The following is a 57,671-nucleotide window of genomic DNA, read 5'->3' as shown; positions in this document are numbered from 1 at the left end:
TTGGTAGGTGGTGGCAGCAATCCACAACCGGGTGAAATTTCTTTAGCCCACAATGGCGTGTTATTTTTAGATGAATTGCCGGAATTTAAACGTACAGTTTTAGAAGTAATGCGCCAGCCAATGGAAGATAGAAGAGTTACCATTTCGCGTTCGCGCTTTTCGGTAACATATCCTGCCAGTTTTATGCTCATTGCCTCTATGAATCCTTGCCCGTGCGGCTATTACAACCATCCGGAAAAAGAGTGTGTGTGCGCTCCCGGCATTGTACAAAAATACTTAAATAAAATTTCGGGGCCGCTCTTAGATAGAATTGACTTACATGTAGAGGTAACTCCTGTTTCGTTCAGCGAACTTTCCGGAGGCAGAAAAACAGATGATAGCACTTCTATTCGCGAAAGAGTATTGCTAGCACGCCAAATTCAGAGTAAAAGGTTTGAAGGCAAAAACATTTACTGCAATGCACAAATGGAGGCGCAAACTGTTCAAGAAATTTGCAGCATAAGCGATGTAAGCCGCGCACTGCTTAGCAAAGCCATGCAGCGCTTGCAGCTGAGCGCCCGTGCTTACGACCGTATCTTAAAGGTAGCACGCACCATTGCCGACCTTGCAGCCTCCGATGCAATTTTGCCGGAGCATATTGCAGAGGCAATTCAATTTAGAAGTTTAGACAGAGAAAATTGGGCTGGCTAGCGGTTACTACGCTTCGCCCTCTTGTAAATCTTTGGCTTCACCAATGGCGTTTTGCTCATCGGGCAGCACGTCTTTCAACTTAGGAAGTTCGGCAGTAGAGTTTATACCAAAATAATCCAAAAACAACGATGTAACTCTGTACAACACCGGTTTGCCGGGCGCATCTTCTACTCTTCCGGCAATTTCAACTAATTCTTTTTCCAATAACTTTTGCACCGAATAATCGCAATTTACACCGCGTATTTGTTCGCATTCACTCTTAGTAACTGGACCGCGATAGGCAATAATGGCAAGTGTTTCTAAAGCTGCGGTCGATAGCTTTTTCTTTTCTTTTTGCCCAATTAAGATACTTACGGTTTTGTGATATTCCGGCTTGGTAAAAAACTGATAGCCTCCACCAATTACACGCAGTTCAAACGAGTAATAATCCGGCTGGTATTTTTCGGTAATATCTTGCAGTATTTGATCTATAATTTGTTCATCTACCACCTCGTTGGTAAGCTTTTGAATACATACCGAAATATCTTCTCTGCTCACGGCTGTTTCGGAGCTGAAAATGAGCGACTCGATATGCTGGTGCAAGTTTTCCATTTTAGTGAAGTGTGTTGTGCAGTAATGTTTTACTGCATGGCAATTACTTTGCTTCTAACGCAGCTGCACCTCCCACAATTTCCAAAATTTCTTTGGTAATGGCAGCTTGGCGTTCGCGGTTGTATAGAATGCTTAAATTACGAATCATTTCCTGTGCATTATTGGTAGCAGAATCCATTGCCACCATGCGCGAACCATTCTCCGAAGCATTGGTATCTAACAATGCTTTAAAAAACTGCGTATTCAATATTTTGGGAGCTAATTCTTCTAACAGTTGTTGCTGATCAGGTTCAAAAATATAATCGTTCTTTTTGCTGCTTCCTTTTACATTTTCTGCCTTTAAAGTAGCTACCGGTAAAAATCTTTCTACTTCAAATTTTTGAGTAGCTGCATTTACAAACTGAGCATACACCAACTCAATTACATCGTATTCTTCGTTTAAAAACGCTTTGGTTAATCCGGCACTTACCTCTTGCGATGCCGAAAAATTTAAACCGCTAAATAATGAGATATGGTTGGTGTTAAATTTCAACTTATCGTATCTTTTAAAATAGTCGTAACCCTTTTTGCCTATTGGCAGTAGGGTTACATTACCTGCTTCTACTTGTGTTGCATAAGTAGTAGCAAGCAAATTGCGTGTAGTTTTAATTAAATTGGAATTGAATCCACCACACAAACCTTTGTCGGAAGTTACCAAAACCACCAACACATTTTTAGGCTCGCGTACTTTATTTAACGCCAATGCTACATCCTTACCTTCTAAGCTTTCCATCAAATTGCTTAGAATGCTATTAAGTTTTTGAGAGTATGGACGCATTTGTGTAATGCGGTCTTGCGCGCGTTTCAACTTACTTGCAGCTACTAATTTCATTGCCTTAGTAATTTGCTGTGTGGTTTTTACGCTACCAATTCTATTACGAACTTCTTTAAGATTTGCCATAAAACAAGGTTACCTTTTTTAAAAAAGCGGGGCGAAATTAAAAGAAACTATGGCTTTCTGAAAATAATTCGGGTAGAAGTTTTGCATTTCCATTTTGCATTGTGATATGCTTTTCTATTTTTGCCCACGGAGAGATGGCAGAGCGGTTGAATGCAACTGTCTTGAAAACAGTCGAAGGTGATGAGCCTTCCGGGGGTTCGAATCCCTCTCTCTCCGCCAATAAAATCCTGCCTTCGGGCGGGATTTTTTGTTTTTACCCATCTTATTTCATTAAACTAAAATTTGCATTCCCAAGCCGCGCAGTTGCCCGATGGGTATTCAATTCTCAGAAATATTTTTACAAATTAAACTTGCTATACTAAGTTCCGGCAATGTTTTACAGATAATATCTGAAATTATTTTCCTCTAAATGCCTTTCCTTTTCGCGATAGTTGGGCATTACAGCTTCTACCAAACTCCAAAACTTATTAGAATGGTTATGATGAACCAAATGTGCCAATTCGTGCACAATTACATAATCTATTACATCTTGCGGGGCAAACATTAAGCGCACCGAAATATTTATATTGCCTTGACTGCTACAGCTTCCCCAGTTGCTGGTATTGTACTTTAACTTTACTGCCGTTATTTTTTTAGCAAAATACTTTTGGTTCAATTCGTGCAGTCGTTCGCTTACAATTGGCTGAAAATACTTAGCCAAACACTTACTCACCAAGTAGCTGGCAGTACTTTGTTCCGCCTCTTTGGTGAGGCCGGTTGCCAACGACAGCAAAATGTGATTATCGTGAATACGGGCAGTGCTTTTATGCAGTTTATTGTAAATAATATGTACAATAAAAACATGTTCGCCCACTTTGAGCGCTTCGCCATCCATGTATTGGCGCTGTGGCAAATAATCGAGCAGTTCGGGCTTTTCGCCTAATTTCCCTTTTGCCCAAGTAAGGAAGTTTTGTATATGTTTCTTCTGCTCTTCTGCCGATGCGTGCTTGCATATTCTAATTAAAATGCCGTTTTTATTTACCGTTACTCGATTGTTGTATCGCGCCTCAAAGCAAATGCGTACGGGTACTTTAGAGCCACTTACTTCTAACTCAAATTGCTTGTGTTGAATGTGTACACATTCAGCCGGCTTGGGAACCGGCTTATTTTCCACCACAGAGTCGAAAAGAGAAATTAAACTCATCTACGGTTCAAAAATCGTTTTAGCGCAACACTTTAACGAAAAAAATTTCAACAAAAGTGCATTAGTATTTCAACACTTTCACCTCCGTTCTTCGGTTGGCTTGATGCTGCTCTTCGGTACAGCCGGAATTATTGCCCGGCTCGCATTTGCAGTTGTTTACAGGCTTGCGCTCTCCAAAGCCTGCGGCTACGAGACGTTTTAACTTAATGCCCTTTCCTACAATATAATCAATGGCCGCCTTGGCACGGCTAAGCGATAGCACATCATTGAATTTTGCCGAGCCGCGGCAATCTGTGTGTGCCGCCAATTCTATTTGCAGCGATGGATGTTCTTCCATTATACGCACCAAATTATCTAATTGCTGTGCAGCATCGGGGCGGATAGTGGTTTTATTTAAATCGTAAAACACATTGCTTACAATCCACTTTTGTCCTACTTTAAATTTGCACGGGCCTTCTATTTCATCGCCCGGGAATAGCCCAATGGTAGAAATGGTATCCTTTCGCAAATTATGATCTATCACGTACTTATTATTGAGGTGTAACTCTAAACGAACTGCTCCGCTCAAATCCGGCTTTACCACAGTAGCAACACCTGTTTTTACATCGGTAATAGTTACGGGTGAGGAAAAACAATTGGCTAATAGCGGTACGCTTACAGTGAAATCTTTTTTAGAAAGCTGATATTCCTTTTTAAACACACCATCTGTTGTTCCTGTGGTATTGATGTTATCGCTAAGTACTTGGTAATCGCTTGAAAACACCGTGTATTCGCCTGCACTTATGGGCGTATTAAATATGCCGGAACTGTCGGTTACAAAAGTTACCACCTTGCCTTGCGCATCTTTAAGCGATACGGAAACATCGCGCATAGGCAATCCGGTTTCTTTCTCTTTTATGGCAATTTGCAACGATACCACATCGGGCAATAACTCAACAGTAATTACGCCTGCATGGTTGCGGCTCACATCTTTTGTATATGCTTTATAGCCGGGGGCACTCACTTCAATTTTACACTTTTCGGTACTCTTCAACACCATTCTTATTTCGCCCAAATCGTTTGCTTGCAATTTGCTGCCTGTACTTTTGCAACTGCCCTTTGCACTTGCATCTTGCAGCATTTTGTTTGTTCCCGCCTCGCGTACTTTCAACAGTATTTTGTAGTCGAGTTTCGATGGGTCGAAATTGAATTTATACATATCGTCTTCTCCTTTTCCGCCATTGCGGTTAGAAGCGAAAAACCCCTTTTTATTGGCACTGTCTATCACAAATGCAAAATCATCGAAAGTGGAGTTTACCGGAGCATTTAAACCTTCGGGCTGCAACCAACGATTGTCTTCCGGCATAGTTTTGTAAACATCGTAACCACCCAAGCCGCCAAGTCCATTTGAAGAAAAATACAAATAACCATCGGTTGCAATAAACGGATAGGCTTCGTTTTGAGAAGTGTTTATTTGGCTGCCCAAGTTCTGTGGCGCAGTCCACTTTCCATTCTCCTTTTTGGCAACATAAATATCGCTGCCGCCAATACCTCCCGCTCTATCGCTCGTAAAATACAGCGTATTGCCATCGTGCGAAACAGCAGGATGTGCATTAGAAAAAGTATCGCTATTGAAAGGGAGTTCCACTATGCTTTTCTTGCCCTTTAAAGGATAAGGGCTGCTAAAGAGTTGCAACTGAATAACCTTGCCGCCACTGGTATTTACCAACTTTGAAGCCGCAAAAATTATTTCGCCTGCCGCAGGAGCAAATGCTACAGAATTGATGCCTTTATATCCTTTCACCTTCAAACCTTTCAATGCTTTTAATGAAGCCGAATCGCGAGCAATACCAACTTTATTAAAGCTGCGGCTTTTCCAATCGGCAGTAGGTAAATTACATTTGCATCCGGTGGCAACCAAAGCTGCTGTACTATTCAAAAAACCTCCTGCAAATTCACTCTTTTTTGTGTTGGTTCTAACTGCTTCTATCTGGTATGCACCTCTATCGCGAGCCATCTCTTTTATATTATCTAATCCATTGAGCAAGTTATCTGCTGCTCCATCTAAAGGCTGCTGTACTTTATATTGAAGTAAATACTGTCGCGCATCTTCGTAGTTACCACTTTTTTGCAGCGCTTGAGCCAATGCTAATTTTACTGCGGGCTTTGGGGAACCATTTTGCACCGCCCTTTTATACCACTGTGCTGCTAAAGGTACATTGTTTAATGCGGTATAACACGCTGCTATTTGTTCTTGAATACGAACACTATCTACCGGATTTTTTTTAAGCACCTTCAGATAACTTTTAAGTGCCTTGCCATATTTTAATGCTGCAACTTTTTTATCGCCTTTGTTTAAAGGCTCCGTTTGAGCCGAAGCGGCAATTGCAAAACACCAACAGAATACAAGCAGAGAAACACGATACATAAGCATACTTTATTTTGAATGGAAAACACACTTTCCCAAGCGCAATTTTATCGGCTTCAATTTATATGCAATACTCTACCCTGCAAAAAAAATTGTGAATTGTAGGCAATAAAATACAAGCAAACAGCTTTGCGCTCTATTAAACTTCAATACTAAAAAACAGTACTAACTCGTTATACTCACAAATACAAACTATCCGAAGTTTCTATTTACGGAGCTAAAATTCTATTTTGCACAACAAAACAACAAAGCATGAAGACTAACAAAATTTACATGATAGCGCTTATAGCCATAAGCACTATTGTAACACACAGTTGCACCAAACCTACCAGCAATACTATTGCCGACCCCGATGCCAAACTGCACAACCAAGATATTAACGACACCAAATCCGAATCCGACAACCTGAATATCGAAATAAACAACTTATTAAAAGACTTGCGGGGATTTGGAAAAACAGATGTACCTAACGCCATTAGCATTTGTGGCGGCACGGTTGACACCTCGCAACAATATGCTTCTACGCCTACCGTAATTGTTACCTTCGATGGCACTACCGCCTGTGGCAATCCACCGCGTAAAAGAAGTGGCGAAGTAAAAATAGAACTTATAGAAGGCAGCAAATGGAGCGATGCCGGAGCCAAACTGCGTGTTACACACAGCAACTATAAAGTAACATTCATAAACTTAAACAACCACTATCTAACCTTCAACGGAGTTAAATACCTTACCAATGTAGATGGCTTTGATTATTTAGACTACCTCTTTAAAGGAGAGCTTACTGCCCGCATTCGCGAACGCAGCAACAATATGCAGGTTACTTTTGAAAACGGACAAACAGAATCTTGGAATACTGCCCGCCTAAGTACTGTAAAGTTTTCTAACTATACCACTATTGACATTACCGTTAATGGAGATTCAACCAATGGAAACAAGGTAATAGATTCGTGGGGTACTACTCGATTTAATACAAGTTTTACCACCGAAATGATTTCGCCTTGGAAATCCGGAACCACTTGCGGATGGCTGCGTCCAACAGAAGGAAAATACACAAGCACTACCGATAACTTTACAATTTCTGCCACTTGTGGTGTAGATAAAAACGGCAACAAAGTAAACAGCGGCTGCGGTGCTTATGGCTACAAAATAGAGTGGAACTACAAAAATGGAACTGCTACCGGAGACGCAGTAATTCAATACTTCTAAGCGCAATACTTATTATCAACCTATTAAAAAGGTGGGCAACAATGCTCACCTTTTTTTGTGTAAACAACTCACCTCTATACCAGCATCAGGCACCATCTTTCCCACTATTTTTTAATGGCTGTTATGGAATTTAAAAGACCACACATCTTACAATCATTCCATCACATACTAAAAATAGTTCGTCATGAAAAAGTTCACAACCATAGCAACTTTTTGTGTGTTGCTACTTACCACAGCGGGCGCATTAGCGCTCTTTCAAAACAATTTTGGCAAAGGAGTTATTTCCGGAAATGTTGCCGATGAAAACGGCCAACACATTGCAGGCGCCACTATTGCCATTACAGACAAAAACAATAACCACACCGGAAAAAGAACTACCACCGATGCCAATGGAAATTACTCCCTTAAAAACTTAACGGCAGGTAAATACCACATACAATGCAGCATTGCAGGATACAAATCCGCTACCCAACTTCCTGTAGAACTAAAAACAGACTCCGCTACCGCACAACTCAATTTTACCATACCGCCAATTTCTACTCCCGTTGCAGCAGCACCAAGCGTGCCTAAAAGCGAATCGCTTAAACGTAGTGTACAACGTATTGCCGATGCTGCAGCACAAACATTTGGCGGCTATAAATCCATAAGTACAAAAACCGCAGAAACCACCTATGCGCCTAATACTTATATCAACATAATGGAGCCGGAAGAAGACCAAACACAAGGCACAGAACACAATACCAACGAGTTCAACCTCATTACCGAAAATGAATTTTTGCGCGTATCAGAAAAACCACTTTCTACATTAAGTATTGATGTAGATGTGGCTTCGTACAGTCTAGTTCGCCAAAGTTTAAACAACGGGCAGTTCCCGCCAAAAGATGCCGTGCGCATAGAAGAAATGTTGAACTATTTCACCTACAATTATCCTGCAGCAAAAGGCAATGTTCCATTTTCTGTTTATACCGAAATGAACAACTGCCCTTGGAATACCCAACGAAAATTATTGCACATAGGCATTAGTGGAAAGGAAATAGAAAAACAACACTTACCGCCATCGAATCTTGTATTTCTTATTGATGTAAGCGGCTCTATGTGGGGAGCCAATCGTTTAGGCTTGGTAAAGCAATCGCTACGCATGTTGGTAAACGAACTAAATGAACGCGACCATATTGCTTTAGTAGTGTATGCCGGAGCAAGCGGCTTGGCTCTCCCTTCTACCTCTTGCCAATACAAAGACAAAATTATTGATGCCATAGAACAACTAGAAGCAGGCGGTAGCACAGCAGGTGCAGCCGGCATTCAACTTGCCTATAAAGTAGCTCAAGAAAACTTTTTAAAGAATGGAAACAACCGTGTTATTCTTTGCACCGATGGCGATTTCAACGTAGGCATTTCCAGCCAGGCAGAACTTATACGCCTTATTGAAGAAAAACGCCAAAGCAATATTTTCTTATCTGTACTAGGCTATGGCATGGGCAACTATAAAGACAGCAAAATGGAACAACTTGCCGATAAGGGCAATGGAAACTACGCTTACATAGACAATATTCTAGAAGCCAATAAAGTATTGGTAACACAAATGGGAGCTACCCTACACACCATTGCAAAAGATGTAAAAATACAGGTGGAGTTTAATCCTGCCTTTGTGAAAGGATATAGGTTAATTGGCTACGAAAACCGCTTGCTTGCCGACCGAGATTTTAATGACGATACCAAAGATGCAGGAGAAATTGGTGCGGGAGCAGGTGTAACGGCACTCTACGAAATTATTACCGATGAAAAAGAATTGGCATCGCTGCCAACCACCGACAAACTGAAGTACCAACAAACAAAAGAACCACAAGCCAACAACCACAGCGAATGGCTCAATGTAAAAATTCGATATAAAGAACCAACAGGCAGCACAAGCAAACTGATAGAAACACCTGTAACCAGCGGCAGCACTGCATTAGCAAATACATCCGATAACTTTAAATTTTCTGCAGCAGTAGCCTCCTTTGGCATGTTGCTACGCCAATCTAAACACAGTGGCAATTTCAATTTTAGTCATGTGTTGGCATTGGCAAAAGAAGCGAAAGGAAAAGATGAAGACGGCTACCGCGCAGAGTTTATACGCCTTGTGCAAACCGCACAAAGTATTGGACTTACCACTAAAAAATAAACACAAAAACGCAGCAGTATTCTTTAGTAATACTGCTGCGTTATACCATTAAGAAGCCTTCTTAAAATAGCGCAGATTGTAAGTAATTGTAAGCATTACATAACGCTGCAATACTTGTGTGCGCACATCTTCCATATACGTTTCGTTTACAGTGCGCGAAATACTATTGTTCTGCCCTAAAATATCAAATACGCTTGCCTTTACTTCCAGCGAGCGATCTTTCAAGAACTTATACGCCAATGATGCATTCCACAAAAAGAAATTTTGATTAAAGCCTTGAGCCACACCCGCATACAATGTATTGTTCAAAGTGGTATTAAACACAAACCCTTTCCAAAAATTCCAATTAAACCGCACATCGGCATTATGGAAATAATAGTTATTGTTCTGCTGCTTATTTAGGCTGTTCTTCACTATATTGTAATTGCCCATATAATGAATTGTAAAATCTATATTCTCGTTGATATTACTTGCCAATACTAAACCACCCGCCACATTTACGGTGTTAGATAAATTTTGGACACCATTGATGAGACTTGGAGTGCGGCTGTAAGTAACTCCTGCATGAAAATTCATATTGCACTTTATCGGTTTTATTGGCAAACCATATCCAAAAAAACTACGCAGGTTAATACTGTTTGAAAGATTTATTGGCTTTGTAAGTTGCGCACCTGCATTCACCAACACATTATTTTGCAGCATTGTATCTTTTAGTGCAATGGTGGTAGAGTTGCCAATATAATTTTGAGTGTAAGTAAAGGAAACAAATCCAAAAAACATGCGCATGGTAGCAGCATCAATATTATTGAATCGCACATTGATACTGTGTTTGTAATCTTGTTTCAACAATGGATTACCTATACTAATAAACAACGGATTGCTGTTATCTATTACACTCTGCATTTGCGTAATACTTGGCGGTGTGGTAGAGCTTGTGTAATTTATACGGATGCTTCCCTGTTTACTAAAGCTATATTTGAATGAAGCATTAGGCAATACATTATTAAAGGATTTGCGCACATTACTTTCTGTTGGAAACGTTTGTGCTCCGGTTAAAAGTGCATATTGAACATCGGCACCTGCACTAAAGTTAATAGCATCACTTTTACTTCTCAGCCGATAGGCAAAGCCTGCCCTCTGTGTCATGTATGCATTTTCAAAATAGTTCGAAAGTTGGTAGTTGCGCTGTGTATAATCACCGGTAAGCGTATCGCTATCGTATGTATTCTTATCGCGCTTGCTCCATGTATAAGATGGAGCATAACTAAACTGCATTAAGCTCAATTCTGTAATTGGCTCCGTATAAGAAACTATTGCCGAGCCGGAGTAATTTTGCACTCCGTTATCCGATTGTTGATTCAACTCCATCGTATCTTGCAATAATGAAAATCCATTTTCGGAATGAAGCGAAGATTGTCCATTACTATTATTTACACCTCCGGTTATATCTATTGAAAAGGTTCGCCCTTTCTTTAAGAATTTATGCTGAAACAATGTATTAAGCGAAGCATTATAGCCCAAATTGCTCGAAGTATATTTACTCGAAAGCGAACTTATTTCACCACCATTTAAAAGTGTATTTACGCCTACTGTGGTACTCTTTTGGTTATACTGCTGCACACTCAACTTAGGTGTAATAAAAAGTGAATTGTTTGAATCTATGGCATATTCAAACTTAAAATTAAAACGGTGGTTTATGTTTCGTGTAGTGGCACTGGCAGTTTCTTTATATCGAGTAGAAGTTTCGCCACTTGAAAAATACTGCCTATCGGTTTCGCTGCTGTTACTGTTATCCGTTAAGTTAAAGAAGTAGCTCCCCGTAACTTTTACTTTATTGCTCCATTGGTCGCTGTAATTGATACCTACGGCATGGGCAGTAGAAATACCGCTTTGCTGCCCCACCATAAAATTACTGATGGTTGAATTTCCACCCATTGGAGGGCGCGACCCACCGCCCATCATGCGCATTCTACCCATACCTCCACCACCACTGTTTCCTGAAAGCCCCATTAAATCATCTATTGAAAAATTTTGCTGATTAATATTGTTGCTCATAGCAAGTACCGACACTCTGCGGTTGCCATTAAACCAATTCACATTAGCACCTGCATTGTAGCGGTGTGCGTTCAGGTAGCCATAACCGCCATAAACTTTACCAAACACACCATTATTCATATTGGGTTTGGTTACGATGTTTATAGTGCGTTGGTCGTTTCCATCATTAAAGCCCGTAAAACGGCTCTGATCGCTCATTTGATCATACACCTGTATTTTATCTACGGCTTCTGCCGGTAAATTTTTCAATGCTGTGCTGGGATCCGAACCAAAAAAAGGTTTACCATCTACCAATACCTTCTTTACCTCTTCGCCTTTAGCTTTTACCGTGCCATTTTCTATTGTAATGCCCGGCATTTTTTGAATTAGTTCCTCCGTAGAGGCATCACGGTTGGTCTTAAATCCTGAAGAATTAAATTCAGTTGTATCTTCTTTTTGAGTTGCACGAACTGCAGTTTGCTCTATAACCACACCTTTCAATTCTTTTACATCTTCTGCTAAAGAAACAACGGGCAGTACTATATCTTCTTTTTTTATCTCCAATGGTATTACATTGGCTTTATAGCTTAAAAAAGTAAACTTAAGTAAGTACTTGCCTGAAGCTGATGTAATTTCAAACTTACCATGCTCATTGGTAGCCGTACCTTTAATAAAAGTAGAATCCTTTGCCGAAAGAAGTAGAATTCCAACTCCTGCAAGTTCAGACTTATCTGCTTTGTCAATAACCGAACCACTAATTTTCACCTGTGCGCTCAGCTCCGGCACACTTAATATGCTCAATAACAAATAAAGATACCTCACTCAAAAAATTTGGGTGAAAATATGTTTATACAATTTAGCCAATATCGAAAATATGTGAATATGATAACAACAAAAAAGCCACCTCAACTGAGATGGCTTTACGTAACTAATTTATGAGTGTATTACTGTAATCTAAACACTACCGGAACCACATAGCGGCAAGGTACAGACTTACCCTGTTGTTTTCCAGCTTTCCATTTAGGCATACCCTCTATTACACGCTTTGCTTCGCGATCTAATCCGGGGCTAACACCTTTCTTTACTTCCACTTGGCGAATACTGCCATCGTCCCACACTACAAATGCTACAATAACCTTACCTTGAATATCGTTATCGCGCTCCATATTGGGATATTGGATGTTATCGCGCAGATATTTGTAGAGTGCTTGCTCACCTCCGGGAAACTCCGGCTGCTGCTCTACGATAGTAAAAATTTCCGGCTCTTTTACCACCGGAGCGTCTATCACCACAGGTTCATTTATGGTTGGTTCAGCATTGGCATCACCTTCCTGTGTTTTAGTAGCAATCTCTGCTTCTTTGATATCCTCAATTTTCACAGGCTCTTCTTCTTGCTGGCGCACCTCCTCTTGTTTTTTCACAATCATCTCCACAAAACGCACTGTTGGGCGCTGTGGCGGTGGCGGTGGCGGTGGTGGCGGTGGCGGTGGAGCTTTTTCATCTAACGGTGGTGGCTCAGAGAGCGTTACCACAGTTTCTACCGTTTCTTCTTCATTTGCCTTTGAGCCTAAAAAAGACCAATCTACTTGGCTGGCTACAATAAGAGCAACGAAAAATATCAAAGCCAAAAGCAATCCCACTCCGGAATTCTTTGGTTGTATTTTTCTGAGTTCATACGCACCGTATGCTTTATTTCTATCGTCAAATACGATGTCGTCAAAACTCCAATTCAAATAATCTTTCTGTGTTGCTTGCATAGCTTTTGTTACGCGTTTATTTTATGATGCACCACTGTTTAATTTCCACAAATTTATTCCTGAGCAAATGATTTTACCGACCCGCCATTCTCTACCGCTTCCACTTCAATTGGATCTGGTTCTTGAATAGCATAAATTTTAGTTCCGGTAATATCCATTTCATCTAAGATTCCAACCATATTGTTGTAGCGAGCACCTTTCATCATTTTAATAAGTACAATAAAATCGCGTGGTTGCCCTGCTCTTTTATTGCCTGCCGGATAAACACAAGCACCGCTCTTGGCTAATTCCTTTTGCTTTTTCAAAATCTCATTTCTAATACCACCATCTCCGGCAAAGGTTGTTTTTTGCAAGCCAGCTACCGAAAGACCTTCATAATACCAAACCTGATCTAAAGTATCCAGTAATATATTCATTACTTGGCAATCTGCTACATCGGTTTGTTCTTCGGGCTCATTTACCTTTTTAGGCATGTTTAGTTCCATAGCCTGAGGTTTGTTGAGCGTGGTAGTAAGCATAAAGAACGAAATCAACAAAAACGCTAAGTCCACCATTGGTGTTAAGTCCACCCTTGTGGACATCTTCTTACTCCGCTTTTTCCCGTCTTTTCCGCCACTATCTGCGGTATCCATTTGAGCCATAACGCAACTTCTCCTTTTTTATTGAATAATTTTTATTCCTCCGCTTTTGCTTCTTCGCCTCCTTTTGAAAGGTTGGTGATTAAGTTAAAACGATATACTTCTTTTTCTTTAAAAATTTCTATCACCCGCTGTACTGCCTTTATATTGGTGAACTTATCACCCTTTATGGCAATGCGCATCTTAGGATTGGCATAGCGTGCAGCCATAATCCAATCGCCTAATTGGTTGTGAATAGAGTCTGTTGGAATACCGGGCAGTTTCTTTTTGTAGTCATTGTACTGTACTCCACTTAAACTAAGTACACGCGGCAAGTCCTCAATTGGCGTACCAAACATGTCCATGAGCGAAAATTGCTTTTTCTGCTCTTCTGTAAGGTTCTTCAAGTTAGGATATTTTTCGCCATACTTTTCAATCATATTGTTGATTGCTTCGTAGCGAACGGAGCCGCTGTTGGTACTCCAATAAGCTTTCCCATCTTTATCTACCGTAACAAAAATGGCATCTTCTACTTTAATGTTTGAACGAGAAGAAGGCATATCTATTACCACAGCTTGATCCGGACGGAATTTTGCCGTTAAGATAAAGAAAGTAAGGAGTAGAAACGATACATCGCACATGGCGGTCATATCTACAATAGTACTCTTGCGAGGAACTTTAACCTTTGGCATCGTTGAATGCTTTTTAGGTTTAAAAAATTATTTACCGTGTTTGCCTGAAGCAAAAGATTGTGCTATCGAGAAACCGATTTCATCAATACCGTAAGTAAGCTTATCGATCATACTGGTAAAGATGTTGTAGAAAATGATAGCAAATGCAGAAGTTCCGATACCGATAGCGGTATTGATCAACGCCTCAGAAATACCTGATGCCAACGCGCCCGGATCCGGAGTTCCTGATGTAGCAAGAGCAGCGAACGCTTTAATCATACCAATTACCGTTCCTAACAACGCAACGAGTGTAGCTACCGATGCAATAGTTGCTAAGATTGGAAGATTTTTCTCTAAAGAAGGCAACTCTAATGCAGTAGCTTCTTCTACTTCTTTACTGATTGCAAGAATTTTTTTCTCTTCTTCCAAGTCAGTATTTTTCTCCATTTCCTCGTACTTGTTTAAGCCGGCCAATACTACATTGGCAACAGAGCCTTTTTGTTTATTGCACTCTGCTTTTGCAGCGCTTATATTGTTTGTAGCTAAATTATGTTTTACTTTCTGCAAAAACGCCTCCAATGAGCCGGTTCCGTTTGCTTTATTGATAGTAATAAAACGCTCTACGCCAAAAGCAAGTACAGTTATTGCCATTGTCATTAAGAAAGGAACTATGAAACCACCTTTGTAGATAATCCCGAAATAATCTCCGGGTTTAGGTTCGTGGCGCGTTTCGTCCAAGAAGTGTTTTACATCTCCAAACACAAAGTGGAAGATAAGTTCTGAAACAATTAATGCGGTAACAATTACCACAATACCCATTGGAAAATTTCCCGATTTCTTTGGTTGCGCTGCGTTAGCCTGAGCCATGACAGTATTTGTTTTGGTTATTAAATAAATTAAACTTTTTAAATAAGGAGTGCCAAAACTATTTGTTTTTGCGACACATCCAAATTTTTAAGAAAATCCGTTTGTTGTTCTTTAGGCACCTCAATTCATTAAAACTCCTTACAGGCCTTTGTTTTAGCTATATTTTCCAAAAATTTCCACACAAAATGAACCACACCCAAGAGTTCATACTTTAACACTCTCCGGCTCGCCTCTACCCGAATCTTCCATTGCATTGCTTATGCGATTTTGCATGTACCTTAGTCGGCTATATTGATTTTTGTTTATTTGCGGCAATAGAAAAAACACCTTACACATGAAATTTGCATTAGTAACAGGAGGCTCTAGAGGTATAGGACGCGCAGTAAGCATTCAATTGGCAGCTCAGGGCAACCACGTAGTAATTAACTACCGAAGCAATGATGCCGAGGCACAAAAAACAGCCGCACTAGTAGAAGCAGCCGGTGGCACTGCCGAACTGCTTAAATTTGATGTGGCCGATAAACATGCCATACAAACTGTTTTAGGCGGATGGATAGAAAATAACAAGGATAAACCGCTCGAAATTTTAGTAAACAATGCCGGCATTAGGAAGGACAACCTTATGCTTATGATGCCTGATAGCGATTGGGAAGAAGTGTTACACACCAACCTCGACTCCTTCTTTTATATCACCAAACTGGTACTGCCGTCTATGATGTTTAAAAAATTCGGAAGAATAGTGAATGTGGTTTCACTTTCGGGTGTAAAAGGTATGGCAGGGCAGGTAAATTATTCGGCATCGAAGGCGGCTGTAATTGGCGCTACCAAAGCATTGGCGCAAGAAGTGGCTCGTAGAGGCGTTACCGTAAATTGTGTGGCTCCGGGTTTCATAAAAACAGAAATGACCGAAGATATTAACGAAGCTCAATACCAACAAATCATTCCTATGAAACGTTTTGGCGAGGCCGAAGAAGTAGCAGAAGTAGTAGGATTCTTAGCATCAAAAGCATCGAGCTACATTACAGGCGAAGTAATAAACATCAACGGTGGATTACATACTTAGTTTAGCATGTAACCAACTCCTGAAACAATTGTACATATTTGTGCCTAATGGCTTGTGCCGAGTAATGCGCCTCTATGGTTTTTCTTCCATTGGCGCCTAGTTGCTGTCGCAGTTCGGGCTTTTCAATCAACAACGATATTTTTTCTATCCATTCTGCTTCGGTGGTTGCCAAATAGCCATTCTCTCCATCTGTAATAATATCGCAATTAGCGCCCACGGCTTGCATTACCGCAGGAATACCTAGCGACATGTATTGCAATCCCTTCATACCGCATTTGCCGCGTGTCCATTCATTGTCGGGCAGAGGCATTACGCCAATATCAAACGAGGAAATAAACGGCACTTCTGTTTCGGGAGAAAAATCTACACTGCGTATTTCAAGAGCTTCGTTTATATAACCGGGCAAACCGTATAAGGCAAATGCAATACGGCTTCCAAACTTTTGCTTCAATTTGCTATAAACCGGAAGGATTATTTCAAAATGCTTTAAAGTGGTAATGCTGCCACACCAGCCAATTACTATTGGCGCTTGCTTATTTTCGCACTTGGATGCAACAGTATATTTTTCCATGTCTAATGTAGATGGAATTACCTGAACGCGGCTATTATATTGCTGTGCGTGTGCTGCTAAATGGCTACTGCCTGCAAGTATTAAATCTGCCATTGCCATAATTTCGTTTACCTTTTGCGGGCGCTTTAACCAACCTAAATTTTTATTGCCTGCCGACACATCAAAATTCCAAATTGCGTCATCGAAATCGAACACTACTTTGGCTCCGCTTCGCTTAAGCATTCGCTCAAAAAGTGTAGTGCCGGTCATGAATGCTTCACGATAAATAAAAATCACATCAAAATTTTTTGCCCTTTGCACATCTTGCCACCTGCGATACGCACCTTTTAAAAACAATATCAACTTCTTGAAGTAATTTTTGTTTTTATAGAAATCTATATCTTCTTGTTCATCTATTAAAATGGGCGCGTACTCGCATTCAAAGCCTGCATCTTTTAAGTACGGAATGTATTGTTCGCACCTAAAACGCTGTCCTCCGGAACGGTTGTGCCGATGTTGAACTATGTATAAAATTCTTTTGGAGCGGGGCTTAGGGTTCATAAAAAATTTTGGTGTTGCGGCTGCCAATTGATATTGGCAAGCAATGTATTTTGCCCGTGAAACCTGCACAGCGGCATACATTCTTCGAAGTTTCCGATGCGGGCATATATGGCATTGCGCGTTTCGGTATCGTTCCATATTTCGGTAAAAGAACGCTCATGAATATTGCCAAGAGAGAACTTTTTATTGCCACGCATGTGGCAACAAATCCACACATCGCCAGTGGCGCCAATTACACATGCAAAATAAACTCCGGTGCAGTGGGTGTATTTCCGCTCTGTGAGATTGCCATTTCGATTCTGATATTTAGCCGCGGAGATAAATACTTTAAAAGAATCTGTTTCCATTGCTTTTGCATTTTTATAGTCGGCTTCGCTCCACTGCAACACATGTGCTTCGCTGCGTTTATCGCTGTTTAAAAAAGTCATTGGGCGAAACTGAATATAATCTACACCCAGTGGCTTAAGTATTTCTGTGGTTTTGGCAAACATGCCAGAGCCAATAGATTCCGAAAGTATGCCTATGCCGATAGTGCAGTTTGAATTGCTTTGCTTTTTGGCTTCGGTAAGCGCAGCAATATTTCTACATACTTTAGTAAATCCATCTACTTTTTTAGATTGCAAATAAGACTCTCTATCGAAAGCATCTACCGAAAAGCGCACCCATGTGCAGGTTTCTAAAATTGCTTCGGCAGAAAATGTGCGAAGACCATTTGTAATAAGTGCCACATCTAATCCCAACGATTTTGCCAACCGCAGCATTTTTTCTAACTGCAAATACATGGTTGGTTCTCCACCTCCCGTGAATGTAATAGACTTTACGCCCATGGCGCTCAATTCTCTAATTACCTTTTCTGCCGTTTCGGGTGCAAGAAATTCTTCGCAGGTTTTTCGGTAGCTTGCATTGGTGCAATAAGGGCAATCTAAATTACACACATTGGTAAGATCTAACTCCACCGAAATGGGAGCAGGAACCTTTCCGTTTTTTAGCGCTTCAAGCGCCTCTAAATGCCATAGAATTTTATCGCCACTAAATGGGCCGGCAGTATTATCGTATGGCAATTGGAGCGACATGCTTACACTATTTCCCTTCGTAAATGCAACCCGAAGTTTCTGTTTCCTTTAAATGAATTTTCGACAACTGTGGCAATAGTGGTTTTATCTTATTCCACAGCCATATAGTGATGTTTTCGGCTGTGGGATTTTCAAGCCCGTTTATATTATTCAGCACTTGGTGATCTAACTCATCTACCAGTGGCTTTACGGCTGTTTTTATATCGTGAAAATCTATAAGCCACCCACTTTGCGGATTTACCTCACCTTGTAAGTAAATGGTAAATTTATAGGAATGTCCGTGCATATTTCTGCACTTATGTGTTTCAGAAACATTGGGCAGAAAATGTGCCGCTTCGAACCTGAAAACTTTATATATCTCCATGTAGCAACTGTATTTATTGAACAACAATAATAGAGGAGAAATATGAAACCTTACAGAAAAGAAATTGGTTGAAAATATCTCTTTTCTAAGACCAAAACATGCTGTGTTAGGTTCTTTACTTTTGCCGCTTTGCGGCAAACACATAGTTACATACTCCTTCTATACTGTCCACCCACCTCAAACAAGGCATGTGTAATTTGCCCTAAGCTACAATACTTTACCGTTTCCATTAGTTCGGCAAATAAATTTCCGTTGGCAATGGCTACTTGCTGTAAACGCTGCAGTGCATCTGCACTTTTAGCGGCATTGCGGGCTTTAAAAGCATTGAGGGCGGCTATTTGATATTCTTTTTCTTCGGTAGTAGAGCGAATTACTTCTTGTGGAATAATGGTTGGTGAGCCCTTTTTACTAAGAAAAGTATTTACACCAATAATCGGAAACTCTCCTGTGTGCTTTTGATGCTCGTAATACAAACTTTCTTCTTGTATTTTATTGCGCTGATACATGCGCTCCATAGCACCTAATACGCCACCGCGCTCCGTAATACGCTTGAATTCTAAGAGCACAGCTTCTTCTACCAAATCTGTTAGTTCTTCTATTAAAAACGAACCTTGGTTGGGGTTTTCGTTCTTTGCTGTACCTAATTCACGATTTATTATCAACTGAATAGCCATTGCCCTGCGTACACTCTCTTCGGTAGGAGTAGTAATAGCTTCGTCATACGCATTGGTGTGTAGCGAATTACAGTTATCGTAAATAGCATACAACGCTTGCAGGGTGGTGCGTATATCATTAAAATCTATTTCTTGTGCGTGCAAACTTCTACCCGATGTTTGAATGTGATATTTCAACTTTTGCGAACGGTCGTTGGCTTTGTATTTGTGCTTCATTGCCTTTGCCCAAATTCTACGTGCCACACGGCCAATTACGGCATATTCGGGATCCATGCCATTGCTAAAGAAAAACGAAAGATTAGGTGCAAAGTCATCTACCTTCATACCGCGGCTGATGTAGTATTCTACATAAGTAAATCCATTGGCAAGGGTAAATGCAAGTTGCGTAATTGGGTTGGCTCCGGCTTCGGCAATATGGTAGCCGCTAATAGAAACGGAGTAAAAATTACGCACATCGTTTTGAATAAAATACTCCTGCACATCGCCCATTAGTTTTAAAGAAAATTCAGTACTGAAAATGCAAGTGTTTTGCGCCTGGTCTTCTTTTAAAATATCGGCCTGTACTGTTCCGCGCACAGCAGCTAATGCTTTTGCCTTTAGGCTTTGATATACATCTGGCGGAAGCACATCGCTGCCGCTTAAGCCAAGCAGTTGTAAACCCAAGCCTGTATTGCCTTCGGGCAGTGTGCCATTGTATGCTGGCAGGTTTACATGCTCTTTCATTGCAATACCGTTTTCTGCCATGTACTTTTCGCACTCTTGGTCTATGGCGGCATTCATAAAAAAGGCAAGTATAATTGGTGCAGGACCGTTTATAGTCATGCTCACAGAGGTTTTTGGATTGCACAAATCGAAACCGCTGTAAAGTTTTTTGGCATCATCTACGGTAGCAATGCTTACCCCGCTGTTGCCTATTTTTCCGTAAATGTCGGGGCGATGATCGGGGTCTTCGCCATAAAGCGTAACGCTATCGAATGCTGTTGATAGGCGAATGGCCGGCTGGCCAAGCGACACATAGTGAAAACGCTTATTGGTTCTTTCGGGGCCGCCTTCGCCTGCAAACATACGTGTGGGATCTTCGCCTTCGCGTTTTAGGGGAAATACTCCTGCGGTATATGGAAATTCACCCGGCACATTTTCTTGCAATTGCCATTTAAGAATATCGCCCCAATCGCTGTAGCGAGGCAAGTACACTTTGCGAATTGCTGTTCCGCTTAAAGACTTGTAAGTAAATGGCAGTTGAAGCACCTTGTCGCGCACTTTAAATGCAAAGGTTTCGTTGCTGTATTGCTTTTTCTTTTCTTCCCACTGTGCTAAAATCTTTTTGCACTCGGGATGCAGTTGCAATTCAAGCGCTGCATATTTCTCTTTAAGCTGTTCGGTAAGCATACTTTTCTTCCTTTTTTCCTTAAAACAACAGTAGCCTTTGCCGGAATACTATTGCAAGCTGTTTTCTACTTTATGTGCAGACAGCGCAATTAAGATTCGCTTGCCCATTTTAGGCGATCTTGCTGCGAGAATTGCCAAGGAGCACCATTGTTTTCCATATTGGCAAACATGCCTGTCCACTCAGCCGGAGCATTACTTTCTTCCATAATTAAGTTTCTGCGCAGCTGTAGAATTATATCTAAAGGACTAATGGTTACAGGACACTCTTCTACACATGCATTGCATGTGGTGCAGGCGCGTAATTCTTCTACAGATATATAACCGTTTTCTATGAGCGATTTGCCATCTTCTTTCCATACTCCACTGTTGGCATCTATTACATTGGCCACTTCTTCTAAGCGGTCGCGTGTATTCATCATTATTTTACGCGGGCTTAGTAATTTTCCTGTTTGGTTGGCAGGACATGCTGCCGTACAGCGTCCGCACTCGGTACAACTCATGGCATCGAGCAAATTCTTCCAACTCAAATCAAACACATCTTTTGCCCCAAACTTAACCGGCTCGGCAGGCTCTTCGGCAGGCGCAGCAAAAGCAGCATCGGGGTTCATCATAAGTTTTATCTCCTTGGTAATCTCAGGCATATTGTTCATATAGCCTTTGGGAGTAAGCTTAGAGAAATATGTATTAGGAAAGGCCAACAAAATGTGTAAGTGCTTAGAGCGTGGTAAATAAAGTAATAAATAATATACCAATAAGATGTGTCCCCACCAGCCAACTCTTTCTATTACGGTTAATACCGCTTCGGGTAGTGATGCAAATGCCGGCACAAACAAACTGCTGATAGCGAAACCATAGCTATGTCCGGTTTTGAGAAAGTACTTAGCACCATCACCAATATTCATCATAAAAATAAAAGTGATGAGCGTTAATTCAAAATACAAGATATTATTTGCATCAATGGTAGGCCAGCCGTTCATTTCAGGCTTTTTAAAGCGTGGTAATTTCAAAATATTCCTTCTCCACAAAAATGCGATGGTTACACCGAATGTAAGTACCGATAGTATTTCAATAAATCCGATTACAAACACATAGAAATCTTTAAAAACAGTCTCTTCTACTGCGTGATAAATTAAGCGGTGCTGCCCGGAAACGCCATCTATTAAAATTTCGATTAACTCTATTTGAGTAATTACAAACGAAACATAAATTACCAAGTGCAATAGAGCAGGAATAACGTTCTTAAACATTTTCTTTTGCCCAAGAGCTATGAGTAGTACATTTTTTATACGCTGTTGAGGGTTATCGTTTATTACTTCTTTTTTCCCCAACATGATGTTTCTGTAAATTCGCTTATAGGCTTTGAAAGCGTTAGTAAAAACAAAAGCGCTTACAGCAATAAATAGCACAGCCTGAATTATAGTAAATACCATTTTTAAAACTTTGTAATGAAGGCGAAAATATATGAACTAACTTTGTTTGCAACCGTTTTGTTCATAATACCTTCATAAAAAACAATTGGAAGTATGAAAAAGATATGTACGCTCTTGTTTAGTCTTGCTTTTTGTATGGCGCTGGCACAAGAAAAATCGAAGATAGACCTGCGTTCGCTCTCACTTTTAAAAAGTGGAAAAATAAAAGCGGCCACCCTCGGTTTATTGGTAGAAGGCAATGCCGAAAAGATAGAAGCGGCCTGCCAGCGGTACGATGGTTACTTAAAATACAGCATTGGGAATATCCATTCTGTTGAAATTCCTACCGCAAGAATTATTGATTTTTCGAAAGAACAAGCTGTGTATCGCATAGCTAATTTTTCTGCACAAGGTTTTAAAATGATGGATACAGCCCGCATCAACAATAATATAGACAGTGCACATGCCGGCTACAGCCCTCTGCTGCAAGCTTATTCTGGCAAAGGTGTTGTGGTGGGCGTTATAGATGGCGGTATTTATTGGCAACATCCCGATTTTAAAAACCCCGATGGCACCACCCGAATCCGCTTTATTTGGGATCAAATTATTACCACGCCATCGGTAACTCCGGCACCCTATAATTATGGGCAAGAATGGAATTGGATTGATATCAACAACGGAACTTGCACCCACGCTCCGGCTGCGTCAGATTATGCGCACGGAACTTGCGTTGCCGGCATAGCCGCAGGCAACGGACGTGGCTTAACTTACGATACGCTGCGGTATAGAGGCGTAGCTTACGAAAGCGATATTATTGCTGTTCGCATTCCCGTATCGGGCAATAACTTTTTGGCACGAGTTGCCGATGCTGTTGATTATATCTTTAAAAAGGCCGATGCACTTGGAAAGCCCTGTGTTATCAATACATCTGTGGGCACTTACTATGGTTCGCGCGATGGCAAAGACTTAACCTCTCAAATTATTGACGATTTAATTTCCGAGAAAAAAGGACGTGCTGTGGTAGCCGCAGCCGGTAATGCAGGAAACATTAAATATCATATACGCCACACTATTAACAACGATTCTGCCACTACTTATTTTAGATACAACAAAAGCGTACCGGGCTTGTATTTCGATTTTTGGGCAGATACAGCCCAATTTAACCAAGCCGAATTTTTAATAGGTGCTGTAAGTACAAAAACCGGAAATTTAGTAGATACTGTTGCTACCGGACGCTTTAATGTAATGCGCGATTTTAACCCAACGCAGGGTGGCATATTACTCTCTAGAAATTTATATACCGACAACGGAACTCAACTACTCGGCAAAGTTGAAATGTATGCAGAAATGCAACAAGATGCCTACCACGTTGAAGCCCTAATTACTCCAGTAGATACCTCACTTTGGTGGAAGTTGCAAACTTTTGGTACCGGCACCTGCGAAATATGGGCAAGTGCAGCTTTAGTGGGCAGCTCCGACCCTATTGCCGTACTACCCAACCTCATTACTAAAACCGATTACCGCTATCCCGATTCGCTTAAAACAATTGTTTCGAGTTGGCAATGCAGCAATAAAGTAATTACAGTTGCCAACTATACCAACCGTGCAATTTATTTAGATGCCGATTCTATTGGCCGCGATGGCACCGATGGTGGAAAGAGCAAAGTTGGCGAGCGGTTCTATGATTCAAGTTTTGGACCCACCAGAGACGAACGACTTAAACCAGACATAAGCGCCACAGGCAGCACCACTATTACAACCGGAGATTTAAACCTTATACCTCAATACTTGGCAACGCCTGCCAATAGACTAAAAGTAGGCTTAGGAAAAAAACACATGCGCAATGGCGGCACATCTATGGCTTCACCTTTGGTGGCAGGATTTGTGGCACTCTACTTAGAAAAACACCCTACCGCACGCTGGGACGAAATTAAACAAGCTATTACACTCACCGCCAAACGCGATAGCTTTACCACCGCAAGCGACAATCCCGCTTATGGATATGGTAAATTGAATGGATTTAGAGCTTTAGCACATGAGTTTATCTATGGCTGTACCGATACCGGCTCTCTAAACTATAACCCAAGTGCCAATTTAGACACCGGAGGCTGTGTAAAAAAAATATACGGTTGCACCGATACCGCAGCCACCAACTACTTACCCGGAGCTAATGTAAACAACGGCACCTGCAATTACGACACCAATACCACTTCTATTCAAACGCTAAAAACGTGGAAACCAAATGTGCGCGTTTATCCCAATCCATTCACCAGCGAAACATTCTTTGCCGTAGATGGATTACCCCAAAATTTCACGCAAGCAGCAATTGTAGTAAGCAATATAATTGGCAGCACCGTAGCACGTATTGAACTTGCAAAAGGAGTTTATCAATACAAACTATCTAGCCCCAGTATAGCTCCCGGAGTGTTACTCTATAAGTTAGAAATAGATAACAAAATACGCTTTACCGGAAAAGTAGTAAAACAATAAGTTTGCATCTAAAATTTCCGCTTGCTTACATTTGCTCATATTGTAAATCCCGTTGCCGCTCCAACAACCAGCGAACTGCATTATGCACAACCGCTTACGTTTGAAAGTATGTGCCGTGCCAGGCAATTTGCCGAAGCAAAAGCACAAGTTGAGTTACTGAGCATACAATACGAAGAAGACGAAAAGGCGGTTCCACCGTCCTTTACCAAACTTCCTAATTTACAACGCTCTATTCGCGATGTGGCCCACTTGCCAAACGCCAAAAAATTTCCACTTATTGCCGATATTCTATTGGCAGCATACCACCATAGCAAAGCCACTTACTTAATTTATACTAATACCGATATTACCATTACACCACACTTCTACGAAGCAGCAGCAGTATTGGTGCAGCAAGGCTATGATGCCATTACCATCAATAGAAGAAGAATTGCCAATAAATGGCAAAGCTCCAACGAACTTCCCCTTGCTTTAGCCCAAATGGGCAAATTGCATCCGGGATACGATTGTTTTATCTTTCATAGAGATTTAATTCCAAAGTTTATCTTCAGCAATGTGTGTATTGGCACAGGCTACACCAGCGTAGCCTTTATTCACAACCTTATTGCCTTTGCCTCCAAACCGCTTATTACCGATAAACTTCACCTAACGGTGCATCTAGGTTTAGAAGTGATGCCACCATTAGAACCTACTGTATATCGCTTTACCAAAAACGACTATGAGCAGAATATTTACCCAAAACTAAAACCTAATTTACAGCTGCACAAATTCCCTTACACTTCCTTACCTTTTCATAAAAGAGTGCTGAAATGGAGTTTAAACCCCAACTTTTCTTCTTCTATATTGCTAGAATTAGAAGGGAAAAATTTGAAAAGAAAACTGAAAGCATTGTTAGATGAAATAAGGTTTTCACTATTAGAAAAGTGAGAAACTACTCATACTTTTTAATAAGCACCGCAGCATTGTGCCCTCCAAAACCGAAAGTATTACTCAATGCGGCACGCACCACTCTTTTTTGAGCAGTATTAAAGGTAAGATTTAATTGTGCGTCTATTTCGGGATCGTCTGTAAAATGATTGATCGTAGGCGGAATTATATCGTGCTTTACAGTAAGTACCGAAGCAATCGCTTCAATAGCGCCTGCTCCTCCCAGTAAATGCCCTGTCATAGACTTGGTAGCACTTATGTTTAAGCGATACGCCTCTTCTCCAAAAACTTTTTTAATAGCAATCAACTCTGCGTTGTCGCCCAAAGGAGTAGAGGTACCATGCGTATTTACATAATCTATATCGCCCGGCTGCATACCTGCATCTGCTAATGCCTGCTGCATTACTCTTGCTGCCCCTTCGCCTTCCGGATGCGGAGCTGTAAGATGATATGCATCGGCACTTAAACCACTGCCTGCAACTTCTCCATAAATTTTAGCGCCTCGCGCCAAGGCGTGCTCTAATGCTTCTAATACCAATCCACCGCCACCTTCACCCATTACAAAGCCATCGCGATCTTTATCATAAGGGCGCGAAGCCGTTTCCGGGCTATCGTTTCTTTCACTCATTGCCTTCATACTGTTGAATCCGCCTACGCCTCCTCGCGTAATGGCGGCTTCGGAACCTCCGGCAATAATAATATCGGCCTTGCCAAATCTTACTAAGTCAAAAGCATTTGCCAACGAAATGGTAGATGATGCACAAGCTGCCACAGGTGCATAATTAGGCCCCTTAAAGCCATATTTCATAGAAATTTGCCCCGCAGCAATATCGGCAATCATTTTGGGAATAAAGAAGGGGTTAAAACGAGGAATGCCTTCGCTTAATGCAAACTGCAGCATTTCTTCTTCAAAAACTTCTAAACCTCCAATTCCCGAAGCCCAAATTACACCTATGCGTTCTTTGTTCAGTTTTTCATCTGCAATGCCTGCATCTGCCACAGCTTCTGCGGCTGCTACCATTGCAAACTGAGCATAACGATCAAAACGCTTAACATCTTTCTTCTCAAAGAAATTAAGCGGATCGAAACTCTTTACCTCGCACGCAAAACGGGTTTTAAACTTAGCAGTATCAAAACGGGTGATAGGAGCACCACCGCTTTTACCATTGATTAAACTACTCCAATACTCAGGAGCAGTATTACCAATAGGTGTAATGGCACCTATGCCTGTTATGACTACTCGCCTCAGGTGCATTTGCTATAAAATAATGGAATTAAGCTGCTATTGTTTTCTTAAGGTATTCAATAGCCTGACCAACAGTAGTTATATTCTCTGCTTGCTCATCGGGAATACCAATATTAAATTCCTTTTCAAACTCCATAATGAGCTCAACAGTATCTAATGAATCGGCACCTAAATCGTTGGTGAAACTTGCCTCAGGTGTTACTTGACTTTCTTCTACACCTAATTTATCAACGATTATCTTTTTTACGCGCTCTTCAATATTTGCCATTGCTTGAACTTTGTTGTTTTAATAAAAATCAAGGTGCAAACCTACATGAATTTTTGAGAAATGAAAATATACGACCTGTTCTACTCAATTCTTTTTTTATCGGCAAGCAGAAGTTGCGCTCTACATGCATTTCACCTATGAGTTATTTGCTATACGCAACCAGCTAAGATGGGTAAAAACAAAAAACCCCGCCAAAGGCGAGGTTCTTTATTAAGTTTTACAACTTAAAAACTAATTACTTAGTTGCAGCAGCTGGAGCAGCAGCAGCGTCAGCAGCTGGAGCAGCGGCAGCAGCGGCAGCAGCAGCAGCTGAATCTGTAGCAACCGGAGCAGCTTCAGTAGCTGGAGCGGCTTCTGCAGCTGGAGCAGCAGTTTCAGTTGTTGTAGTTTCAGTTGTAGTTGCTTCTTCAGCAGCTGGTTGGTTGTTGCAAGATACTAATGCGATAGTAGCAACTGCAACGAAAGCGAAAAATACTTTTTTCATTTTGCTTTTAATTTTTGAAGTTTTTAATTAAAAAAGACGTGCAAAGATAAATGATGAATAATTGATTTTTCCAAATTTTGCTCAAATTTATTTTACTTCTCTCTAAACACTATATGCACAGGCACTCCGGTGAAGTCGAATTTTTCGCGCAATTGGTTCTCTAAATAGCTGCGATAGTGCTCGCGAATATACTTTGGGTGGTTACTGAAAAAAGCGAACATTGGTGCGGCAGTTGGCAGCTGTGTAATATATTTTATTGACACCAATTTACCGCTGGTGGGTGGTGGTGGATAGCGTTGGATAGCGGGCATCATGATTTCATTTAGCTGCGAGGTAGAAATACGCCTTTGCATGTTCTCATACACCTTTTCTACCGTTTCTATCAATTTAAAAATTCGCTGCTTCTCCAATGCTGAGGTAAATACTATGGGTAAATCGTTAAAGGGAGCCAATTTTGCTTTTATGGCATCTTCGTAGTGTTTCATGGTATTGCTCTCTTTTTGTTCTACCGCATCCCATTTATTAAGTGCTATAATTATACCGCGCCTTTTTTTAACTGCTATACGAAAAATAGCCAAATCTTGCTGTGTAATGCCTTCTAAAGCATCTATAACCAAAATGGCAATATCCGACTCGTCTAATGCCTTTATGGCTCTAATAACACTATAAAACTCTAAATTTTCCTGAACCTTTGCTTTGCGCCTTATACCTGCGGTATCTATTAGCAATAGCTCTTTTCCAAACTTACTGTACCGTGCGTGAACACTATCGCGCGTAGTTCCGGCAATTGGTGTTACCACATTGCGCTCTTCGCCTAAAAGTGCATTTATAATTGAGCTTTTACCCACATTAGGTTGCCCAATAATGCAAACGCGCGGTATCTTTTCTTCCTCCCTTTCTTCTACCTCTGCAGGAATTTTTTCTACAATAGCATCCAACAATTCTCCGGTGCCGCTACCACTTATTGAAGATAGCATAAACACATTGTCTATTCCTAAACTATAAAACTCTGTGGCATCGTATTGGCGTTCGGCATTATCTACCTTATTTACCACTAAAAATACCGGCTTAGGCGAGCGTCTGAGCAAATCGGCAAATTCATCGTCTAAATCGGTAATGCCGCAAGTTACATCTACCACAAATAAAAGCAGCGAGGCTTCTTCTATGGCAATAAGTACTTGCTCGCGTATGTGCTTTTCAAACACATCTTCGCTTCGTGGCACAAAGCCTCCGGTGTCTATTACATTAAAAAGTTTGCCACCCCAATCTGCTTCACCATAAATGCGATCGCGGGTTACTCCGCTCACATCATCGGTAATAGATTTTTTTTCGCCTATAAGGCGGTTAAACAAGGTGCTTTTGCCTACGTTCGGGCGACCTATTATTGCTATGGTGAAACTCACTGTATTGAATTTTATTTGAGGAAATTCCTAAAAATATCGTTGCCCAATGCAAACACCATGAGTGTAAGCAATAATATCATACCTACCATTTGTGCATATTCCAAGAATTTTTCGCTGGGCTTTTTCCCTGTAATAATTTCAATAATGGTAAACAACGCATGTCCGCCATCTAATGCCGGAATTGGCAATACGTTTAATACTGCCAGCATTATAGAAAGGAAAGCCGTAAGATTCCAAAATGCAGTCCAATCCCACGATTTTGGAAACAATTGTGTAATGGTAATAAAGCTGCCCACTTGCTTATATCCTTTTACATCGGAATCAAAAATTAAACGAAATTGCTTTAGATAATTAGAAAGTGTGGTGCCTGTTTTTTTAATGCCTGCTGGAATGGCTTGAAAAAGCGTGTAATTTTTAGTACTGAGCTTAAAGTAATTATCTAATGATTTCGCAGCAAAGCCAATGGTTCCGGCTTCGCTTACAGTTACTTGGGTAGCAACTGTATCTGCACCTCTTAGCAAGGTGAGTGGAACTGTTTGCCCTTTGAGTTGGCGCAAACCTATGCGCAATTCATCAAAGAACCGAACCGGAGAACCGTTGATAGCAATAATGGCATCACCTTCTTTTGCTCCGGCTTTTTGAATTGGTGAGCCGGGTTGCACGGCACCTACTTCTGCCGGAAATGCCATGCTGATAAAACCTTCGCCTTTCTTTTCTACCAAAGCTTTTGTGAGGCTGCGTGGTATAGGAATATCTAATACCTCTCCGTTTCTATCTACTCGTAAGCTAAGTGCATTTTCTAGCAAAATGGTTCCTACAACCGAAGTAAATGTTTCAAACTTTTTATCGTGATCGTACCCAATAATTTTATCGCCATTGCGCAAACCCATTTGCTGAGCCAGCGAGTCGGCAACAATACCATATTTGGCATCTTCTACTGCCAAGTATTGCTCGCCATTGGCAAACAACAGCATTGCATAAATAAGAAAGGCCAAAATAATATTTACGGTTACGCCTCCGAGCATAATAATTAAGCGCTGCCATGCCGGTTTACTGCGAAACTCCCACGGCTGAGGCTCTTGCTTCATTTGTTCTTTATCCATGCTTTCGTCTATCATTCCGGCAATTTTTACATAACCTCCCAATGGAAGCCAACCAATGCCGTATTCTGTTTCGCCTATTTTTTTCTTTACTAACGAAAACCATGGATCGAAAAAGAGATAGAATTTTTCTACCCTTGTTTTAAAAAGTTTGGCAGGAATAAAGTGCCCTAACTCGTGCAGCACCACCAATATTGAAAGACTCAAAACTAATTGAGCAATTTGAATTAATACATCCATAAATTAAACAAAAGGGAAGCGAAGGTAAAAGAATTGTGCAGGTGTGATACTTGTTTCATATTTTTTGCAGATGTGTGCATATGCTCTTTGTACATTATTTTGATGATAGAGCAGCCGAATACGCATGGGTTATTGTTGTGGTTTTCTTACAAACGGCATGAGCATTTTAATGATGGAGCATAAGGCTTACAAGCAATACTGCAACCAATAGCAACTTCACTTATTTTTTAAAGTATGGCATAAAGAATTTAATTTACGTTTGGCTTAGAGTAAATACATTATGCGAGAGGGATTTGCCCGATACTTTCTTTCTTCTTACAACTTTAGCAATGAATTTGAGCGCAGTAAGGCGACATCGCTGCTGTTTATTTCGGTTGCTATGGGCATTTTCTTTTTGGTGGTTGGCATAGCACAAAAAGGTGCCGATATGAGCAACATTATTGTGCTGGGCGACCTTGCCGGTATCGTAGGTGTGGGGCTTACACTTTTTCTTATTAAAAATGGCAGAATAGACTGGGCAGGCGAAGTGCTTATTTCTGTTTGCCTTAGTGTAATCTGCATTGCCGACTTGTATGACGATTGGGTGTCGCCCAAGCAGCAAGCCCAGTATAAAATTTATGTATCGCTGGTATCGCTTTTAGGCACTTATCTTCTTTGCTTATCGTTTTTTAGAGAAAAGCAGAAGTTTTTCCTTTACGCCTTTATTGGTGCTATTATTATTACTGTTCATGCTGCCATTATTTATCACCATCCGCTGCATACGGAGCAAATAAGAGAGGCTATAGGCATTCATTACTTGGTAGGAATTGCCGGAATAGTTCTTAGCGCTACCTTGTTTAACTTAATAATCATTACAAGCGAAAACCTATTAGAGCAAAACATAAAAATTTCGAGGCAAATACAACTTCAAAACGAGGATTTAGAGCGCACTGTAGCTGCACGTACCAAAGCATTAAAAAATAGCAACGATAATTTACAGGAATTTGCCTATGTGGTAAGCCACGATTTAAAAGAGCCGCTCCGAACTATTTCGGGTTTTGTGGCAATTATAGAAAGAAGACTCCGCAAGAAAGAGCAGTTGGATCCGGAACTCCTGGAATACATTCAATTGGTGGTAAACGGTACTCGCCAAATGGATATACTTATTCAAGACCTGCTGCTGTATTCCAGATTAAATATTACTGAGCATAAGCTTGTGTTGATAGATGTAAACAAGGTAGTAAAAGAAGTATTAGAGAACCTTTCGGCATCTATAACAGAAACCGGAGCCATTATTAAAACAACTCATTTTCCGAGCATACACTCTGAGCGGGCGCTTTTATTTCAATTGTTTCAAAACCTTATTTCAAATGCAATTAAGTATAGAAAGAAGGACGTAATTCCAAGTGTAGAAATTGCATTTGAAGAACGAAAAGCAGAATGGTTATTTTGGGTAAAAGACAATGGACTGGGTATTCCACAGGAATACTACAATACCGTATTCCAAGCTTTTAAAAGGTTGCACAACAAAAGTGAATACGAAGGAACGGGAGTTGGGCTGGCTATTTGCAAGAAAATCATAGACATTCACAACGGTAAAATTTGGATAGAATCGCAAGAGGGCGTGGGCACAACTTTCTTTTTTTCTTTACCAAAAAAGTAAATTGCGGTACTTGGCACAGCATAAAATTATTTCGTGGAATGCAATAGCACGGCTGCTATCGGTACTGTTTAATTTTCTAGTAGTACTTGCAGTTAGTCGCTCGCTTGGCCCTGTGGCAAAAGGAGAAACCACACTTTGGGTAACGGCAATTTTTATTGGTGTATTTGCTTCCAATATTGCAGGAGGCTGGGCGCTTGTAAACTACTTAAAGCACAACGAAAAACAATCGGTTTTAGTTCCAACTTACGTTTGGAGTCTATTTGCCAATGGCTTGGTGGCATTGGTAATGTGGGCAACCTTAGCACACAGCAGCCAATTCATTATTCATATTTTTTTCTTGGCAAGCATTAGTAGTTTTTCATCGGTTCACCAAACTATATTGCTGAGTAAACATCGCTTCAAAGCCTTTAATTTTCTTACTTTTTGGCAACCAATGGTGCTTTGGTTGGTATTGGCAGCATTGCTGTATTTAGGTAAGCATAAAACGCTTGATAGCTTTTGGATAGCGCTCTATATTTCTACACTATCGGCATTGGCAGTAAGTTTTTTTCTGGTTTACAGAACCGAAAAATTGGCTTGGGGCTTTTCGTTTACAACACTGCGGGCTATACTGGCTAATGGGTTTCCTTTTCAGCTGGCAGAACTATTGCAACTGCTGCATCTGCGTTTATATTTCTTTTTGTTGGCCAATTTCAACGAAAGTGGTTTATACCACTTAGGTATTTATTCTGTTGGCATTTCTATTTTAGAGAGTGTGTGGATTTTTCCGCGCAGTGTAGCCACCATCAATTTTGCAGCAACCGTAAAGCAACCATCGGCACACAATACTTTAAGATGGTTGCGCATTGCGCTGTTGCTTGCGCTAGTACTTCTATTTTCTATTTTTCTTATTCCTATTGAAGTGTATGCCTATGTGTTTGGCGAAGGTTTTCTTTACGTAAAATATTCGGTAAAATACTTGTTCCCGGGCATTGGTTTATATGTGTTTGTGTTAGTTATTGGCAGCCATTTTATGGGCAAGGGAAATTATGGTTTAATGAGTGCCCTGCACTTGGTAGGCATTGCCATTTCGCTGCTGCTGTGCTACGTGTGGATTCCCGATTACGAAATGAGCGGTGCCGGGCTTGCCGCCACGGTTTCGTTTGCCGTGTCGGCTGCGGTGTTGCTCTTTTACTTTCTAAAAACGGAGCACTATTCTTTAAAAGATTTATGGCTTCATAAAGAAGATTTTAATTTTTGAAATCATTACAGCAAGCTACAATTTCGATGGCTTTGCTACAAAGGGAAATACTTTTCTACAGCGCATTCTATCCAAACAAATTCCATTACATTTTCTGGCGATTGTAGATTGAACTGCACTTTCTTTAACCGCGATAGAAACTCTTTTCTATTGCCCAAGCGCCCTACAACAATTGCATGTAGCATTTCATAAAACAACTTTCTAATAGTCTTATTGGAAAGATGATTTTTTACTTCAACTTGCTCAAACAGTTTAATGGCAGCATCTTTTTTCCCCAACAGCAATAGTGTTTTGGCTTTTAAAAAACGAGTGGCTATTTCTAAATCTTTATACGCTCCCTTTTTGCAATGTGCCATAAACTCATCTAAGTTTTGCAGCACTGCTTTTGAATTAAAGTACGCTGGCTTTACATGTAGTGTTGCCGCCACATTTGCCAACTCGCAAAATGCGCGAGGCATGCGCTCACCATAATGGCTATCGCGCAAAAAGCGAAAATACAATTGCACCGCCTCGAAAGCTTTGGTGCTGTTTTTGGCAGCAATATTAATGTGGATGGTATTGGAAAGGAGCACTTCGTTTAAATATTTTCTCCATTGCTTTGAAGTGTCGAAAACATCTGCCAACAATTCGTTTGAAATAGCTGCAGCTTCGGCATATCTAAACTGTCTGAAATAAAACATGGCTTCTAATTCTTTCAACTTAAACTGCTGTGTTTGCTGGAAATCGGCAGCATATCCAATAGCCGGCATATTGGGATATTGCAACATCAATTGCTTTGCAGTGGCAATATGGCGCGATACGGCATAGCTTTTAATATGGTTATTGCGCCCACCTGCGCCTGCTTTGTAATAAGCAGCCACAAAGTTGTAAATGAGTTTAAAGCGAGGATATGCTGCATGGGTTCGCGCCAACAAATCCATTTGTTTAAAGAGCGGTTGTGTTGCTCCAATTCCTTGCTGCACATTGGTTTCATACACTTGTTTGGTTAGCAGTTTCATTCTTGCCAATGCTATGTATAATTCCGATGCTTCCTCAAACTTGGCATAAATGGTAGGCGTGTCTGAAAATTTATTGAGTATATGATTAGCCTGTATGAGCATGTCTGCTATTGCAGGAAGCAGTTCAAAAATATTATTTGCCCAACATTGAGCATCGAGCGATGCAAGCAGTTTAGAGGCTTGGGCTATTTCGCCTTTCTCTATCATGCTTCGGCAGAGTTCTTTTGTTTCTTCTTCGTGTGCCAACTTTCTACCCGCAATACTATTGGCCGATGCGGGCAAAATATCGTAGAGCTTTTTCCGCAATTTGTAGAAACGGTTTTCTAATACTGCAAATGCTGTGGGCTTTTCATTGCCATACACCGCTTGCACCAATACTCTGGTTTTTACTGTTGTGGCAGTATGTTGCCGCAATTCCACTGCCAATTTTTGAAGTAATGGCGATTGCTCTAGCCGCTCTTGCAACTGCTTCCATTCGCTATCAGAGAGTAGTTTTATTTTTTGCAACAGAACTTCATTCATGTTTTTATGAACTCATTTTTTACATAAATATACATACAAGATTGTTTTAAAATATAGCATTTATCAGAAAGAAAAAATTTCAACCTATCAAAAATACACCATATTGACTTTCAACAACACATACCGCTGAATGATATTTGCACTCAATGCAAACGGCAAAGATTTATAGGTGCATAATGGTAAATAGTTACTTTCGTGCGCTTATGGAATATATTCAGTTTTTTATTGAGTTGCTAACGCACACTAAGGATGTGCTGCTACATTTGTTTCAAGAATATGGCACTTGGGTGTATGTTATTCTTTTCCTTATTATTTTTGTAGAAACAGGCTTGGTAGTCTTTCCGCTTTTGCCTGGCGATTCGCTGTTATTTACTGCCGGATTGCTGTGCGCCCAACCCAATGGCTTAAATGTGTGGCTACTTATTCCAATACTGTTGGTGGCTGCCATCTTAGGCGATAATGTAAATTATTTTGTAGGCAAATTTTTTAATGAGCGGGTACTGTCGTGGAAGTTTAAAGGTAAACCTTTAGTAAAGCAACAATGGCTGGATCAAACACACGAATTTTTTGAAAAGAATGGCTCCAAAGCTATTATCCTGGCTCGCTTTGTTCCTATAGTTCGCACTATTGCTCCATTTGTAGCCGGAGTAGGGAAGATGAATTTCAAGGTATTCTTTTCATACAATATTGTTGGAGGAATTCTTTGGGTTGGTGGCGTTACATTGGCGGGATACTTATTAGGGCAAGTTCCGGTGGTAGGTCCCTTTATTGAAAAGCATTTAGAGAAATTTATTTTGGGTATTGTGTTTGTTTCGGTACTACCTATAATAATTGAAATGTTCAAACAGAAAACCGCTAAAAAGTAGCTTCAAAAAAAGTTAATAGAAATCCGGTTTTAATCCTTTAGTGTAAAACAAAATCGCAGATAAAAATTTAAAACAACAGTTATATGAAACATTTATTTACACTTTCATTCATGCTTATGTTTACAGCTTTTGTAAACGCGCAGCCCGTACCGGTAGGGCATCTTACTATTTTTTCGGAAGATGGCGACAAGTTCTTTTTAGTGCTAAATGGTGAGCGACAAAATAACACGGCACAAACCAATCTTAGAATTGAAGATTTAAACCAACCTTACTACAATGCCAAAATTGTATTTGAAGACAAAACACTACTTGAAATCAATAAAAACTACTTAGCAATTGCCGATGCCGATGGTAAGTTTATGGATGTTACCTACAAAATAAGAAAGGATAAAACCGGCAAACCTAAATTGAATTACTTCTCTATGGTGCCCGTGCAGCAAGGTTATGTAGCTCCAAGCAATGTTACCGTTGTGCATTACGGACAACCAACACCTCCGACTCCGAATACTACCACTGTAATACAACAAACCACTACTACAACCGGCACCACCGAAAATGTAAATGTAAACATGGGCATTCCCGGAGTTGGCGTAAATGTTACTATCAACGACCCCTTACTAAACGGTACTACCACCACCACTACCCGCACCACCACCACTACTACCACTACCGGCACTCCTGAGCCTACACACACCCACCATCACCAAGCTGTTGGCTGCAACGGTACTTACCCAATGGCTTCGGGCGATTTCCAAAGTGCTTTAAGCAGTATTGGCAAGCAAGGGTTTGACGAAACAAAACTTTCAACTGCCAAAGCTATTGCCGGCAAGCAATGCCTTTCTGCTGCACAAATAGTTCAAATCTGCAAATCATTTGGCTTTGAGCAATCTAAGCTAGACTTTGCAAAATTTGCCTACAGCCGCTGTACAGACCAAAGCAATTATTTTAAAGTAAATGATGTATTTGGCTTTAGCAGTAGCGTGGATGATTTAAACCAATTCATTAGCAACAACTAAAATTAAAAGACAAACAAACAAAAAGAGCGGGCAAAGCCCGCTCTTTTTGTTTGTTTACATAGCTACTTATATACTTTACTCTTCCTGCCCTTCTTCTTCAAAGGTACCCATACCGTTGCGCGCAAGCAGTTCTCGCACAAGGCTCATGTAATTTATACTGCCTTTGCTTTCTGCATCATACACAATGGCGGGCTTTCCAAAACTTGGTGCCTCGCCCAAACGCGTATTGCGATGAATGGCTGTTTTAAACACTATTTCTTCAAAATGTCTTCGTATCTCATCTACTACCTGATTGCTCAATCTTAACCGCGGATCAAACATGGTAAGTACAATACCTTCTATTTCTAAATCGGGGTTCAAACGCGATTGAACTATTTTAATAGTGTTGAGTAACTTGCCCAAACCTTCTAATGCAAAGTACTCACATTGCACAGGAATAAGTACCGAATTGGCTGCCGTAAGTGCATTTACCGTAATTAAACCAAGCGAAGGTGAACAATCAATAATAACGAAGTCGAAAGCATCTTTTATCTCTGCCAAGAGTTGCTTAAAAATCATTTCGCGGTTGGGGCGATTGATAAGCTCTATCTCGGCACCCACCAAATCCACATGCGAAGGCAGTAAACTAAGGTTGGGTGTTTCGGTTGCAATAACAGCGTCTTTGGCAGGCAAATCATTCACAAGGCAATCGTAAAGGCTGTGTTCAATTTCTTTAGGATCGAACCCAACCCCCGATGTGGCATTAGCCTGTGGGTCTGCATCTACCAACAATACTTTATATTCCAACACAGCAAGGCTGGCTGCAATATTGATGGCGCTGGTAGTTTTTCCAACACCTCCTTTTTGATTGGCTAATGTTATTATTTTAGACATAGTTCTTAATTAAATAGTAATGCTTTGTGCAATGGGTAAGAGCACCAACTCCAATCCCTTTGCTTTAAAATATTCTACGGCTGCTTTTTGGTCTATTTTAATGAATCCAAAAGTATCATAATGCAACCCAATTACTTTCTTACATTGAACAAATTCGGCTGCAATGGCCGCATCTGTGTAATCCATTGTAAAATTATCGCCAATTGGAAGTAATGCAACTTGCACTTTCGCCCATTTTGGAATCAACTGCATATCCAACGTAAGTGCAGTATCGCCTGCAAAGTAAAACGATTTACCTTCGGCTTCTACCAAAAAACCCATTGGATTCCCTGCATAACTACCATCCGGGAAACTACTGCTGTGCTGAGCTACTGTACATTTTACCCAACCAAAATCGAATACTTTTTTGCCGCCTGTATTCATTGGATGAACATTCTTAACTCCTTGTTTACCCACCCATTCAATCACCTCCCAACTGCCTACTACCAATGCGCCTGTGCGCTGTGCAATGGCAACCGCATCGGCAATATGATCTTGATGCCCGTGCGAAATAAAAATATAATCAGCCGGTATGGTATTTACATTTACCTCCTTTGCCAATTCGTTGTATGTAATAAACGGATCGAAAAGCAAGTGCTTCCCATTTATTTCTACTCCAAAACATGCATGACCGTAATAAGTAAATTTCATTTTTACACAGTTTAGCATACAAACTTAATGGCATTCCATGTATTATATAGAAACAGTTCTCCACTTGCACACAAAATTGTTGTGAATAGGAAAAAGGCTGTTTTCTATTGCATACAAAAAAAGAATGCCTCTCAATTTGAGAGGCATTCCAAAACAAATGTTTTAAATAGTATTAGTGATTAACGATTAAGCGTTTGATAGCTGTTTTTCCGTTGCTTTCAACTTTTACTAAGTATGTTCCGTTTGCGAAGTTCTCTACGCTTATATTTTTAACAAGTGTAGTGCTTGCATCGCTAAAGTTGTAGTGAGCAACTTCAGAACCAATTACATTGTAAACTTTTACAGATACTGCTTTTTCAACACCGTTTACAGTTAAAGTTACATTACCTGCAGCAGGGTTTGGCAACAATGAAACGTTGCTTTCAAACTTAACATCGCTGATGGCTGATACACATGCACTGTTTGAGCTAGATAATACAGTAACTTCAGTAGAAGGAGAAGAGAATACGCAACCTGCACTATCTGCCTCTACGCGTACATTAAACTTGCCCGCAGAAGTAAAGGTGTATGTATTAGTATTTCCTACACCAACATCGTTGCTTCCAACATACCAAGTAGCATTCCATCCGGTTTGGCCGGTAGAAGTATTGGTAAGTGTAACAGGTTTGTTGATACAAACTTGAACTCCGGCAGCAGGAGATACATCAGGAGTAAGTGTAAAACTTACAGTATTGTTCACATCAGGATAAACAATTGATGCAGTAGTAGAAGCAGTACAACCAGCACTGTTTGTAACAGTAACACTGTAGTTGCCAGGATTTAATCCACCCAAAGCAGCAGTAGTTGTAGTAGTATCGGCACCTACCGGTCTTTTCCAAGTATAGCTTTTTGAGCCAGAAGTAAATCCGCTTAAAGTAGCAGTTAAAGTACCTTTAGCATTACATTGGATTTGAACCGGCTGACCTCCATTGATAGAGATGTTTACTCCTCTGAAAACAACAGTAAGGCGAGAAGTATCTTTTGTACCGCTAGTATTATCTGTAGCCACTACATAAACAGCTGTAGTTGAGTCTGTAGTTAATGTAGTTTCTATATCGTTAGGAGTAGAAAGTGTACCTCTGCTGGTATGCCATTCGTAAGTAATGTCGTTACTACCAAAACCGCTAGCAGTTAATGTTATTTGATCGCCAGGGCAAGCAATAGTTTTAGATGCTTTAGCAGACACGCCAAAATCTACATTAGCTCTAACCAATGGTAGAATTTGCCAGTTTTGCCAAAGCCAAAATCTGCAACTTGCAGGCATTGTACCTACAGACAAAGAACCGTTATCCCATCCTGAATTTGCACTCAAGTTAGCATAGTAAAACGAACGACCCGGAAGAGTAGAGCGTCTGAAAAGTAAACTTTGGTCGCCACAAGAATCGGCAAAAGCACAGGCCAAAGAAAACTTGCTTGCAGTATCTGCATCGTAAGAAACAGTAACAAAGAATTTATCGCCCTTGTTTAAAGTTATACCTACCGGTACGCTTAAAACATTCAATGCAGTTGGAGCAGTAACCAAAGTAGCTAAAACACTATCAGAATATGTTTTAGTAAAAATTGGTGTACTGGTAACTACACTATTGTAACCTCCATTATTAGATAATGCTATAGGCCACTTGTAAATATTCACAGTTAAATTATCTGTAGTTGGGTTTGCAGGTGCAGCCGGGTAGTTATATATCATGAATACAGTATCGATAGATAACGTAGCTTTTGAAATAGGCGTTGTTTTAGTGAAATCGCCAGTAACCACATCTTGGTAAATCAAAGTATCGAAAAGAACAGCTGCTGTTCTTGCAGAAAGAAAGTTTGAAGAATCGTTTCTTTCGTTTATAGCCTCTGCATAATTCGGCACAAAATCAATACCGCTATTCGTAGCATTAAATTCATCTACCGATGGGTAATCTAAAATAAAAGTGTCTTGTGCTGCTCTTGCACTTCCAATACCTTTAAGTTGGGTAGCAACAGATTTTGGCATTTGGAATAATTTTGGGTTGCCCTTGGTTGTGCCACTTGGCAGTTGCATATTGCTGCTTTGCGCAAAACCTGCACTTACCAATAATGAAGCACAAAAAGCTGAAAGTAGTGAACTTTTCATTTTAATAACCTTTTGTTTTGTTTAAGTTGAAAATTTTTAAAAAGGACTACAAAGGAAATGAAAATAGTTGCATTAACAATAGCTTTTCTTCCAACTTCATATTATTTTAACTTTTCTATGACAAAACATGATTAACTTTTTTAGTTTTGCCGCGCTTTAAAAAGTTCTTTATTTTATTTTTGCTGCCCAGTTTTGCAAATGGTATCACTTAAGCCTTGCTGCATCAAGGATTGGTTACTGCAAAAATCGTAAATGTTCTTTTTAGGTCCTATAGCTCAGACGGTTAGAGCACCTGACTCATAATCAGGGGGTCCTTGGTTCGATCCCAAGTGGGACCACTACACACCAAACACCTAAACCCGCGCCAAACGCGGGTTTTTTATTTTATGTTGCTATGTTTGCCTTATGGCAGCAATCGAGGTTCCAACTCCGGCAAACACTTCCACTACCGTTTTTATTCAAGCTTTTCGCACTATGGCAATTGCCAAATCAATGGCGGAGCTATTTGAAGAACGAAAAGATATTTGTGCCAAATATGTACATGCCACATCGCGCGGGCACGAAGCCATCCAATTGGCTGCCGCACTTCAATTAAAACCTCAGGATTTTGTATTCCCATATTACCGCGATGATGCCATGCTGCTTGGCATGGGCTTTTCGCCATTCGATTTAATGCTGCAACTCTTGGCAAAAGGCACCGACTATTTTAGCGGAGGTCGCACATACTATGCCCATCCATCTTCTACCCGTGCTCAGCTTCCTAAAATACCGCACCAAAGTTCTGCCACCGGCATGCAAGCCATACCTGCCACCGGAACAGCACAAGGATTGCAGTATAAAGAAACACAAGGCTTGGCAACCTTCCCTCCGGGAGAAGCACCTATTGTAGTTTGCTCACTTGGCGATGGCTCCGTTACCGAAGGCGAAGTAAGCGAAGCCTTACAAATGGCGGTATTGCATCAGTATCCTATTATTTATCTTATTCAAGATAATGAATGGGATATTTCTGCCCACTCTTCCGAGATTAGAGCACAAGATGCGCCATACTTTGCCCAAGGCTTTAAAGGAATGCGCGTAAAAAGTATAAACGGAACCAATTTTGCAAGCTGTTTTGAAACCTTGCAAGAAGTGGTAGCTACCGTACGAACCGATAGAAAGCCCTATTTGGTACATGCCAAGGTGCCGCTGCTCAACCACCACACATCGGGCGTGCGCAAAGAATGGTATAGACCCAAAGAAGATTTAGAAAACGATGCCAAGCGCGATCCCTACACTTGGTTGCGCACCTATTTAAAAACCTTTGGCACCAGCGAAAGCGAGATAGAAGCGCTGGAACAAGAAGCCCGCACTTTTGTGGCAGCAGAATTTGAACGCGCACTGGCAGAGCCGGAACCAAAACCCGAAACACTTACTCAACATATTTTTGCACCGGCAACCATAGAAAATGAAACAGGCAACCGAAAGCCCGATGATGCCGAAACCGTAGTAATGGTAGATGCCGCACTACATGCCGTAGATGAAATTTTACGCAGCCACCCGGAAGCATTGCTCTATGGACAAGATGTGGGTGGCGAACTCGGAGGTGTGTTTCGCGAAGCAGCCTTGCTTGCAAAAAAATATGGCGAAAAGCGCGTGTTTAACACACCTATTCAAGAAGCTTATATTATTGGAAGCACCGTGGGCATGAGTGCCGTGGGCTGTAAGCCTATTGTTGAAATTCAGTTTGCCGATTATATTTTTCCAGGCATCAACCAGCTTTTTACCGAAGTAAGCCGCTCTTGCTATTTAAGCAACGGTAAATACCCTGTAAGTGCCGTTTACCGCATTCCCATTGGAGCTTATGGTAGCGGAGGACCTTACCATTCATCGAGTGTAGAAAGCTTTGTGCTGCAAATAAAAGGTGTAAAGATTGCCTACCCAAGCAATGCTGCCGACATGAAAGGTCTTTTAAAAGCTGCATTTTACGACCCTAATCCGGTAGTAATTTTTGAGCACAAGGGCTTGTATTGGAGTAAAGTTCCGGGCACACAAGAAGCTAAAACACCCGAACCGGATGAGCATTACGTAGTTCCTTTGGGCAAAGCAAGAACAGCATTGCAGGCAACAACCGAAAAAGTAGAAGCAGGAGAATCGTTGGTTGTAATTACTTATGGCATGGGCGTGCATTGGGCATTAAATGCTGCCAAGCATTTCGATGGCAACGTTGAAGTACTCGATTTACGCTGCCTGAACCCTTTAGACAACAGCGCCATAGAACTTGCCATTAAAAAACATGGCAAAGCAATAGTGCTCACCGAAGAAACAGTTACACATTCTTTTGCCGAAGCGCTTGCCGGAAGAATTGCCGGAAACTATTTTGAATACTTAGATGCACCCATAAAAGTTATTGGGGCAGTAAACACACCTGCCATTCCACTCAACAGCATACTAGAAAAAGAAATGCTGCCACATACAGAAATGGCAAAAACAGCAATTCAAAATTTATTGGCATGGTGAGTTTTAGCAATAAAATACGCTGTGGTGGAGGCACGTTTTTTCTGCAGCCATTTTATGCCATTTTGCTACTACTTTTATGGTGTGCTGCCTGCAAAAACAATGTGGACGAAGCCAAGAAAATTACACTCCGCACCAACACTTCTATTGAAAAAGCCACCAAGGTTGAAATTGTGTTTTCTGAACGCGGCATCAACCGTATTGTAGCCAATGCACCGGAACTATTGCGCTATGCCGTAGAAAAACCGTATATGGAATTTCAAAAAGGCATAGAAATGAAATTCTTTAACGGCAACAAGGTAGAAAGCACCATGAAAGCCAACTACGCCACCGCACAAGAAGGCAACAAACTGATGGTTGCCCGAAACAATGTGGTGGTAGTAAACGATAAGGGAGAAACCCTCCACACCGAAGAACTCATTTGGGACGAAGAAAAAGAGATTATTTACAGCAATGCTTTTGTAAAGATTTCTACCAAAGACGAAATTATTATGGGCACCGGCATGACCGCCAACCAGAACTTCACCAACTATGTTATTAAAAACATTTCGGGCATTATTAAAGTAAAACAAAGCGAGCAACCATAATGGCAACAGGAAAACTCTATTTAATTCCCTGCCTTTTAGGTGGTGAAGACACTTCTATACTTCCCGATTTTAATAAAAAACAACTCCAAGAAATTACCGTTTTTGCCGTAGAAAATTTAAGAAGTGCCAGACGTTTTTTGCGCAGTGTGGGCTACACTAAAAATTTTGATACCGAGGTGCTATTGTTTGAATTCGACAAACACCACACTGTTCAAAATTTTAATGCCATTTTACAACAACTTAAACAAGGTAAACATGCCGGCATTATTAGCGAAGCAGGCAATCCTTGCATTGCCGATCCGGGCTTTGAACTGGTAGCAAAAGCCCACCAACAAAAAATAGAAGTGGTGCCGCTGGTGGGGCCCAGCTCTATTTTACTGGCATTGATTGCTTCGGGCTTTAGCGGACAGCAATTTACTTTTCATGGTTATTTACCCATAGAAAACAACGACCGAAGCAAAAAACTACGGCAAATAGAAAGCGATATGCTACATGCTGGCATTACCCAAATTTTTATGGAAACGCCTTATCGCAACCAAAAACTGGCAGAGCAACTAGTGCAAATACTACACCCCGAAACTAAACTCTGCATTGCTGCCGATTTAACGCTGCCTACGCAAACTATTGCTACTCAAAAAATTGCCGATTGGAAAAAAAACATGCCCAACCTGCATAAGCGCTATGTTATGTTTTTGGTTGGGCAGTAACATTCTCGTTAATAAAGTATCTGCTAATTTTTATTGAAGCCGAAAAGCGTTGCTAGGCGATTAGCCAAAACATCATCGTACACATTGCCTGCGGCTTTTAGCATATCTACCATTTCGGATGGCGTATATTTTACAAACTCGTAAGGCAGTTCGGTGGGTGTGCCATAGCCTTCAATCAGTTTGCCTTCATCGTATAATTTGGAGAGGTCTGCATTGCTGTATTTCATAAAGAACTCTTCGTCTATATTATACTTTAAAACAGTTTTTTCGGTGCCATCGGGTTTTAAGTAATAGTGCACCAAATTGGCATCTTTTTGAGTAATGGCCACACCTGCGGCTACACGCGCAGTATTGGATGTATTGGGTGGCGAAGCATGGAATGTGCGGTTATCGAAAATAAGCACCTCTCCGGCTTTCATTTCAATGATTTTGGTGTAGGGAAAAATATCGAAGATTAGGTTATCTAACGGCACTTTAATTTGTGGCGAAGGCGAAGGGCGATAGTTTTTAAAAATATGGTGGCTGCCTCCGCGCACCACACTCATGCAGCCATTTTCGGCATTCATATCCATTAAAGCAATCCAGCAACTGGTAGAAAAATAGCCATCTTGTTCATTCTCTGCAAAACTCCAATCCATGTGTGGAGGTGTAATACCTGTATCGCTTACTTCCTTTATGGCAAAGGTGGCCACATGCGATTTATAGTTTTGTAAATGCTCGTTGAAACGAGGCAGCGCTACTTCCCAAATTTTATTGCGCACCTGGCGCACCATTTCTTTATTGCTATTATCCATTACCACATGAAAGCCTGCCCGCTTAGATGTTTCAAGATTGAGCGAAGCGTACAGCGCATACAATTCTGCTACTTCTTCTTTGTTGAGCAAGGGAAAAGTAACATAGCCTTCTCTTTCAAAAAACTGTTGTTTTTCTTGATCTTTAAAAATCGTTTTCATTTCGTTTTGTTTTATATCTAATAAATAATGGCAGGTATTGATGTACTTACCTCCAAAACGAAAGTAGAGTGTTCTACACTACGATTTAATGATTTTCGTCATATTTATGGATTGCATAGCTTACATTATTCTGCTGCCAACTTGCCGCTGCCAATAAGTTCACTGCCTGCATGTATGCGATTTCTAATTCAAACAACCACTCTTTAATCTTTTATTTTTCATTACCATAAAAAGGCTCTTGTATATATAAATACCCTTGCCCCAAATTGATATATTCTTACTAAAAAAAGCTATTCAAAATACTACGCCATACTATTGCACTCTTCAATAATTAAAATCATTTAGCAATGAAAAAAATTCTATTTCTGGCCATTGCTGCCAGCGTAATCACAGCATCTTGTAAAAAAGGTTTTACAAAGAAACAAGAAGCACACTTTACTCTAAACGGCACTACTTACAACATTGGCGAAGATGGCATGAGTGCCAATTATTACAACGGCAGTGCTCAATACTTACAAATAACTCCAACCGCAGGCAGTGGAGGTACCATGCAGCCATCTATTTTACTCAACTTGAATTTAATAAACCAAACCGTAAAAATTGATTCGTTGCAAGAAGGGTTCTCTTACACACACGTTGGCGCTGTGCAATACCGACCTAAGCGTGGCGAATGGAAAATTACAAGCCACGAAGAGGGCAATCCGGCAACACGCCATACCGAAGGAACTTTTGCTATGGTAGTATTTGATCCTGCAAATCCAACCGACTCCTTCAATATTACAGATGGGTATTTTTATGTAAACAACTACTAAGCTACTATATGAAGAAGCCTTTATTTATAGCCGCTATAGCAAGTTGTATTGTCTTTTCTTGCTCTAAAGAAATGCTTAAAAAACATACAGCAACCTTCTTTGTAAACGGGCAAAAAATTGAATGCGATGAACATACCGTTACTGCAAGTTTCAACAACGGAAATTACAATGAATTGGTAATAGACATGTTGGCAAAAGACGGATCGGACCACGCAATAATTTTAGTACTTGACTTAACTAAAACGGTTGGCCAAAGCGTAACTCTTGACTCTTCTACACAAACTTTTTACAGTAAAAATAATACACAAATTCGCTACAAACCAATAGCGGGAGCATGGAAAATTACAGGTCGTAAAAACACCGATAACACCAATAAGTACACAGAGGGAACCTTTAACTTTGTAGGCGTAAACCAAACCAACACAGCCGATACCGTACATATAACCAACGGCTCTTTCTACGTAAACAAATACAACTAAGCACCATCTCTTTTTATTGCTAAAGGCGGAAGTTTGCACCAGCGGCTTCCGTTCTTTTTGCTTATACGAAGTAATTACTTTTACTGCTTTCCTTTACTGGCAGCTGGAAGCATTGCAAGACTTATCCACCCGGCAATAAAGCATAAGCCGCCAATAGGCGTTATAGGTCCAAGCAGCATTTTAGAAATGCCTGTAAGGTGAGCCGTTGCCAATAAATACAACGATCCGCTAAACAGCACTATACCTGCCAAAAACAACATAGCAGGCAATACAATTTTGCGCTCGCTGCTGTGCCACGAAATAATTGCAATAATGAGTGTATGTATAAATTGATACAAAACCGCCTTATTGTATATATCAGTTTGGTACGTATCTAAATGTGGCTTTAAACCATGAGCACCAAATGCACCCAAAGCCACTGCCAATGCGCCCGATAGGCAAGCCAATACAAAAATATTTTTCATTGTTTATCGCATTACTGCTACCGTTCCGGTGTAAGAACTTTCTGTTTCGTCCCAGAAGGTAACTTTTATGGTGTAAACATAATTCTCGTACGCAACTTTTGCACCTTTAAATGTTCCATCCCAAGCATTTTTGCTTTGTGTTCCATTCGGTTGGTTTGGATTGTGGTACACTGCATTTCCCCAACGGTCAAAAATTTTAACCTCAATGGTTTTTGCTCCCAAAATATCGAAATTGAAATAATCGTTTAATCCATCGCCATTAGGAGTAAACGCATTAGGAATAAACGATTGCGGAGCAAACTTAACGGTAACCCGAACCGTATCGAAATTGATGCAGCTATCGCCATCCATTACGCGCAACACATAATCTGTAGTAGAATCCGGTGCTGCCAAAGTTTCAGCACAAGTATCGCAGCTTAAACCATCTTTTGGAGTCCACAAATAGCCAATTATTCCATTGAGCGAAGTGGCTTTTGCCGTTAGTGTTACAGGCTCTTTTCGCAACGAAACTTTGTCTTCGCCTGCACTTACAAAAAATGCTTGCGGCTGAGTAATGGTAAAGGTTGTAGAGCCAACGCAATTATTATTATCTTCTACCACTACGGTATATGAGCCTGCATATAAACCATTGTAAACACTATCTGTTTGATAAATTCCATTTACATAATAGCTGTAAATGCCGGTTCCTCCGGTAGCACTTATTTTTACCAGTCCGTCATCGCCACTAAAACAAGAAACGTCTTTTGGTGTTGTACTTACCTCTACTTTTGCAGGGCGCAACAAGCGCGTAGAATCTATTTTTGTACATCCACGCACATCGGTAATGGTAATTACATACGTAGAATCGCCATATAAATTTATGGCCATTACGCCTGTTTGCACAGGGTTGGTATTCCATGCAAAAGTATATGGCGGAATACCTCCGCTATAACTTACCACAGCAAAGCCCGTAGCATTGCTGTAGCAATTCGGATTATTGCCCGCCACCGAAGATAAAATAGGCGAAGGCTCCAACACCTCGTAAGTATTGGTGTATGTACAATTGCGGTTATCGGTAATGGTTAGCAAGTATTTTCCGGCAACTAAATTGCTTTGGTTTCTGGCGGTATCGGCATTAGACCAATTAAATACATACCCGCCATTGCTGCCACTTACATTTGTAATAAAAATAGCGCCATTGCTGCCTCCATTGCATGTTACATGAATAATAGAATCTTTTACACTATACGGCTGCGGCTCGGTAATATTGATAAGTGTAATGGATGTGCAATTGTTTGCATCCGTAACGGTTAATTGATACGCATCTGCCACAAGCCCACTTATGCTTGGCTGAGTAGAAAGATTGCTCCACATAAACTGATACGGTGGCGTGCCTCCCGTAACTTGTGTGGTAATAGAGCCATCGCTGCCACCATAGCAATTTACATTAAAGCCTTGCGCACCAACAGAAAGCGGTGTTTGAGGACCGGCAATAGTGTAATCCGAAGAATCTACACAACCGAGCGCATCTGCCACTACCACGCGGTAAGTGCCAATTGGTACGTTGTAAATATCTTCGCCACCACCATAGTTACCTCCGGAGTTTAGGTTTGTCCATTGGAAAGTAAATGGCGCAATGCCACCATTTATAGAAATTGCCACCGAGCCTAAGGAGTCGCCAAAACAACGTACATGCTGAATTACTTCCAACGTAATTAAATACTTTGGATTCTGTGTAATTACAACACTATCGGTTGTGGTGCAATTATTGGCATCGGTTACCGTTACATAATATTTTGCAGCAGCAACATTGCTCAACACTGCTCCTGTATTGCCATTACTCCACGCATAGCCATAATTGCCTGCACCTCCGGCAGCCACCGCTTCTACACTTCCGGTACTTTGCCCAAAACAATTTACGTTTTGCTGATTCACAAAACCAACACTAAGCGGAGCAGGAGCGGTTACCACAAATACTGCCGATTTCTGGCAGCCGTTTAAGTCTGTTACTAAAATATTGTATGCTCCCGCAGCAAGCCCCGAAATATCTTCGGTTGCAGCACCATTGCTCCAAAAATAAGTGTACGGAGCAGTGCCTCCGGCTACAGAAATATCAATACTTCCCGAAGCGCCATTATTGCATAAAATATTGGTAACATTTCCGGTAATGCTAAGCGGAGCATTTGGTTGTGTAACTGCCGCATTTTGAGTTGTAACACAACCTTTTGAATCGGTAACGGTTACAGCATAATTTCCTCCACTAATGTTGTTGAGGTCTTCGGTATTGGCAAATGGGTTTCCATTTCTTGTCCAATTGAAGGAATAAGGAGGAACACCACCCGTAACCGACAAATCTACTTTACCGCTATTAACGCCACTGCATAAAACATTGGTAACCGCAGCAATGCTGGAACTTAGCAATGGTGGATCTTTTAGCTGAATGGTTACACCAAAAGGAGGAACCGTACAATAGCTATCTTTTACTTTAACGAAATAAATGCCTTGTGCCAATGCTGTAAAGTTGCCATTGGCTTGCCAGGTTGCACCATTATCGTTTGAATACTGAATAGCACCATTGCCGCCTGAAGCTGCTACTGTAATAGTTCCCGTAGCAGTGCCATTGCAAGTGGGGTCGGTGGCTGTAATACTATTGATAAGCGGCTGACCAACAGTAATAGTTATTTCGCGATAGCTCCAAGAGTTTTGCCCATTGTTGCGCGTGTACACTCTATATGTTGTAGTAGAAGGTACATATACCGTAATAAACGAATCACTGTTTGAAGAGTATTGAAGGAAGTTTCCATTTTCGTACCAAACATAATCGCCACCAAAAACAGCGCCATGCGTTGTAATGGTTACATAACCCGGTTCACACAAATTTTTTCTGGTAGCCTTAATTGTATCGGGGCAGGGCGATGTCCAGTTGGTGCTGTAACTCATTCCCACGTTGTTTCCGGAGCAGCCACCACTGTAACCGGCATTGCCTGTTTGAGTATATCCTTTATACGTCCATTGGTAAGGTGGTGCATTTCTAAAAGGTAAGTAGTTGGGATTGTTTAACTGGTGGTCGCAATATTGATCATCGGAAGTGCAGCCGCAAGTATTTCCCGTACTGCAAGGGCATGGGTTTTGGTACGAATTTCTATACGAACCATAAGGGCAAGCATTACAACTTGCAAAACAAACGCCCAATACCACCGTGCCACTACAGCAATCGAAACAATCATCTTCCCAACCAACCTGGCGTGTTTGCAAACCATTGGGCGTTAATGTAAAAGCCGGAGAATTAAAAGTGCCATAGGTAAAATCTTTTACCCAAGAGCCTCCCGGCATAGAAGCGGAGTATGGTCCGCAACAAGCAAAATTGCCATTGCCCCAACTACGCACGCCTGTGCCAAAAAAACCTTGTCCGTCTAAATCGGGATAATCGCGCACAAAACCTTCGTTGTTAAACTCATCGGCATCGGGCCACACATCGTCTCCACTTTCTGCCCACACGCCTTCGTAGCGTAAACTTATGCGCATGGCACCATCCTGCACTTGCGCATACAAAGTATTTAGCAGCAATAATTGAATGAAAAAAAGCTGTATAAAAGAGCGTTCATTGAGTTTCATAAAATTGTGTTTGATATCGGAAAATTGTGTGTTAGGATTACTGTTTTTGCTCTATATTTTTGTGATAGTCTGTAACATTATAGCGCGTTACATACTCATCGGGTTTATACTTAAAATACCAATGCTTTACTGCCAATTCGTAGCGCTGCTTATCTAACTCGCTGTTGCCCGAATCGTAATCTGCAAAGAGTGGGAGTGTTTCCGAAACTTCTATCAATGTAAACGGCTCTGCTACCGGCACTTCTATTGCTGCGGGTTCATGGCTTTTATTCATTGAAACAAGCGTAGGATGATTAAGCATTGCTTCCAACTCTTTTGGATACAACTTCATCCAATCGTGCAATACGGCATTATACACTTGTTCGCTTTTATCTAAATCGCTTGTAATGCGCGGCTGTGGAAAATGTGAAGCAAAGCCATGTACATCCTGCATACTCAAGCCTGCCGCTTGAATCCATTGCCAATAGCTATTTTCAAATTTTCGGGTTTCTACGGCTTGTTGCAAACCTAAGTGCACCCGTGATGGGTTTACTTTTTTAACTTCCGGCAGAGCTAAAAATGCCTCTACTTCGCTGGCATATTTAGTTTTCCATTGTGCTAGTTTTCCCTTAAAATCGGCATACTGCTTTTCACTTTCTATATGTGCACTTTTAGGAAAGTGCGGTGCTGCCGCTTTCACCTTTTCGTAACTTATTCCGGTATAATCTATTAGTGCCAACCAGCGGTCTTGGGTGTAGAAATTTACTTGTGCAACCGCAAATACTGCCAGCAAAGTAAAACTTGCGGCAAAATACCAACGTGTCATAATTTAATAATTTTTAGCAAATATAGTTGGAAAAGGGAAACCAACTAATTCTTCTAAGCACCAAGAATTCTATGCAATGCAATACACCTTCTTAATCTAAGAAAAATAAGGCGTCTTGCAACTCTGCAAGTGTTTTGGCATTGGTTTGTTGCTTAGCCACTACTATTCCTTTTTCGTAAAGAATTCTAGCTTGAGTTGCTTTGCCTTGCTGTTCGTTCAGCTTGCCAAAATGATAGTAAGTGGGCAAATAATCGGGAAATTTTCTCAGTAGTAACTGATAATATTTCTCAGCCTCCTGAAAATTTTCTTGTGCTACAAGCTCCTGTGCTATAGCAAACTTCAAAAAGGCATCAAGTGGATTTACCTGCTCCATTTCGAGCAGTTTCTGTAGCCTTACCTGCGATGGAATCATGCTTTCCAGTTATGGTAATACACTTCGCGCTCGGTAGAGCCATCGTCATAAAAATTCATTACGCAAAAAGCAGGAGGAAACTCTTGGTAATTACCACCCCACCAGCCGCCACTAACTGCGCCATTGCAATAATAGTTTACGCCATTATAGGCCACTTCGTCTATTAAATGTATGTGCCCACTCAGAGCAGCTTTTACATTCTTATGTTGCAAAAATAAATTCTTGAGTTTACCTGCATCTTGGTGCATCCACGCTCCCGGAATTTTCCATTTTCCTTGCTTTACATTAGAGCCATCAAAGAAAACGCTTGCAGATAGAATTGGGATATGACTGAGGATACAAACAAATGTATCTTGCGGTGTGCGGGCGAGGTCTTCTTTTAACCAATCGAATTGGTCGCCATCTAATTTGGCGGTATAGCCAAACGGCACATGTGTCATGCTATCCAGCACTACAAAATGCCATCCGTTTTTATCGAATGAATAAAAGCGGTTTTTAATTCCAAACATTTCGGTAGCCCATTGTTTTCCGTAATGCTCATCGGTTCTGCGGGCAGAGAGTCCGCTCCAACCCCAAATATCGTGGTTACCGATACAATGAAAAATTTCCATTGAATTTTCGTTTGCCAATACGCTATTCCAAGTATTCCATTGCGCTTTTACCCTGCTTTTTTCTTTGGAAAGCGCATCCATAATGGCATCTCCGGTGTTTACAATAAAATCGGGCTTATCGGCTAATTGCTGAATTTCGTGCAGGCAATTAGCCATTCCTTTGGGTGCTGCACCTTCGGGCTGCACATGCACATCGGTAATATGTGCCACGCGCAGCAAACGCTTCTTTGAAGTATTGGTGCGGATTTGCGCCTGTAAAAATTCAGGCATCAATAATCCGGCACCAATGATGCCGCCTGCCACCAAAAAATCCTTCCTTGAAAACGTTTTCATACTCAAAAACTTAGGTTAAGAAATAGCTCCTAGAGTGCCTCTATGGTAGCTCCAATGCCTCTTTCGGCAATAGCAATACGCATTTCATGCAAGGTAGAAAAACCGCCACGCTTTACTGCATATTTTCCCTTATGATGAATGAATAACGAGCACTGCTCTGCTTGCTCAAGCGAATGTTTGCAAATATCTACCAACGCTTGAATTACCCAATCGAAAGTATTGATATTATCGTTGTGAACTATGAGCTGGTGTGTGTGTAATACGGCTTCTTCGGTAAGTACTTCTTCTTCAAACTGTGTAAACATTTGCAGCAATATTTTGAGTAGCCGAAGGTAAGAAAAGAATTGAAAAAATGGCAATGTACAGCGCTGTTTGTATTTTTTCTGAAATTCAAAAAAATCAGCATTCCTATTATGCTATTTGCTACTGCCAATTGCTTAAAAAAAGTAGTTCTTCCCAAAAACTATATTTCGTTCAGCATAAACTTCCGAAGCAAGTTTAAGGCAGTGTTGGCACTTACTTTTATGTTTTCCATGCGCGATGAAAAAAAGTGCAGCTTGCGTGAAACTATTCTATCCTTAGAGCCAACTGCAAAGCATACCGTTCCTACTGGTTTTTCGGGTGTGCCTCCGGTAGGGCCTGCCACGCCCGAAGTGGCAACGGCATAAGTAGCACCTGTTTGCCGCAATGCGCCTTTCACCATTTCTATAACCGTGGCTTCACTTACAGCTCCGTGCTGCGACAGTGTTTCGGTTGGTACAAAAAGTAAATTCGTTTTAAGGCTGTTGTGATAACTAACAATGCTTCCCAAATAATATGCAGAACTTCCGGGTACGGCAGTTATTAAATGTGCCAAATAGCCTCCGGTACAACTTTCGGCAGTGGCAAGCGTAGCATTCTCTTTGAGCAACATGTTGCCAACTACTTCCTGTAAAGAGGCTTCGCCATCGCAGTACACATATCCTTTCAAAATAGATTTTAGTTGCTGCATTTGCCGATTTACTTCTTCGCCATTGGCTTCGGAGTAAGCGCTTAGGCGCAACTTTAGCACTCCCAAGTCGGGCAAATACGCCAACTTAATATGTTTAGGCAGTTCGTTTTCGAAATTATCCAACATGGCGGCAATACTCGATTCGCCTGCACCGGCAGTCATTACCGTGGCATGTACTATGCGCGGCAGTTTAAAGCGCTGCTGCAACTTTGGAATTACTTGTTCCATTAAATGTTTCATTTCGTGCGGCACTCCCGGCATACTTACATATACTACTCCGGCTTCATCGAACCACATTCCCTGAGCGGTTCCACGGGCATTGGGCAGCATGAGTGCATTGGCAGGCAACATGGCTTGGCCTCTGTTCATCTCCAATACTTCTTTGCCGCGTTTTTCGAAAATGGTCTTCATTTTTTCCCATACCTCTTCATAAAATACAAAGCCTACTCCAAAATACTCGGCAATCGTTTTCTTGGTTATATCGTCTTTGGTGGGCCCCAAGCCGCCCGTAATAAGCACAATAGAAGATACGGCTGCTGCACGTTTCAGCGCATCAGTAATTTGTGCAGCATCATCGCCCACAGCAATACGCTGATATATACGCACACCAATTTTATTCAGCTCTTGCCCCATCCAAGCGCTGTTGGTGTCTATGGTTTGCCCTATTAAAAGTTCATCGCCAATGGTAATAATGGTTGCTGTTGCTGCCATATAAATAACCTGCTTTTAGTGCTACAATACTTCCTTTACAAAGAAAACAGGGCGCTTTGTTTGCAGTTGAAATAAACGATTCAAATACTCACCAATTACGCCAAGGCTAAACAGAATAAGTCCTGTACTCATAAAAATTGAAACAATTAAAGCCGTAAAACCTAACTCGGCACCACACGAAAATTTCATATATAAGAAGTAACCTACAAAACCTAAGCAAACTAAAAATGCTATTAACCCAAAGTAGGTCATTACACGAAGTGGCAGTGTGGTGTAAGTAAAAATAAGCCTGAGAGTCCACAGCGTTAATTTTAGAATGGTATAGCCCGATTTTCCCTCTTTTCTTTTTGCATGGTTTACTTCCACAAACTGTATGTTACTGGCAAACCATGCCAATAATTCTTCTAAGTAAATATAGCGCTGGTTGAAGTGCTTTATGTTTTGCACTACTTCGGCTTTAATTAAACGAAAAGAAGAACCTTTACCCGGTGTGCTTGCAAAGCGTGAAAATATAGATGCCACCACCTTGCTTCCCAGATTTTTAATATACGAATGCTCCTTTACCGTTTGTATGCCATATACCAAATCTGCATGGGTAAGTTGCTGCTGCTTGATGAGTTTTTCTATCTCGAAAGGATGGTATTGCAAATCGTCATCTATAGTAATAATAAAACTGCCTTTTACATACTGAAAGCCGCACAAAACCGCATGGTGCTGCCCGGCATTTTTAGCAAGGTTAATAGCTGTAATTATTGTGGGATACTGTGTTTTGAGCTCTTTTATGGTTTCCCAAGTATTATCGGGGCTGGCATCGTTTACCAAAATAATTTCTACCGAAAGTTGTTGTCGATTAAAAAAATCAATAATAGCTCGGCACATCTCGGGCAATGTTTGCTCGCTTCTGTAAACCGGTATTACTACTGAAAATTGAGGTGTGTTCATGCCACGTGTATAAGCGGTGAAACAAACACATTTTCGGTTTTGAGCAAAACGCTGCCCCACGAAAGTCCAACACCAAAGCCACTCAGCAGCAACTGCAATTTTTTATCGGTTAGTTCTGCTCTTAAATTATTTACCAATGTAACCGGAATAGATGCCGAGCTGGTATTTCCAAAATCGAATAACGAATAAGGCACTTTGTGCTCGGGTACATCCAATTTTTTGCGTACACTTTCAAGCATCAGCTTGTTGGCCTGGTGAAATACAAAATAATCTATTTGCTCTTTATTGTATTGCACTTCGGTTAGCAACTGCTGAATGTTGGGTGCCACTTCTCGCAATGCAAAATTAAAAATACGGATACCGTTTAACTGCATATGAACTCCCGCCCTGTAGTTTCCGCTTTCTCTTTCAGTTTCGCACAAAGATTTTTCGCTAAAGCGATTCCTCATGCCACCTTCTGGTATAATAATATCATCGAACTCTGCGCCATCTGTTTGTAAATTAAAGTGCATTGCTTCGCCTGCCTTCTTTGAAAGCACCGTGGCAGAGCCTGCATCGGAAAACAAAGGCACCACACTCTTATCGCGTTTAGAGATAACTGCGGTAGAAACATCGCCCACCAACAGCAGCGCCTTTCCTGTGTTCATATTGGCAAGTAAACTTGCAGCCACATTTAAACCATACACATATCCCGAACAGCCTAAGTTTATATCGAAAGCAATACAATCTTTTGCCAAACCAAGTCTATGCTGCAAGAGCGATGCCGTATTTGGAATTAAATAATCGGGCGTTTGCGAAATAAATATCAGCACTTTTACATCGCTGCGCTGCACTGCATTTTTACTAAACAAATCTTCGGCACAAGCAGCACACAAATCTGCTGCAGTTATGCCATTGGCGGCAACTCTTCTATATCTTATGCCCACGGTTTTTACAAATAGTTCGCGCTCCTTTTCATTCAAAATGGTTAATTCCAAATTATCCTCTGAGGCAGCCGGAACCGAGGCAGCCAACGCATCTAAAGTAATATGGTGAACAGCAGAAAATGCCATAGATTATTTTGCAGCAGCAATATTAAACAAGTCTTCCACCGTTTCGGCAGCAGCAATATCTTCGGCAGTAATAGTTTTCTGGAAATCGCTGTCTATTGTAGCAATTACTATTAACGCCAACATAGAACCCCACTCATCTAACTGTTTAAACTTTGTTTGAGCATGTATGGCAACGCCCGATCCGGTAAAACATTCGGCAAAGCAACTCACAAATTCTTTTAGTTCCATTGCCGAAAATTAAGTTTTAGTTTAAACATAGCAACCGCAATATTTTATTATTGCTTTTAGAATGAAAAGAACCAAAGAGTATTTAGTGCATATATCGGCAGTAAAATGGCGGCATATTTTGTTTATGCTTCCTTGCCTATTCTTTGTTTATTCATCAACTGCACAAAGCGATACCACCGCGCCTTTCTTTAAATCAAAGAAATTTGAAAGTACTGCTTATGTGCAAGCAGGAGTAGCAGCAACACACATGTTTAAATCTGCAGCCGCCACCACCCATTTTAGTTTGCACTGGGTTGTAAATAGAAAGTTTGTAGTAGGCGCACATTACCACCTGCTTTCTTCGCGCAACGATATTAAAAAACTCACCTATCCCGAATATACCGCTCCTATTTACGCCACACACCATTTTGCAGGCTTAAGTTTTGGGTATGTTTTTTTTAACGATAAAAAGTTTTCGTTGCAGCCCGAACTGGCAGCAGGCTGGGCAAATATCAAATTCACTCGCTTCGATACAGTTACCATAAAAAGAAACTATGGTGGAATTATTCCGGCAGTTTATGGCACATGGAATGCCACCAAAATTTTACGCATAGGCATAGGCATTAACTACCGCCTTATTGTTGGCGAAAAATTTAAAGACATAAATGTTGGAAGTTTGAGTGGCGTGGGCGGATTATTCTTTATTCGCTTAGGAAGATTTTGATACTAAAAAACAACATACAGAACATGACGAAAGAAATTATACTTACCGAAAATGCACCTGCGCCCATTGGCCCATACAGCCAAGCAGTAAAAGCAGGAAACACCTTATACGTTTCAGGACAAATACCTATGAATCCGCAAACCGGTGCTATAGAAAACGAAACCATAGAAGCAGAAACCAACCGCGTAATGCAAAACATAGATGCTGTATTAAAAGCAGCCAATTACTCTTTTGGCGATGTGGTAAAGGCCACCATCTTTATTACCGACATGAATTTGTTTGGCAGAATAAATGCCGTATATGCCAATTATTTTACTGCAAACCCGCCCGCTCGCGAAACCGTACAGGTTGCCCGCTTGCCCAAAGATGTAAACGTGGAAATATCGGTAATTGCAGTACAATAATTTTTTCGTGAAACTTTGAAACCTTTTGGTAAAAG

51 protein-coding genes and 2 tRNA genes (1 of these 53 running past the window's edge) are annotated in these 57,671 nt (G+C 40.9%); 19 read left to right on the top strand and 34 right to left on the bottom strand.

Annotated elements, in window-relative coordinates:
* On the top strand, window positions 1–690 hold the end of the coding sequence (locus tag KF872_00265) for a YifB family Mg chelatase-like AAA ATPase (GenBank protein MBX2901955.1). Its footprint begins 852 nt before the window's first position; the window shows 690 of its 1,542 coding nt (coding positions 853–1,542); the start codon falls outside the window, past its left edge; it ends in the stop codon at window positions 688–690.
* A 6-nt stretch (window positions 691–696) separates the two neighbouring features.
* On the opposite strand, the gene scpB is transcribed toward KF872_00265, so the two are convergent.
* Window positions 697–1,281: an SMC-Scp complex subunit ScpB gene (scpB, locus tag KF872_00260; GenBank protein ID MBX2901954.1), complete on the bottom strand. Its 585-nt coding sequence runs from the start codon at window positions 1,279–1,281 to the stop codon at window positions 697–699.
* 43 nt (window positions 1,282–1,324) lie between these two features.
* Window positions 1,325–2,221, bottom strand: a complete 897-nt coding sequence (gene atpG, locus KF872_00255; GenBank protein MBX2901953.1) for an ATP synthase F1 subunit gamma — start codon at window positions 2,219–2,221, stop codon at window positions 1,325–1,327.
* A 128-nt stretch (window positions 2,222–2,349) separates the two neighbouring features.
* Here atpG and KF872_00250 point away from each other — a divergent pair.
* A tRNA-Ser gene (locus KF872_00250) sits at window positions 2,350–2,440 on the top strand.
* Between the two features lie 157 nt (window positions 2,441–2,597).
* Here KF872_00250 and KF872_00245 read toward each other — a convergent pair.
* A complete protein-coding gene (locus KF872_00245) occupies window positions 2,598–3,404 on the bottom strand; it encodes a M48 family metallopeptidase (protein MBX2901952.1) in 807 nt (268 codons plus the stop codon).
* 61 nt (window positions 3,405–3,465) lie between these two features.
* Window positions 3,466–5,811 (bottom strand): OmpA family protein, encoded by a 2,346-nt coding sequence (locus KF872_00240; GenBank protein MBX2901951.1) that lies wholly within the window; start codon window positions 5,809–5,811, stop codon window positions 3,466–3,468.
* A gap of 252 nt (window positions 5,812–6,063) precedes the next feature.
* On the opposite strand from KF872_00240, the gene KF872_00235 reads away from it, so the two are divergent.
* Window positions 6,064–7,017: a hypothetical protein gene (locus tag KF872_00235; GenBank protein MBX2901950.1), complete on the top strand. Its 954-nt coding sequence runs from the start codon at window positions 6,064–6,066 to the stop codon at window positions 7,015–7,017.
* A 184-nt stretch (window positions 7,018–7,201) separates the two neighbouring features.
* Complete coding sequence (locus tag KF872_00230) at window positions 7,202–9,181, top strand: von Willebrand factor type A domain-containing protein (protein ID MBX2901949.1); 1,980 nt, start codon at window positions 7,202–7,204, stop codon at window positions 9,179–9,181.
* Between the two features lie 48 nt (window positions 9,182–9,229).
* On the opposite strand, the gene KF872_00225 is transcribed toward KF872_00230, so the two are convergent.
* The 5 genes from KF872_00225 to KF872_00205 all read right to left on the bottom strand — a co-directional run bounded on the left by KF872_00225 (window position 9,230) and on the right by KF872_00205 (window position 15,127).
* Window positions 9,230–12,037 carry a TonB-dependent receptor gene (locus KF872_00225; GenBank protein ID MBX2901948.1) on the bottom strand — a complete coding sequence of 936 codons (2,808 nt, stop codon included), beginning with the start codon at window positions 12,035–12,037 and terminating at the stop codon, window positions 9,230–9,232.
* Between the two features lie 122 nt (window positions 12,038–12,159).
* Window positions 12,160–12,972 (bottom strand): TonB family protein, encoded by an 813-nt coding sequence (locus tag KF872_00220; GenBank protein ID MBX2901947.1) that lies wholly within the window; start codon window positions 12,970–12,972, stop codon window positions 12,160–12,162.
* Between the two features lie 53 nt (window positions 12,973–13,025).
* Entirely contained in the window at window positions 13,026–13,613 is a 588-nt protein-coding gene (locus KF872_00215) for a biopolymer transporter ExbD (GenBank protein MBX2901946.1), read from the bottom strand.
* A 32-nt stretch (window positions 13,614–13,645) separates the two neighbouring features.
* A complete protein-coding gene (locus tag KF872_00210) occupies window positions 13,646–14,281 on the bottom strand; it encodes a biopolymer transporter ExbD (protein MBX2901945.1) in 636 nt (211 codons plus the stop codon).
* A 27-nt stretch (window positions 14,282–14,308) separates the two neighbouring features.
* Entirely contained in the window at window positions 14,309–15,127 is an 819-nt protein-coding gene (locus KF872_00205) for a MotA/TolQ/ExbB proton channel family protein (protein ID MBX2901944.1), read from the bottom strand.
* Between the two features lie 334 nt (window positions 15,128–15,461).
* Here KF872_00205 and fabG point away from each other — a divergent pair, with 334 nt between their 5' ends.
* Window positions 15,462–16,190, top strand: a complete 729-nt coding sequence (gene fabG, locus KF872_00200; GenBank protein ID MBX2901943.1) for a 3-oxoacyl-ACP reductase FabG — start codon at window positions 15,462–15,464, stop codon at window positions 16,188–16,190.
* 1 nt (window position 16,191) lies between these two features.
* On the opposite strand, the gene KF872_00195 is transcribed toward fabG, so the two are convergent.
* The 5 genes from KF872_00195 to KF872_00175 form a co-directional block, all read right to left on the bottom strand.
* The gene (locus KF872_00195; GenBank protein MBX2901942.1) at window positions 16,192–17,301 is read right to left on the bottom strand and encodes a glycosyltransferase family 4 protein; all 1,110 of its coding nucleotides are present in this window, start codon (window positions 17,299–17,301) and stop codon (window positions 16,192–16,194) included.
* Window positions 17,298–18,374 (bottom strand): radical SAM protein, encoded by a 1,077-nt coding sequence (locus tag KF872_00190; protein MBX2901941.1) that lies wholly within the window; start codon window positions 18,372–18,374, stop codon window positions 17,298–17,300. The genes KF872_00195 and KF872_00190 overlap by 4 nt, the downstream gene beginning before the upstream one ends.
* Window positions 18,375–18,381: 7 nt before the next feature.
* Complete coding sequence (queD, locus tag KF872_00185; protein ID MBX2901940.1) at window positions 18,382–18,738, bottom strand: 6-carboxytetrahydropterin synthase QueD; 357 nt, start codon at window positions 18,736–18,738, stop codon at window positions 18,382–18,384.
* A gap of 146 nt (window positions 18,739–18,884) precedes the next feature.
* The gene (locus KF872_00180) at window positions 18,885–20,801 is read right to left on the bottom strand and encodes a methylmalonyl-CoA mutase (protein MBX2901939.1); all 1,917 of its coding nucleotides are present in this window, start codon (window positions 20,799–20,801) and stop codon (window positions 18,885–18,887) included.
* 89 nt (window positions 20,802–20,890) lie between these two features.
* The gene (locus tag KF872_00175) at window positions 20,891–22,231 is read right to left on the bottom strand and encodes a (Fe-S)-binding protein (GenBank protein MBX2901938.1); all 1,341 of its coding nucleotides are present in this window, start codon (window positions 22,229–22,231) and stop codon (window positions 20,891–20,893) included.
* Between the two features lie 93 nt (window positions 22,232–22,324).
* Between KF872_00175 and KF872_00170 the strand changes: the two genes are divergently transcribed.
* Both KF872_00170 and KF872_00165 read left to right on the top strand, forming a co-directional pair.
* On the top strand, window positions 22,325–24,700 hold the full coding sequence (locus KF872_00170; protein ID MBX2901937.1) for a S8 family peptidase: 2,376 nt from the start codon (window positions 22,325–22,327) through the stop codon (window positions 24,698–24,700).
* A gap of 21 nt (window positions 24,701–24,721) precedes the next feature.
* On the top strand, window positions 24,722–25,627 hold the full coding sequence (locus KF872_00165) for a hypothetical protein (GenBank protein MBX2901936.1): 906 nt from the start codon (window positions 24,722–24,724) through the stop codon (window positions 25,625–25,627).
* A 4-nt stretch (window positions 25,628–25,631) separates the two neighbouring features.
* Here KF872_00165 and fabF read toward each other — a convergent pair whose 3' ends face one another.
* From fabF to rseP, 5 genes are all read right to left on the bottom strand, one after another.
* Window positions 25,632–26,882 (bottom strand): beta-ketoacyl-ACP synthase II, encoded by a 1,251-nt coding sequence (fabF, locus tag KF872_00160; GenBank protein MBX2901935.1) that lies wholly within the window; start codon window positions 26,880–26,882, stop codon window positions 25,632–25,634.
* A 19-nt stretch (window positions 26,883–26,901) separates the two neighbouring features.
* Complete coding sequence (locus KF872_00155; protein ID MBX2901934.1) at window positions 26,902–27,141, bottom strand: acyl carrier protein; 240 nt, start codon at window positions 27,139–27,141, stop codon at window positions 26,902–26,904.
* 235 nt (window positions 27,142–27,376) lie between these two features.
* Window positions 27,377–27,625: a hypothetical protein gene (locus tag KF872_00150; protein MBX2901933.1), complete on the bottom strand. Its 249-nt coding sequence runs from the start codon at window positions 27,623–27,625 to the stop codon at window positions 27,377–27,379.
* A gap of 92 nt (window positions 27,626–27,717) precedes the next feature.
* A complete protein-coding gene (gene der, locus KF872_00145) occupies window positions 27,718–29,028 on the bottom strand; it encodes a ribosome biogenesis GTPase Der (protein ID MBX2901932.1) in 1,311 nt (436 codons plus the stop codon).
* An 11-nt stretch (window positions 29,029–29,039) separates the two neighbouring features.
* Entirely contained in the window at window positions 29,040–30,368 is a 1,329-nt protein-coding gene (gene rseP, locus KF872_00140) for an RIP metalloprotease RseP (protein MBX2901931.1), read from the bottom strand.
* A gap of 280 nt (window positions 30,369–30,648) precedes the next feature.
* Here rseP and KF872_00135 point away from each other — a divergent pair, with 280 nt between their 5' ends.
* Complete coding sequence (locus KF872_00135) at window positions 30,649–32,010, top strand: hypothetical protein (protein ID MBX2901930.1); 1,362 nt, start codon at window positions 30,649–30,651, stop codon at window positions 32,008–32,010.
* Window positions 32,011–32,020: 10 nt separating this feature from the next.
* Window positions 32,021–33,250 (top strand): hypothetical protein, encoded by a 1,230-nt coding sequence (locus KF872_00130; protein ID MBX2901929.1) that lies wholly within the window; start codon window positions 32,021–32,023, stop codon window positions 33,248–33,250.
* A gap of 35 nt (window positions 33,251–33,285) precedes the next feature.
* Here the strand turns inward: KF872_00130 and KF872_00125 are convergent, their stop codons facing one another.
* On the bottom strand, window positions 33,286–34,770 hold the full coding sequence (locus KF872_00125; GenBank protein ID MBX2901928.1) for a hypothetical protein: 1,485 nt from the start codon (window positions 34,768–34,770) through the stop codon (window positions 33,286–33,288).
* Window positions 34,771–34,946: 176 nt separating this feature from the next.
* Here KF872_00125 and KF872_00120 point away from each other — a divergent pair, with 176 nt between their 5' ends.
* Both KF872_00120 and KF872_00115 read left to right on the top strand, forming a co-directional pair.
* Window positions 34,947–35,636, top strand: coding sequence for a DedA family protein (locus tag KF872_00120; GenBank protein ID MBX2901927.1), 690 nt, complete (start codon window positions 34,947–34,949; stop codon window positions 35,634–35,636).
* Window positions 35,637–35,719: 83 nt separating this feature from the next.
* Window positions 35,720–36,652, top strand: a complete 933-nt coding sequence (locus tag KF872_00115) for a DUF4476 domain-containing protein (protein MBX2901926.1) — start codon at window positions 35,720–35,722, stop codon at window positions 36,650–36,652.
* 75 nt (window positions 36,653–36,727) lie between these two features.
* Here the strand turns inward: KF872_00115 and KF872_00110 are convergent, their stop codons facing one another.
* The 3 genes from KF872_00110 to KF872_00100 all read right to left on the bottom strand — a co-directional run bounded on the left by KF872_00110 (window position 36,728) and on the right by KF872_00100 (window position 40,355).
* Window positions 36,728–37,525: a ParA family protein gene (locus KF872_00110; protein MBX2901925.1), complete on the bottom strand. Its 798-nt coding sequence runs from the start codon at window positions 37,523–37,525 to the stop codon at window positions 36,728–36,730.
* Between the two features lie 9 nt (window positions 37,526–37,534).
* Window positions 37,535–38,215: a metal-dependent hydrolase gene (locus KF872_00105; protein MBX2901924.1), complete on the bottom strand. Its 681-nt coding sequence runs from the start codon at window positions 38,213–38,215 to the stop codon at window positions 37,535–37,537.
* A gap of 172 nt (window positions 38,216–38,387) precedes the next feature.
* Window positions 38,388–40,355, bottom strand: coding sequence for a T9SS type A sorting domain-containing protein (locus KF872_00100; protein MBX2901923.1), 1,968 nt, complete (start codon window positions 40,353–40,355; stop codon window positions 38,388–38,390).
* A gap of 264 nt (window positions 40,356–40,619) precedes the next feature.
* Here KF872_00100 and KF872_00095 point away from each other — a divergent pair.
* The 4 genes from KF872_00095 to KF872_00080 all read left to right on the top strand — a co-directional run bounded on the left by KF872_00095 (window position 40,620) and on the right by KF872_00080 (window position 44,142).
* Window positions 40,620–40,693, top strand: a tRNA-Ile gene (locus tag KF872_00095).
* Between the two features lie 67 nt (window positions 40,694–40,760).
* Entirely contained in the window at window positions 40,761–42,851 is a 2,091-nt protein-coding gene (locus tag KF872_00090; GenBank protein ID MBX2901922.1) for a tungsten formylmethanofuran dehydrogenase, read from the top strand.
* Window positions 42,845–43,435, top strand: coding sequence for an LPS export ABC transporter periplasmic protein LptC (gene lptC, locus KF872_00085; GenBank protein ID MBX2901921.1), 591 nt, complete (start codon window positions 42,845–42,847; stop codon window positions 43,433–43,435). The genes KF872_00090 and lptC overlap by 7 nt, the downstream gene beginning before the upstream one ends.
* Entirely contained in the window at window positions 43,435–44,142 is a 708-nt protein-coding gene (locus KF872_00080) for an SAM-dependent methyltransferase (GenBank protein ID MBX2901920.1), read from the top strand. Before lptC ends, KF872_00080 begins: the two co-directional genes overlap by 1 nt.
* Before the next feature lie 23 nt (window positions 44,143–44,165).
* On the opposite strand, the gene KF872_00075 is transcribed toward KF872_00080, so the two are convergent.
* Window positions 44,166–45,095: a phytanoyl-CoA dioxygenase family protein gene (locus KF872_00075; GenBank protein ID MBX2901919.1), complete on the bottom strand. Its 930-nt coding sequence runs from the start codon at window positions 45,093–45,095 to the stop codon at window positions 44,166–44,168.
* 347 nt (window positions 45,096–45,442) lie between these two features.
* Between KF872_00075 and KF872_00070 the strand changes: the two genes are divergently transcribed.
* Window positions 45,443–45,907: a hypothetical protein gene (locus KF872_00070; protein ID MBX2901918.1), complete on the top strand. Its 465-nt coding sequence runs from the start codon at window positions 45,443–45,445 to the stop codon at window positions 45,905–45,907.
* Between the two features lie 8 nt (window positions 45,908–45,915).
* Window positions 45,916–46,386, top strand: a complete 471-nt coding sequence (locus tag KF872_00065; protein MBX2901917.1) for a hypothetical protein — start codon at window positions 45,916–45,918, stop codon at window positions 46,384–46,386.
* An 80-nt stretch (window positions 46,387–46,466) separates the two neighbouring features.
* On the opposite strand, the gene KF872_00060 is transcribed toward KF872_00065, so the two are convergent.
* From KF872_00060 to KF872_00015, 10 genes are all read right to left on the bottom strand, one after another.
* Window positions 46,467–46,850, bottom strand: a complete 384-nt coding sequence (locus KF872_00060; GenBank protein MBX2901916.1) for a DUF423 domain-containing protein — start codon at window positions 46,848–46,850, stop codon at window positions 46,467–46,469.
* Between the two features lie 3 nt (window positions 46,851–46,853).
* Window positions 46,854–50,444, bottom strand: a complete 3,591-nt coding sequence (locus tag KF872_00055; GenBank protein ID MBX2901915.1) for a gliding motility-associated C-terminal domain-containing protein — start codon at window positions 50,442–50,444, stop codon at window positions 46,854–46,856.
* Window positions 50,445–50,481: 37 nt separating this feature from the next.
* A complete protein-coding gene (locus tag KF872_00050) occupies window positions 50,482–51,249 on the bottom strand; it encodes a hypothetical protein (protein MBX2901914.1) in 768 nt (255 codons plus the stop codon).
* A 91-nt stretch (window positions 51,250–51,340) separates the two neighbouring features.
* Window positions 51,341–51,661 carry a hypothetical protein gene (locus tag KF872_00045; protein MBX2901913.1) on the bottom strand — a complete coding sequence of 107 codons (321 nt, stop codon included), beginning with the start codon at window positions 51,659–51,661 and terminating at the stop codon, window positions 51,341–51,343.
* Window positions 51,658–52,605, bottom strand: a complete 948-nt coding sequence (locus KF872_00040) for a metallophosphoesterase (protein MBX2901912.1) — start codon at window positions 52,603–52,605, stop codon at window positions 51,658–51,660. The genes KF872_00045 and KF872_00040 overlap by 4 nt, the downstream gene beginning before the upstream one ends.
* Window positions 52,606–52,634: 29 nt before the next feature.
* Window positions 52,635–52,910: an ATP-dependent Clp protease adaptor ClpS gene (locus KF872_00035; protein MBX2901911.1), complete on the bottom strand. Its 276-nt coding sequence runs from the start codon at window positions 52,908–52,910 to the stop codon at window positions 52,635–52,637.
* Between the two features lie 158 nt (window positions 52,911–53,068).
* Window positions 53,069–54,307, bottom strand: coding sequence for a CinA family nicotinamide mononucleotide deamidase-related protein (locus KF872_00030; GenBank protein ID MBX2901910.1), 1,239 nt, complete (start codon window positions 54,305–54,307; stop codon window positions 53,069–53,071).
* Between the two features lie 21 nt (window positions 54,308–54,328).
* The gene (locus tag KF872_00025) at window positions 54,329–55,249 is read right to left on the bottom strand and encodes a glycosyltransferase family 2 protein (GenBank protein ID MBX2901909.1); all 921 of its coding nucleotides are present in this window, start codon (window positions 55,247–55,249) and stop codon (window positions 54,329–54,331) included.
* Complete coding sequence (locus KF872_00020; protein ID MBX2901908.1) at window positions 55,246–56,301, bottom strand: ketoacyl-ACP synthase III; 1,056 nt, start codon at window positions 56,299–56,301, stop codon at window positions 55,246–55,248. The genes KF872_00025 and KF872_00020 overlap by 4 nt, the downstream gene beginning before the upstream one ends.
* A gap of 3 nt (window positions 56,302–56,304) precedes the next feature.
* Window positions 56,305–56,529: a hypothetical protein gene (locus tag KF872_00015; GenBank protein ID MBX2901907.1), complete on the bottom strand. Its 225-nt coding sequence runs from the start codon at window positions 56,527–56,529 to the stop codon at window positions 56,305–56,307.
* 61 nt (window positions 56,530–56,590) lie between these two features.
* Between KF872_00015 and KF872_00010 the strand changes: the two genes are divergently transcribed.
* Both KF872_00010 and KF872_00005 read left to right on the top strand, forming a co-directional pair.
* Complete coding sequence (locus tag KF872_00010) at window positions 56,591–57,232, top strand: hypothetical protein (GenBank protein ID MBX2901906.1); 642 nt, start codon at window positions 56,591–56,593, stop codon at window positions 57,230–57,232.
* Between the two features lie 23 nt (window positions 57,233–57,255).
* Window positions 57,256–57,636, top strand: coding sequence for a RidA family protein (locus KF872_00005; protein ID MBX2901905.1), 381 nt, complete (start codon window positions 57,256–57,258; stop codon window positions 57,634–57,636).
* Window positions 57,637–57,671: the final 35 nt, after the last annotated feature.

It is taken from the genome of Chitinophagales bacterium (assembly GCA_019638515.1).
GTDB lineage: Bacteria > Bacteroidota > Bacteroidia > Chitinophagales > LD1 > UBA7692.
This window is presented reverse-complemented; position numbering and strand designations above follow the sequence as displayed.

Excerpts from the sequence above, each read along its gene's own strand:
- scpB (MBX2901954.1), bottom strand. The coding sequence starts at position 1,281 with ATGGAAAACTTGCACCAGCATATCGAGTCGCTCATTTTCAGCTCCGAA.
- atpG (MBX2901953.1), bottom strand. The coding sequence starts at position 2,221 with ATGGCAAATCTTAAAGAAGTTCGTAATAGAATTGGTAGCGTAAAAACC.
- KF872_00245 (MBX2901952.1), bottom strand. The coding sequence starts at position 3,404 with ATGAGTTTAATTTCTCTTTTCGACTCTGTGGTGGAAAATAAGCCGGTT.
- KF872_00240 (MBX2901951.1), bottom strand. The coding sequence starts at position 5,811 with ATGTATCGTGTTTCTCTGCTTGTATTCTGTTGGTGTTTTGCAATTGCC.
- KF872_00235 (MBX2901950.1), top strand. The coding sequence starts at position 6,064 with ATGAAGACTAACAAAATTTACATGATAGCGCTTATAGCCATAAGCACT.
- KF872_00230 (MBX2901949.1), top strand. The coding sequence starts at position 7,202 with ATGAAAAAGTTCACAACCATAGCAACTTTTTGTGTGTTGCTACTTACC.
- KF872_00220 (MBX2901947.1), bottom strand. The coding sequence starts at position 12,972 with ATGCAAGCAACACAGAAAGATTATTTGAATTGGAGTTTTGACGACATC.
- KF872_00215 (MBX2901946.1), bottom strand. The coding sequence starts at position 13,613 with ATGGCTCAAATGGATACCGCAGATAGTGGCGGAAAAGACGGGAAAAAG.
- KF872_00210 (MBX2901945.1), bottom strand. The coding sequence starts at position 14,281 with ATGCCAAAGGTTAAAGTTCCTCGCAAGAGTACTATTGTAGATATGACC.
- KF872_00205 (MBX2901944.1), bottom strand. The coding sequence starts at position 15,127 with ATGGCTCAGGCTAACGCAGCGCAACCAAAGAAATCGGGAAATTTTCCA.
- fabG (MBX2901943.1), top strand. The coding sequence starts at position 15,462 with ATGAAATTTGCATTAGTAACAGGAGGCTCTAGAGGTATAGGACGCGCA.
- KF872_00195 (MBX2901942.1), bottom strand. The coding sequence starts at position 17,301 with ATGAACCCTAAGCCCCGCTCCAAAAGAATTTTATACATAGTTCAACAT.
- KF872_00190 (MBX2901941.1), bottom strand. The coding sequence starts at position 18,374 with ATGTCGCTCCAATTGCCATACGATAATACTGCCGGCCCATTTAGTGGC.
- queD (MBX2901940.1), bottom strand. The coding sequence starts at position 18,738 with ATGGAGATATATAAAGTTTTCAGGTTCGAAGCGGCACATTTTCTGCCC.
- KF872_00180 (MBX2901939.1), bottom strand. The coding sequence starts at position 20,801 with ATGCTTACCGAACAGCTTAAAGAGAAATATGCAGCGCTTGAATTGCAA.
- KF872_00175 (MBX2901938.1), bottom strand. The coding sequence starts at position 22,231 with ATGGTATTTACTATAATTCAGGCTGTGCTATTTATTGCTGTAAGCGCT.
- KF872_00170 (MBX2901937.1), top strand. The coding sequence starts at position 22,325 with ATGAAAAAGATATGTACGCTCTTGTTTAGTCTTGCTTTTTGTATGGCG.
- fabF (MBX2901935.1), bottom strand. The coding sequence starts at position 26,882 with ATGCACCTGAGGCGAGTAGTCATAACAGGCATAGGTGCCATTACACCT.
- KF872_00155 (MBX2901934.1), bottom strand. The coding sequence starts at position 27,141 with ATGGCAAATATTGAAGAGCGCGTAAAAAAGATAATCGTTGATAAATTA.
- KF872_00150 (MBX2901933.1), bottom strand. The coding sequence starts at position 27,625 with ATGAAAAAAGTATTTTTCGCTTTCGTTGCAGTTGCTACTATCGCATTA.
- rseP (MBX2901931.1), bottom strand. The coding sequence starts at position 30,368 with ATGGATGTATTAATTCAAATTGCTCAATTAGTTTTGAGTCTTTCAATA.
- KF872_00135 (MBX2901930.1), top strand. The coding sequence starts at position 30,649 with ATGCGAGAGGGATTTGCCCGATACTTTCTTTCTTCTTACAACTTTAGC.
- KF872_00125 (MBX2901928.1), bottom strand. The coding sequence starts at position 34,770 with ATGAATGAAGTTCTGTTGCAAAAAATAAAACTACTCTCTGATAGCGAA.
- KF872_00120 (MBX2901927.1), top strand. The coding sequence starts at position 34,947 with ATGGTAAATAGTTACTTTCGTGCGCTTATGGAATATATTCAGTTTTTT.
- KF872_00115 (MBX2901926.1), top strand. The coding sequence starts at position 35,720 with ATGAAACATTTATTTACACTTTCATTCATGCTTATGTTTACAGCTTTT.
- KF872_00110 (MBX2901925.1), bottom strand. The coding sequence starts at position 37,525 with ATGTCTAAAATAATAACATTAGCCAATCAAAAAGGAGGTGTTGGAAAA.
- KF872_00105 (MBX2901924.1), bottom strand. The coding sequence starts at position 38,215 with ATGAAATTTACTTATTACGGTCATGCATGTTTTGGAGTAGAAATAAAT.
- KF872_00100 (MBX2901923.1), bottom strand. The coding sequence starts at position 40,355 with ATGAAAAGTTCACTACTTTCAGCTTTTTGTGCTTCATTATTGGTAAGT.
- KF872_00090 (MBX2901922.1), top strand. The coding sequence starts at position 40,761 with ATGGCAGCAATCGAGGTTCCAACTCCGGCAAACACTTCCACTACCGTT.
- lptC (MBX2901921.1), top strand. The coding sequence starts at position 42,845 with ATGGTGAGTTTTAGCAATAAAATACGCTGTGGTGGAGGCACGTTTTTT.
- KF872_00080 (MBX2901920.1), top strand. The coding sequence starts at position 43,435 with ATGGCAACAGGAAAACTCTATTTAATTCCCTGCCTTTTAGGTGGTGAA.
- KF872_00075 (MBX2901919.1), bottom strand. The coding sequence starts at position 45,095 with ATGAAAACGATTTTTAAAGATCAAGAAAAACAACAGTTTTTTGAAAGA.
- KF872_00070 (MBX2901918.1), top strand. The coding sequence starts at position 45,443 with ATGAAAAAAATTCTATTTCTGGCCATTGCTGCCAGCGTAATCACAGCA.
- KF872_00065 (MBX2901917.1), top strand. The coding sequence starts at position 45,916 with ATGAAGAAGCCTTTATTTATAGCCGCTATAGCAAGTTGTATTGTCTTT.
- KF872_00060 (MBX2901916.1), bottom strand. The coding sequence starts at position 46,850 with ATGAAAAATATTTTTGTATTGGCTTGCCTATCGGGCGCATTGGCAGTG.
- KF872_00055 (MBX2901915.1), bottom strand. The coding sequence starts at position 50,444 with ATGAAACTCAATGAACGCTCTTTTATACAGCTTTTTTTCATTCAATTA.
- KF872_00050 (MBX2901914.1), bottom strand. The coding sequence starts at position 51,249 with ATGACACGTTGGTATTTTGCCGCAAGTTTTACTTTGCTGGCAGTATTT.
- KF872_00045 (MBX2901913.1), bottom strand. The coding sequence starts at position 51,661 with ATGATTCCATCGCAGGTAAGGCTACAGAAACTGCTCGAAATGGAGCAG.
- KF872_00040 (MBX2901912.1), bottom strand. The coding sequence starts at position 52,605 with ATGAAAACGTTTTCAAGGAAGGATTTTTTGGTGGCAGGCGGCATCATT.
- KF872_00035 (MBX2901911.1), bottom strand. The coding sequence starts at position 52,910 with ATGTTTACACAGTTTGAAGAAGAAGTACTTACCGAAGAAGCCGTATTA.
- KF872_00030 (MBX2901910.1), bottom strand. The coding sequence starts at position 54,307 with ATGGCAGCAACAGCAACCATTATTACCATTGGCGATGAACTTTTAATA.
- KF872_00025 (MBX2901909.1), bottom strand. The coding sequence starts at position 55,249 with ATGAACACACCTCAATTTTCAGTAGTAATACCGGTTTACAGAAGCGAG.
- KF872_00020 (MBX2901908.1), bottom strand. The coding sequence starts at position 56,301 with ATGGCATTTTCTGCTGTTCACCATATTACTTTAGATGCGTTGGCTGCC.
- KF872_00015 (MBX2901907.1), bottom strand. The coding sequence starts at position 56,529 with ATGGAACTAAAAGAATTTGTGAGTTGCTTTGCCGAATGTTTTACCGGA.
- KF872_00010 (MBX2901906.1), top strand. The coding sequence starts at position 56,591 with ATGAAAAGAACCAAAGAGTATTTAGTGCATATATCGGCAGTAAAATGG.
- KF872_00005 (MBX2901905.1), top strand. The coding sequence starts at position 57,256 with ATGACGAAAGAAATTATACTTACCGAAAATGCACCTGCGCCCATTGGC.